29 protein-coding genes and 1 other RNA gene (1 of these 30 only partly in view) are annotated in these 57,671 nt (G+C 53.8%); 26 read left to right on the top strand and 4 right to left on the bottom strand.

The genetic code is table 11. From position 1 onward, the window contains the following. Positions 1-2,262 precede the first annotated feature (2,262 nt). The 5 genes from rplM to MXE41_RS05510 all read left to right on the top strand — a co-directional run bounded on the left by rplM (position 2,263) and on the right by MXE41_RS05510 (position 7,278). The gene (gene rplM, locus MXE41_RS05530) at positions 2,263-2,691 is read left to right on the top strand and encodes a 50S ribosomal protein L13 (RefSeq protein WP_246978672.1); all 429 of its coding nucleotides are present in this window, start codon (positions 2,263-2,265) and stop codon (positions 2,689-2,691) included. 13 nt (positions 2,692-2,704) lie between these two features. Beyond that, positions 2,705-3,097, top strand: a complete 393-nt coding sequence (gene rpsI, locus MXE41_RS05525) for a 30S ribosomal protein S9 (protein WP_246978671.1) — start codon at positions 2,705-2,707, stop codon at positions 3,095-3,097. 804 nt (positions 3,098-3,901) lie between these two features. Then, a complete protein-coding gene (locus tag MXE41_RS05520; RefSeq protein ID WP_247099655.1) occupies positions 3,902-4,858 on the top strand; it encodes a flagellin in 957 nt (318 codons plus the stop codon). A 240-nt stretch (positions 4,859-5,098) separates the two neighbouring features. Beyond that, the gene (locus tag MXE41_RS05515; protein WP_247099654.1) at positions 5,099-6,058 is read left to right on the top strand and encodes a flagellin; all 960 of its coding nucleotides are present in this window, start codon (positions 5,099-5,101) and stop codon (positions 6,056-6,058) included. Between the two features lie 269 nt (positions 6,059-6,327). After that, entirely contained in the window at positions 6,328-7,278 is a 951-nt protein-coding gene (locus MXE41_RS05510; protein ID WP_247099653.1) for a flagellin, read from the top strand. Positions 7,279-7,526: 248 nt separating this feature from the next. Here MXE41_RS05510 and MXE41_RS05505 read toward each other — a convergent pair whose 3' ends face one another. Further along, on the bottom strand, positions 7,527-9,287 hold the full coding sequence (locus MXE41_RS05505; protein WP_247099652.1) for a penicillin-binding protein activator: 1,761 nt from the start codon (positions 9,285-9,287) through the stop codon (positions 7,527-7,529). Between the two features lie 715 nt (positions 9,288-10,002). Between MXE41_RS05505 and rsmI the strand changes: the two genes are divergently transcribed. The 4 genes from rsmI to MXE41_RS05485 all read left to right on the top strand — a co-directional run bounded on the left by rsmI (position 10,003) and on the right by MXE41_RS05485 (position 17,703). Continuing rightward, a complete protein-coding gene (gene rsmI, locus MXE41_RS05500) occupies positions 10,003-10,851 on the top strand; it encodes a 16S rRNA (cytidine(1402)-2'-O)-methyltransferase (protein WP_247099650.1) in 849 nt (282 codons plus the stop codon). 339 nt (positions 10,852-11,190) lie between these two features. After that, complete coding sequence (locus MXE41_RS05495; protein WP_247099648.1) at positions 11,191-13,473, top strand: M48 family metallopeptidase; 2,283 nt, start codon at positions 11,191-11,193, stop codon at positions 13,471-13,473. Between the two features lie 461 nt (positions 13,474-13,934). Further along, an RNA gene (gene rnpB, locus MXE41_RS05490) (RNase P RNA component class A) lies at positions 13,935-14,319 on the top strand. Between the two features lie 1,677 nt (positions 14,320-15,996). Then, on the top strand, positions 15,997-17,703 hold the full coding sequence (locus tag MXE41_RS05485) for a serine hydrolase (protein ID WP_247099647.1): 1,707 nt from the start codon (positions 15,997-15,999) through the stop codon (positions 17,701-17,703). Positions 17,704-17,886: 183 nt separating this feature from the next. Here the strand turns inward: MXE41_RS05485 and MXE41_RS05480 are convergent, their stop codons facing one another. Further along, positions 17,887-19,008: a trypsin-like peptidase domain-containing protein gene (locus MXE41_RS05480; protein WP_247099646.1), complete on the bottom strand. Its 1,122-nt coding sequence runs from the start codon at positions 19,006-19,008 to the stop codon at positions 17,887-17,889. Between the two features lie 417 nt (positions 19,009-19,425). Further along, positions 19,426-20,820: a DegQ family serine endoprotease gene (locus MXE41_RS05475; RefSeq protein WP_247099645.1), complete on the bottom strand. Its 1,395-nt coding sequence runs from the start codon at positions 20,818-20,820 to the stop codon at positions 19,426-19,428. Positions 20,821-22,505: 1,685 nt separating this feature from the next. On the opposite strand from MXE41_RS05475, the gene MXE41_RS05470 reads away from it, so the two are divergent. Beyond that, entirely contained in the window at positions 22,506-24,074 is a 1,569-nt protein-coding gene (locus MXE41_RS05470) for an ABC transporter substrate-binding protein (protein ID WP_247099644.1), read from the top strand. A 1,876-nt stretch (positions 24,075-25,950) separates the two neighbouring features. On the opposite strand, the gene MXE41_RS13070 is transcribed toward MXE41_RS05470, so the two are convergent. Then, complete coding sequence (locus MXE41_RS13070) at positions 25,951-26,073, bottom strand: hypothetical protein (RefSeq protein ID WP_281503548.1); 123 nt, start codon at positions 26,071-26,073, stop codon at positions 25,951-25,953. 700 nt (positions 26,074-26,773) lie between these two features. Between MXE41_RS13070 and rsmH the strand changes: the two genes are divergently transcribed. The 16 genes from rsmH to MXE41_RS05390 form a co-directional block, all read left to right on the top strand. Further along, on the top strand, positions 26,774-27,733 hold the full coding sequence (gene rsmH / locus MXE41_RS05465) for a 16S rRNA (cytosine(1402)-N(4))-methyltransferase RsmH (RefSeq protein ID WP_247099643.1): 960 nt from the start codon (positions 26,774-26,776) through the stop codon (positions 27,731-27,733). Positions 27,734-27,735: 2 nt separating this feature from the next. Next, positions 27,736-29,181 carry a cell division protein FtsL gene (locus MXE41_RS05460; protein WP_247099641.1) on the top strand — a complete coding sequence of 482 codons (1,446 nt, stop codon included), beginning with the start codon at positions 27,736-27,738 and terminating at the stop codon, positions 29,179-29,181. A gap of 1,175 nt (positions 29,182-30,356) precedes the next feature. After that, positions 30,357-32,159 carry a penicillin-binding transpeptidase domain-containing protein gene (locus tag MXE41_RS05455; protein ID WP_246978209.1) on the top strand — a complete coding sequence of 601 codons (1,803 nt, stop codon included), beginning with the start codon at positions 30,357-30,359 and terminating at the stop codon, positions 32,157-32,159. 601 nt (positions 32,160-32,760) lie between these two features. After that, positions 32,761-35,646: a UDP-N-acetylmuramoyl-L-alanyl-D-glutamate--2,6-diaminopimelate ligase gene (locus MXE41_RS05450; RefSeq protein ID WP_247099639.1), complete on the top strand. Its 2,886-nt coding sequence runs from the start codon at positions 32,761-32,763 to the stop codon at positions 35,644-35,646. Then, positions 35,643-37,244 (top strand): UDP-N-acetylmuramoyl-tripeptide--D-alanyl-D-alanine ligase, encoded by a 1,602-nt coding sequence (gene murF, locus MXE41_RS05445; RefSeq protein WP_247099638.1) that lies wholly within the window; start codon positions 35,643-35,645, stop codon positions 37,242-37,244. Before MXE41_RS05450 ends, murF begins: the two co-directional genes overlap by 4 nt. A gap of 520 nt (positions 37,245-37,764) precedes the next feature. Then, entirely contained in the window at positions 37,765-38,847 is a 1,083-nt protein-coding gene (mraY, locus tag MXE41_RS05440; protein WP_247099635.1) for a phospho-N-acetylmuramoyl-pentapeptide-transferase, read from the top strand. A 223-nt stretch (positions 38,848-39,070) separates the two neighbouring features. Then, a complete protein-coding gene (murD, locus tag MXE41_RS05435) occupies positions 39,071-40,426 on the top strand; it encodes a UDP-N-acetylmuramoyl-L-alanine--D-glutamate ligase (protein WP_247099633.1) in 1,356 nt (451 codons plus the stop codon). A 165-nt stretch (positions 40,427-40,591) separates the two neighbouring features. Next, complete coding sequence (gene ftsW, locus MXE41_RS05430) at positions 40,592-41,740, top strand: putative lipid II flippase FtsW (protein ID WP_246978214.1); 1,149 nt, start codon at positions 40,592-40,594, stop codon at positions 41,738-41,740. Between the two features lie 183 nt (positions 41,741-41,923). Beyond that, on the top strand, positions 41,924-42,988 hold the full coding sequence (murG, locus tag MXE41_RS05425) for an undecaprenyldiphospho-muramoylpentapeptide beta-N-acetylglucosaminyltransferase (protein WP_246978215.1): 1,065 nt from the start codon (positions 41,924-41,926) through the stop codon (positions 42,986-42,988). A 747-nt stretch (positions 42,989-43,735) separates the two neighbouring features. After that, positions 43,736-45,166: a UDP-N-acetylmuramate--L-alanine ligase gene (murC, locus tag MXE41_RS05420; RefSeq protein WP_247099631.1), complete on the top strand. Its 1,431-nt coding sequence runs from the start codon at positions 43,736-43,738 to the stop codon at positions 45,164-45,166. Positions 45,167-45,335: 169 nt separating this feature from the next. Next, entirely contained in the window at positions 45,336-46,094 is a 759-nt protein-coding gene (locus MXE41_RS05415) for an FtsQ-type POTRA domain-containing protein (RefSeq protein WP_246978216.1), read from the top strand. A gap of 685 nt (positions 46,095-46,779) precedes the next feature. Beyond that, positions 46,780-48,105, top strand: a complete 1,326-nt coding sequence (gene ftsA, locus MXE41_RS05410) for a cell division protein FtsA (RefSeq protein WP_246978217.1) — start codon at positions 46,780-46,782, stop codon at positions 48,103-48,105. A gap of 1,734 nt (positions 48,106-49,839) precedes the next feature. Beyond that, positions 49,840-51,210 (top strand): cell division protein FtsZ, encoded by a 1,371-nt coding sequence (gene ftsZ / locus MXE41_RS05405; RefSeq protein WP_247099630.1) that lies wholly within the window; start codon positions 49,840-49,842, stop codon positions 51,208-51,210. Between the two features lie 2,019 nt (positions 51,211-53,229). After that, on the top strand, positions 53,230-54,183 hold the full coding sequence (lpxC, locus tag MXE41_RS05400; protein ID WP_246978219.1) for a UDP-3-O-acyl-N-acetylglucosamine deacetylase: 954 nt from the start codon (positions 53,230-53,232) through the stop codon (positions 54,181-54,183). A 551-nt stretch (positions 54,184-54,734) separates the two neighbouring features. Beyond that, positions 54,735-55,289, top strand: a complete 555-nt coding sequence (ampD, locus tag MXE41_RS05395) for a 1,6-anhydro-N-acetylmuramyl-L-alanine amidase AmpD (RefSeq protein WP_247099628.1) — start codon at positions 54,735-54,737, stop codon at positions 55,287-55,289. A 342-nt stretch (positions 55,290-55,631) separates the two neighbouring features. Then, a protein-coding gene (locus MXE41_RS05390; RefSeq protein WP_247099627.1) for a bifunctional aconitate hydratase 2/2-methylisocitrate dehydratase crosses the window boundary here: on the top strand, positions 55,632-57,671 show its 5' portion. It continues 525 nt past the right edge of the window; 2,040 of the gene's 2,565 nt are visible here — the first part of the coding sequence; it begins with the start codon at positions 55,632-55,634; its stop codon lies off the right edge, out of view.

The raw sequence follows: 57,671 nt of genomic DNA, 5'->3' as shown, positions 1-57,671 counted from the left end.
AAACAAAAACGCCGGCCCGGCCCCACCGGCAAGCAGCCAGAGCCGCTGCCTGGAGAAAGCCAGAGGTCCTGTCCCTGAGCAAAGCATTTGCGCACTGCAGCCAGCCACCAGACAAAAAAGTAAGGGGCCAACAGCTGCCTTGCCGTGCTATGCCTTGCAAGCCAGCGCTTTGCAAGCCTGCGCCTTGCAGCGCCATGCAAGCTAACGCCATGGAGCGCCATGCAAGCTAACGCCATGGAGCGCCATGCAAGCTAACGCCATGGAGCGCCATGCAAGCTAACGCCATGGAGCGCAACGCAATGCTGCGCCATGCCATTATGGGCAGACCATATCGGGGAACACATTGAGCCATGTGTAGAGCTGTGGAAAATGATAATCAAGAAAAATACAGAGCTGTGCAGGTGCTTCAGTATCACAGAGCACTGATAGCGGCCGTGGCCGTCATATCAAGCATAGGACATGGAGGAGGGGTAGGAAGTATCAGGCCCGGACCTGAGCTCATTGCTCTTACCGGGCAGGCTGCAGCACACCTTACAGCAAGGCCGTTACCGGCTGGTGCACAGGTGCGGGCACGCCTCAGGCAAAAGACCTTTTAAGAGGCCTTCTGGCATGTGAACAGATCCTTATCAGGCTGACGGGACATGATGTCCACTGTCTGCAGGCCTTATCCTCAACCGCCCCGCACGGGGCAGCTGCAATGCCGTGACATTGCATGTGAGGCTTATCCTGCAAAAGGCAACTTCAGGGGAGCCTTTTACAGTGACAGGGCGCAGCATTTTCTCTTCTGGTCTGCCCCTGCCTGAGTGCAGGGCGCAAAGCCTGGATACATCTTTATGTCTGAAAGGAAAATCTGCGGCCGGTACGGGGAGAATCAGGTGGTTGTGGCACCTGATATATCCTGAAAACTTACAGCTATAACACTCTGGCTATAGACTGATGCCTGACCCAACTGACTGACGCACTCTTCGTCCGGGTATGGCAGCCAGACTCAAGACAGCTGTAACCTCAAACCCGTATTCCCACATTGTTCCGGACGCAGGCTGTACACAGTAAGCCGTAGCAGTACTTAAGATACTGCCGCCCCTGTGGGCCTGCCTATGCTCGCGCAAAAAGCCGGAAATAAAAGCGAAGACTGACGCTGCCACACAGCTGATAAGTACAGGGAGCAGTAAGCAGGCAGGGCAGCGGGCACGAGCCCGGAGCCGGGCCGTAATAATCCACCATCATCTTTCCTGCTGCCAGCCCGCTATCCCCACAGCTTCAGGCCTGGGGAGTCACTATCAGATGCAGCATCGGGTGTCTGCCCCTCATGGCAGAAAAGAACACCCGGCGTCAGGCATATGCAGACAGCAAGGGGAGGCCCCACCTGGACGGTCCACATAAATGCGTCATTTTGTGTCTTTCTTATGCAACGAAAAAAGCTGCTCGCACTTTTTTTAAAATAAAAGCGCGATTGATATCACGAACAGCTCATTTTTCTCTTGATAGCAAAAACAAATCATTATAGCAAAAACGGTTATGATTGCTGACAACGTTTGTCATATGGCCAAACCACCCGTCCAGCAATAAAATATCCCTCAGCTGTCGCATTCCTGTCGCATTTATTTGAAGAACACCAAATTCCCGCCCTCGCAATTGCATGCGCGCTCCATCAGATCATTCCACAGGCAAAGGCCACGTTATCAGGCCCCGACGCCTCTCTCCCCACAATGAGCCAGCCGCTCAGGCCCTGCACTTTGCTGGTGCATAAAAAATCCCGCCATCAGCACTGCAAACGTATTCACCCTAAACCTGCAAAATCATGCGTATTTTAAACCGGCGGCACTCCTCCGGTCCTCAGCCAGCCAAAACAGCCTTTACTCAGAGCACATCAATCTTTAACAGGGCAAAAAACAGTACCTCCACACCCGGACGCCGGGCAGGGCATCGGGGCGGACGCTGTCCGCCCGGGCCAGAGCGCCAGACCTGCCGAACAGCCACCCGCATCCACCCGCAGCCACCCACAGCCTGGTCCCCAAAGACCAGGAAGTCACTCCATGGCAATGTTTGGGGAATGTGAAAAATAAGGGAAATATTTTGCCAAAGTAATTGAGCTCTTTTTTGAATAGTGTATAATCTTCGGGCCCCTCTAATCGAGTTATCTGGATTCCCACCCACATGATTCGATGCAGGTATGATATAAATGCCTGTTTTTTTGAGTTCAGCACAGTTTCGCTGAATGTTTTAAAGGATTCCATCCTTCAAAATATAAAGGGTTTTTTAATGAAAACTTTCGTAGCCAAGCCATCTACCATCAAGCGTGATTGGTTTGTAGTAGACGCAACCGACCTGACCTTAGGCCGCGTTGCCACTGAAATTGCAACCCGTCTGCGTGGTAAGCACAAGCCAGAGTACACCCCATTCATGGACACCGGTGACTACATCATCGTCATCAATGCTTCCAAGATCAAGGTTACCGGCAACAAGGCCCAGGACAAGATTTACTATCACCACACTGGTTATCCAGGCGGCATCAAGGCTGAGTCCTTTGAGAAGTTAATCGCCCGTAAGCCAGAGCAGGTTTTAGAGACTGCTGTTCGCGGCATGCTGCCAAAGGGTCCTCTGGGTCGCGCTATGTTCCGCAAGCTCAAGGTATATGCTGGTGAGACTCACAATCATGGTGCTCAACAGCCTCAGGAACTTAAGTTATAAGGAGCAATAGCAAATGGCTGCAATTCAGTACTACGGCACCGGTCGCCGTAAGAACTCCACTGCCCGCGTATTCATCAAGCAGGGCGATGGCAAGATGACTATCAATGGTCGCACCCTCGAGCAGTACTTCGGTCGTCCAACCGCCCGCATGGTTGTTGCTCAGCCTTTAGAGCTCCTCGACCTCAATGGCAAGTTTGATATCTACGTAACCGTATCCGGTGGTGGTATCTCCGGCCAGGCAGGCGCTATCCGTCACGGTTTAACCCGTGCTTTAATGCAGTACGACGAGAGCTTCCGTCCAGCTTTACGTAAGGCAGGCTACGTCACCCGTGACGCCCGTTCTGTTGAGCGTAAGAAGGTTGGCTTACACAAGGCCCGTAAGCGTCCACAGTACTCAAAGCGTTAATCAGAGTACAGATATCCTGCCCCAGGGCAGGGTATTGGGGGATATGGCAGGTCCATATCCCTCCCTACGCAAAAAACCCCGCTTTGTTCCCACGAAGCGGGGTTTTTTATTCTCCAGCCCCCCAAAAAAAACCGCACCCAGCCCAAAATCCCTTCCCGGATCGCCGATCCCCTCCAACAGCGGTGCATCAGGGCTCTCTCGACCGCCTCTACCATCTGGCTAATCTGAAATCATTGCTCTGAGCTCGTCACCGGTACGATAGCACCTGCTACCTTATCCGGAGGCCAGCCCCAAATGAATCAGTAGCGGACATCATAGGCACGCGCTGCTATGCGCCTGCTCTCTAATCTCAATTGGTAACTTCCATAAATTAAAAACTGCACCTCAATGAACCATTTCTGATGCTATATGAAATGTCCACATTGAGGGGGTGTAAACCACCAGTGAATCAAAATTTCAAAACTATGAGATGTGTCGCTAGAAGTGGCAGGCAAAAAGCTGCAAAACTAGCAGCATGAACAAAGAAAAATTAATGCCTGCCACGGGCTTGAATTATAGTGGAATCTCGGATTCTGGAATAGAACCAACCCCTAATTGTGCATGGCTGCCCCTGGTGCGTCACGCGCACCGATCTCGGATATATTTTCCTCAATATATTGAAATGCGATATAGATCAGATCCGTCAATATTAGTGGCACCTGCGTTGCATGGAATGATTTAAATGCTGCAGTATGTCAAATTATGCTTTGACGTAACTGCACCTGTGCTTATGAGAGAAGAAATACAGACAGAGAGGAAGAGAATATGGCACTTTATGTTAATACGAACGTCAGTTCCATCAATGCTCAGAGGAAGCTGAGTAATGCCACTTTAAACCTGAATGTCTCCTACCAGAGACTGTCATCAGGTCTGCGTATTAACTCTGCCAAAGACGATGCAGCAGGCTTGCAGATCGCCGACCGACTGACCTCTCAGATCAATGGCCTCAATCAGGGTAACCGTAACACCAACGACGGTATCGCCCTTGCCCAGACTATCGAAGGCGCCCTGGACGAAACCACCAACATGCTCCAGCGCATCCGCGTGCTTGCTGTACAGGCAGCCAACGGCACAAACTCCGAGGCTGACCGTAAAGCTCTTCAGGAAGAAGTAACCCAGCTCTCGGCTGAAATCACCCGTATTGCTGAGCAGACCACATTCGCTGGCCAGCTGGTTTTAAACGGCCCTAAAGACAAGAACAAAAATCCTAACAGCCTAATCCCAAGTGTAGCTAATAATAAAGGCGGTGCACTTGTCTTCCAGGTAGGTGCCAATGCAGGAAACACCCTTAATCTGCAATGGACTTCTGCATTCACCATGCTCGGCTTAGCCTCTCAGGCAAAATTTAATACTCCTGTTGCAAATGCTGCAGCTCAAGGTCTCATTAAATCAGTAGCTGGTAATGTCACAACAATACGATGGACTGTATCAACTGCAGCTTATGCAACCAATACCCTTGCCAACATCGACAAGGCTATTCAGGCCGTAGATTCCAAGCGTGCTGCGCTTGGTGCTCTCCAAAATCGTATGGAAAGTACTATCCGTAACCAGGCTAATATCTCTGAAAATCAGTCCGATGCCCGCAGTCGCATAAGAGACACAGACTTCGCATCTGAAACTGCAGCTCTGACCCAGAACAACATCATCCAGCAGGCCTCCCAGTCCGTGCTGGCCCAGGCTAACCAGCGTCCTACCATTGCGCTGAGCTTACTGGGAAGATAGCCGTACAAATATCTTCTCTCTTTATATTAAAGCGGGCCTCAGTGCCCGCTTTTTGGCTTCTATGGGGCAATATGATTCCAGTTATATATTGAAAGAGCGATATATATCAGGTTTATCAGAATATATGGCCTGTCCGTTGCAAGAGGGTACTTGAATAGTGCGGAGTGTCAATCTTATGTATGAGGCATACACTCAGCGCAGCAAATAAAGAGAGACAATTGAGATAGAAAGGACGAGATTATGGCTCTTTACGTTAATACGAACGTCAGCTCCATCAATGCTCAGAGGAAGCTGAGTAATGCGACCTTAAACCTGAATACCTCCTACCAGAGACTGTCCTCAGGTCTGCGTATTAACTCTGCCAAGGACGACGCAGCAGGCCTGCAAATCTCCGACCGACTGACCTCTCAGATCAATGGCCTCAATCAGGGTAACCGTAACACCAACGACGGTATCGCCCTGGCCCAGACCATTGAAGGCGCGCTGGACGAAACCACCAACATGCTGCAGCGTATTCGTGTGCTGGCAGTCCAGTCCGCTAACGGCACCAACTCCCAGGCCGACCGCAAGGCACTTCAGGAAGAAGTAACCCAGCTCTCTGCCGAAATCACCCGTATTGCTCAGCAGACCACCTTTGCTGGACAACTGGTACTCAATGGTCCTAGGGACAAACAGAACAACCCAAACAGCCTTATCCCAAGTGTTGCTAATAACAAGGGCGGTGAGCTGGCTTTCCAGGTAGGCGCCAATGCTGGAAATACTCTCAATCTTATCTGGAGAGACGCTTTTACCCTTAGTGGTATTGCTGATATGGCTAATATTAAGCAAGCCGATATTGATAACAAAGGTAAAAAGGGCATTGTGCTTTCAACAAATGGTAACAACAAAACCATTCGTTTTGGTGTTTGTACCGCAGAGGTTGCTACTAACACACTTGCTAACATCGATGCGCTGATTCAGGCTGTTGATTCCAAGCGTGCCGGACTTGGTGCTCTCCAAAATCGTATGGAAAGCACTATCCGTAATCAGGCCAATATCTCTGAAAATCAGTCCGATGCCCGCAGCCGCATAAGAGACACAGACTTCGCCTCTGAAACTGCAGCTCTGACTCAGAACAACATCATTCAGCAGGCATCCCAGTCCGTGCTGGCCCAGGCTAACCAGCGTCCTACCATTGCGCTGAGCCTGCTGGGCAGATAACCATTTAGATATATCTTTTCTTATTATCCAAAAGCGGGCCTTGTGCCCGCTTTTTTGTTGCTCAAGCCTGGTTTACACAAGGATTTTAGAGCTGCAATTGCCAGATGGCACACTGAATTGCAACAAATGCGATGCTGACGGGTCTTTATGATATCAATGGCACCGGCGTTGCATGGGGTTATTTCAATAACGCAGTATGTCAAACCAGTGTTGTGGCATAGCTGCCCTATGGAAAAGAGAGAAAGAATCCAGAGAGTAAGGAGGAGATTATGGCCCTTTACGTTAACACGAACGTCAGCTCCATCAATGCCCAAAGAAAGCTTAGTAATGCGACTTTAAACCTGAATACCTCCTACCAGAGACTGTCCTCAGGTCTGCGTATTAACTCTGCCAAGGACGACGCAGCAGGCCTGCAAATCTCCGACCGACTGACCTCTCAGATTAACGGCCTCAATCAGGGTAACCGTAACACCAACGACGGTATCGCCCTGGCCCAGACCATTGAAGGTGCGCTGGACGAAACCACCAACATGCTGCAGCGTATTCGTGTGCTGGCAGTCCAGTCCGCCAACGGCACCAACTCTGCTGCAGACCGTAAGGCTCTGCAGGAAGAAGTAACCCAGCTCTCTGCTGAAATCACCCGTATTGCTCAGCAGACCACCTTTGCTGGCCAGCTGGTGTTAAATGGCCCTAAGAACAACACTAATAATAAAAACAGCCTTATTCCAAGTGTCGCTAACAACAAGGGTGGTGAGCTGGTTTTCCAGGTAGGCGCCAATGCCGGAAATACTCTCAACCTCGTATGGAAAGATGCCTTTACACTTAGTGGCATTGCCGATATGGCCAGCATTAAGGCTGGTGATATTGATGGCACAGGTAAAAAGGGAATTGTCAAATCAGGCGCTAATGTAATTCGATTTGGTGTATGTACTGCAGAAGTAGCTACTAACACCCTTGCTAATATTGATGCGCTGATCCAGGCTGTTGATTCCAAGCGCGCTGGACTTGGTGCTCTCCAAAATCGTATGGAAAGCACTATCCGCAATCAGGCTAATATCTCTGAAAATCAGTCCGATGCCCGCAGCCGCATAAGAGACACAGACTTCGCCTCTGAGACTGCAGCTCTGACTCAGAACAACATCATTCAGCAGGCTTCCCAGTCTGTGCTGGCCCAGGCTAACCAGCGTCCTACCATTGCGCTGAGCCTGCTGGGCAGATAACCAGTTAGATATATCTTTTCTTATTATCCAAAAGCGGGCCTTGTGCCCGCTTTTTAGCTCATGAGAATAAGGATTTAGTGGCGGTCAAATGGACTGCCCCTTCAAGCACAAAGCCCGCAGCTGTATTTCTACAGTGCGGGCTTTGCTGTCTTTGGAGCCTTGCAGGGCGGGAGCGCCCTGCAGGACCTGGCCTTGCCGACTGGCCCTGGCAAGGGCCATGGCCTGGGCCTGGCTGTGGCCTGTCAGGCTTACTGAACCGGGCGGCTGGTGCTCAGCTGTACCCACATTGGGGCCATTTCAATCATGTTCTTGTCACCAAGCTGCAGGTCGCCGCTGATGCCGTGGAGGACATCATTCTTGTCGCGGGAGAGCTTGTTGAGGTTAAAGGACAGATTGATGGAGTCGTAGGCGGCAGCAAAAATACGCTGTACCTGGCTGTCTGCCTCTGGCAAGGTGGCCATCAGGTCACTCTTGAGGGCGCTGTCGGTAAGCAGCCAAGGCATGTCACCAAGCCAGGCACCGGCAAGAGCTACCTCACTGGCGCTGTGGTTCAGGCCCATGTAGCTGCGGTCGGTCAGATACAGAGGGGTATTGTCTGGCAGTGATGGACGTACCTTGATAACTTCGCTGGCTGTAGCATTGATGTAGATAGAGTCAGCATTGTTGAGAGGGCAGGTAGTCAGAGCTGCTCTGACATTGTTAATGTCCTGGAAGCGGCAGGCTACGGCTGCGCTGGAGCTGGCCTTCTGCCATACCTCGTTGAAGCCGCCAATGGCGCGCTGGCCACGGGTGGTTTCAGGGGCAATGACTACAGGGCGGGTGTGGCCGTCGTGATAAATCTTGGAGGCAGCCAGGGCACCCTCATAATCAGGGCCAAGGTTGAAGAAGTAGAACTGGGCACGCTCGGAGGCTGGCTGGTTGAATACCACTGTAGGCAGCTTGATATTGCTTTCAATCAGGGCATCTACCTCAGGCTTGAGGATAGGTCCGATGATGAAGTTGGTGCCGTTCTGACCAAGGGCTGAGGCAATCTCGGCAATGGTCATGCGGTTGGTATCGTAGAAGGTAACCTTGAGCTTGCTGTTACGATCCTGCAGGGCGGCGACAATACCAAGGCGGGCAGGCTCACCTACGCTTGCTGCAAAGCGGCCGGTAAGTGGCAGCAGTACAGCCAGGCGGTCACCTTCCTTTAAGGAAACAATGGTTTCATCGTCGGTCTCAACAGCCTCAACACTGCGGCCTTCGGCAATCTTCTTTACTGCAAAGGCCAGAGGATGATCGTCGTAGTTGCCAAGCCAGGTCCTGGCCAGCTGCTGCTTGAGACGGGGGCTCTTGGAGGAGTCGAGCAGGGCGTAGTCGATAAAGCCCTTGATGTTCTGATCGGTGTTCTTGTTGAGCTGAACAGTCAGTTCTGATGCTGGCAGCTGCTGGAGATTGCTGACAATCTGCATGGCAACAGTCTTGCGGGCATCAGGGGTAACGAGACTGAGCAGGGCGTTCTTGTGCTCTACAGCCTTGAGCAAGTGGGTTACACGGCGGCTTTCGTTGTAGAGGTTGAGCTCAACATTGGAAATGAGCTGATAGTAGAAAGAGGCAACAGGCTTGGACAGGGCTGTAGCGTTAATCTTGTTGAGGGCAAAGAGGGCATCGGTGTTCTTGGCCTGATGCATGTAGAGCAGGCCCTCGATAATGGTGGACTCATCACGCTGCATTGGGGTGATAGCCTCAGCCTGCATGTTGGCAATCAGACCGGCAGCAGTCTGGTAGTCGCGGGCAACAATGGCGCTGCGGGCCAGCAAGATCATGGCTGGGAAACGGGAGTCCTTGTCAGCCTCGGCCAGCATCTTCTGATACTCTGCCTGAGACATGGTCAGCTGACTGAAAGCCATGGCAGTAGTAATAGCCTGGCTGCCTGAATCGCTGGTAACCGAACAGGCGGAAATAGTCAGGGATAAAGCCAGAGCAAGGGCACTGACCTTGAGTTTGCGGGTAAGAGAATGACGTGACACGTTGCTGGTCCTACTTTCCTGCTAATGCGAAAACTGTAAATCTGCAGAGCGGCTGTGAGTCCGCATTGTCCTCCTCAGCAAAGGATGCGTCCTGGCAGATATAAGCATGCAAAAGACACAGCGCACCGGGAGGGGCGGAAAATCAGGCAGTTGTCCGGCTCATGAGGGACGGGCCAAGGGCGAAACACAGCGGTGTTCCGGCCTGCAAATAAAAGGGCGGCATCCGGCTTGAAAAAGGGCAAAAAGCCCGTAAACAGGCACCGCAGGCCCGAAAAATATGATAGCACAAAGCGCCTTTATACCATACGTTGCCCCAAAGAGACCACAGGGTCTAATGGGCAGGCATAATCAGGGCGTCGTGTGCTGCACGGACCTGGTGGGCCAGAATACTTTAGCTGGTGCCGGTCCCGTGCATATGGCCGTTAACTGGCATTGCTCTTTGCTGTCAGCATCAGTCATGTACCTGGTCATATCCTGCATGGCAGTCCTGCAGTCAGGTCTGATTGCCAGGTATTATCACTTTGTGCAGGGCCGTAAGTATGGGCGTGCCGTCAGTGGCTGCGGGCAGCTGTAAGCAAAGGTGCTAAAATAGGCGGGCCTGACAGGACGTGCGCCAGCGCAGTCTGCGGCACAGGTGGCAGATAACCATGAGCCTGCAGGTGCGGGCGCCGGTGACTGTATCTGTCTGTTTTTTGAGGCTTGAGAGGTCTTAGGCATGATTGAAAGTGCTCTTTACATTGTTCCTACCCCTATAGGAAATCTTGAGGATATCACCCTGCGTGCCATTGAGGTGTTAAAGAGCGCTACGCTGATAGCTGCCGAGGATACCAGGCATTCTCGTATCCTGCTCGACCGCCTTGGTATTGGTCAGGTACGTCTTATCAGCTGTAATGACCACAATGAGGCTGAAAGAGCCGAAATTATCGCCTCAGAGGTGGAAAAGGGCGGAACTGTAGCTCTGATTTCCGATGCCGGCACTCCCATGATTTCCGACCCGGGCTACAAGCTGGTATCAGCTCTGTCCGATCGTGGAGTAAAGGTTGTGCCGCTGCCAGGACCATGCGCCGCCATCACTGCCCTGTGTGCCTCAGCCCTGCCTACCGACCGTTTCCTCTTTATGGGCTTCCTGCCGGTAAAGGAAAAGGAGCTTGGTGACCGCCTCGAGCAGATAAGGCTGTGTGACACCACAGTAGTGTTCTACGAAAGTCCACGCCGCATCATGAACACTCTCACCCGTCTTGCTCAGATGGAACCGGGCCGCAGACTGGCTCTGTGCCGTGAAATGACCAAGACCTTTGAGACCATTTACCGCAGCACCGCTCAGGAGCTCGTTGAGTACCTCACAGAGCACAGCGATGAGGTGCGCGGTGAGTTCGTGCTGATAGTAGGTCCTCATGAAAGCACAGAGGCCGATGAGGAGCTGTCAGATAAGGCCAAAGATGCACTGCGCCGCATGATTCCAGCCATGAAGGTCAAAGAGGCCTGCCAGCTGGTAGCCGAGCTTACAGGTGAGAGCAAGAATCGCCTGTACGACTTTGCTCTGACCTTGAAAGAGCAGCGCTAAGCACTGTCAGCCCTCCAGCTGCTCTGCCTGGTTACTGTGCGGGCGCTGCCAGCCTGAGCTGCAGCTGCTGGAGGCACTGCCCTGGCAGGTGCCACTGGCCTCTGCCCCAGGCAGCTGGGGCATACTGGCCGACCGCTCAGCCCGAGGGCACAGCCGCTGCCTGTGGCCCGGGCTGTCAGGCGTAGCCTGAGCCAGGTGGCTTGAGGCGGTGGCCATGGCTGATGACGGCATTTGGGTGCCCGGGAGGCGGGCATATGGAAACAGCAAAGAAGAGTTAAAGGTGCTGCCGCAAGCTGGCGGCAGATGACAGGACTGTCAGTCCTTGCCTGGGATAGGGTAATGCTTGATCTTGAACTGATTGACAATCGTTTTCTGGCTGTGAAATGGAAGCACCATCCGGCTGATGGCTTCGTGTATCGCGGCCTGACCTTTCAGGTGGTGACCAATGCCAATATTGTCAGATCCAGGGTTACCATCAATTCATCAGGCATTATGCAGCTGCGCATCAATCCCGATACCATGTGGGGCATAATACGCTACACAGTGGATAGCTGCTATGACTGGTGCATAGAGAATCACAAAAAGATTATTTCGGCATTTGATACCGTCACCTGGCGTGCGCAGAAAAGACGTACTATGCGTACCAATGACGTAGTCTTTATCTGGGGCATGCCTTATCTGCTGGAGCTGCGCAAAAGCGAGGTCGAAAGCGAGATCAGAATTATCCGTCCCCGCCAGGTAATTGCCGGCCTGGTGCCAAAAGGACGCTCACGCTTTGGCAGCAAGGTATCTGCCCTCATTCGCAATGGTTATATAAGCAAAGAATGCCTCAATGGCATGCCTGTGCTCAACCAGGGGCGCATTATCATGCCCCGTCACTGCCTGTGGGATGACATTTCCTGCTTTGACCGCAAGGAGCCATTGCCTCCTGGTCAGCTGCGCTCATCGGTCAAAACCAATGGCCGCCCAGTGCGCCTGAGCAAAAGCGATTCAGATTTCCTCAAAACCCCCATGAGTGGTGAGAACAGGGACAGCAGCGCGGAGCGCTCCAAAGTCAATGAGTACCTGGAGCTGCCTGAACTGTGCCTGAGCGGCCCGGAGCTGGCCGTAGAGCAAAGACGCAATGCCCCGGGCCGTCCCGAGGACCTCAACAATTACTATCTTGAGCAGTTTGCTCTGCTGATGCAGCAGACTCATGAAAATCTGCTGCGCCGTGAGTACTTTGGCTCACGCATGCTCTCAGAGCCACGTCGTACTCTGATTGAGGGCATGATCAGTGAGTTTACTGACAGGATCTCAATAGCCACCATCAACAAGGACAATCTCTCGCGCACTATCTACCACGCCGAGAGCCGCGTCACTCCTCTGTACAGGCAGCTCCTTGAGGGCAGCATCGATAACAGAGGTCAGAGCTACAGCAGCGATCCTTTCATGAACTTTGACCTCAGTGAGGTGGCAGATCACGACAAGAAGTTCACTTTCAGCATCTACGACAATTTCATCTCCTCAGAGGGAGTGAATATGGAAAGTCCGGTAGCCAGAATGACAGTTGATGGTTCTCTTGAGCACCACCGTCTTCTCGAGCAGGCCTCCAATGACAGAGCTGAAGGTCGTACTTCTCCATATCTGGCTCTTATTCCTGAAAGACCGTCCTTTATCAGCATGAGCCGTGAGCAGCTGATGGCCGAGCTCAACTCTCAGCTTGAGTTCTACCGCAGCGGAGACTTTGCGGCAGCTGACGGCTCCTCACATCTCAATCTTACTGAGCAGGAACTTACTTTCTTTACCACTGATGGTCAGGAAATCGATCCAAGCCTTGCTCTGATGGGCTATCTGCCTGACATGCCGTTTACTGCCAACTGCATGTACGACATGAGTGACCGTATGGCTGTCAGCCACGCCACCCACAATTATCAGAGCACTCTGGCCGGCAATATCCTGGCCCGCAAGGTCAGCCGCAGCCCTGTTGAGTACTTTCATCGCACCCTGGTAAAGCCAGGTGTGCTGCGCATCAGCATCAAGGGTGAAATCACCCCTGATCGTGTCCAGTCCATGATCGAACAGTACATGGACCAGGAGGTATTCAAGGTGGGCGGACGCATCCTGGAGCAGCTTAAGCCTCAGTTTATTGCCACCTACATGGCAGCCTCAAGCTACTATGATCTGCTGCCTATCAACTGGATGAAAAAGCTCTATGTAAAGGCCATGTCAGCCCTTGGTCTGTGCACCAGCTCCGGCAGTCTCTCCGAGATTACCCTGAACCGCAAACTGTGCCATTACCCGGTCAACGTAATGATCTCAGTAGGCATCCATGAGCTGTGTCACCTTGCTGCCAGCAACCATGGCCCGGCTTTCAAGTACATGCTCAGTCTCTTCTGCCCGTCAGCTGACAACGTCAGTGATTCCCTCATCAGTATGGGTATTGTGGAGCTGTCGCGCAAAAAGCCATCAGCAGCCGCCAAAAAGAAAAAGGCCACAAAGTCAGGCTCCACCAAAGCAGCCTCAAAGCGCAAGGACGTCAAAGCTCCCAAATCCAGCTCCAGCAGCGCCACCAGGGGCACCGCCGCCACAAGAGGCAACGCTGCCGCTGGCAAAGGCACCGCCAGCAAAGACGCAAGCTAAAACCATAACTGAAGCATAATGCGCCACCCGTGACTGCACCAGTGCCCCAACACGGCCACAGCTGCAGCCCAATACCCCATGCGCCTGCCTGTCCAGGCATCACCGCCATTCAGGCCGCCGCCGCCTTTGAGCTGCACAGCCAGACGGCATATCCAGGCTGCATAGCCATGCCGATTGCCAGACGGCATCGCAAGGCCGATTGCCAGGATGCATCGCATGGCCGATTGCCAGGCTGCATAGTCAGGCCGATCGCCAGACTGCATCGCAAGGCCGATCGCCAGACTGCATCGCAAGGCCGATCGCCAGACTGCATCGCAAGGCTGCGACTGGCAGCGGTGCAGCTGCTTTACAAAGCGGTACTGACAGGTCGGTAAAAGCCCTTAAACAGGCGGTTTTGGGGCTGTGTTATGGCCGGTGGCTGTCGCACTTTCAATTAGCTAATCATCTGATATAATATGCCGCGAGTTGACCAGGCAATCGCTGCCGAAACGCGTGCGCTTTACGCATACGGTTTTGGGGGAGGAAAGTCCGGGCTCCATAGGACAAGGTGCCAGGTAACGCCTGGGGAGCGTGAGCTCACGACCAGTGCAACAGAGAGCAGACCGCCGATGGCCTCACAAGGGATCAGGTAAGGGTGAAAGGGTGCGGTAAGAGCGCACCGCGCTTCTAGTAATAGTAAGTGGCACGGTAAACTCCACCTGGAGCAAGATCAAATAGGCTCCCGCATAGTGTGGTCCGCACTTGGGGGCGGGTCGATTGCTTGAGCTTAAGCGCGAGCTTAAGCCTAGATGAATGATTGCCGCTTAGCAATAAGCACAGAACCCGGCTTACAGGTCAACTCACATACCCTCCATCAGCTTCCAGCTCCAGCCTTCCCGCTCATGGCCTCCTGCCTGAGCATCCATCATCCCGCTTAAAGCTTTCCCGGCCACTGAACTGCCTGTTCTTAGCTTTTTGTTACTTAGCTGCCTGTCACTGAGCTTTACAGCAATTGAGCATTGCCCTTTCTTTGCAAAGCCATCCATCTCCCGTCAGCCTGTCTGACTTCCACAAAGTTCCCCCATCACATCCCTTTAAATTCCATCTGACTAACTCAACTTACGCTCGCTCCTTTCCAGCAAGTCTACGGCTTTTTTCAGGCCCGATTATCGGGACTGAGGTCCACTTTTTCTCCGTTTTCCTGTCACAGGGCGGCAGCAGCGGCTACTGAGACAGCGACAGCCCAGGCGTCCTTGTCAGCGCCTTTGCGCTATCCTGGCTTTTGATCTCATGAGCATGGGCTCTGGCCTCAGGCGGCAGCGTTGAGCTGTTCAGGCCAGCAGGCGGCTGTATCCTGCAGTGGCCGCATTGCACATGCCCAGTCACAAGAACAGGCCCCAGGCACAAGAACAGGCCCCATGCACTGCCCCTGGCTAAGGCCCTGTCCTGGGCACAGGCCATAGCCCGGTCGTCCTGACTGATCGTAATGGGCTGGCTGTGCTGCTCTGGCGATGAGCCAGCGGGCACTGATATGGTCCGGAGCCGCCCTGCAATGATACCAGGTGCGTGGCAATACCCCTCGCGGATACATGGTTGCTGATATTTATCAGATTTTATATTTGCCTGACCATAAGGATGTCCTGTTAATCTTGTGTTATAACTGCACAGAAACATACACTGTGTTAGTATCATCTCACATAGTTTGTCCTGGCCATGGATGCCCAAAACTGCGGCTACAATCCATGGCAGCTGCCAGATGTCAGCCAGCCATTCGTATGGATTCAACTGCATGCTTCAGGCAGCAGGGTAAGGACCATCAGGGCAAATGACTGCCCGGCTGCAGGACTTCATGTCTGCATGACCTCATGTCTGCATGGTCGGCATGTCTGTCAGATCGCACCGTCACCGGCCTCCAGGGTAATATGTCAGTCTGCCAGCCTGGCAGAAATGACAAATGAGGCTTTTGGCCTGTGACAGCAAAACTGCAGAACCTGTCTGCAGATCTATTTGCAGCGACTGTCCGCAGAGCCACTGGCCAGTACCGGGGCAAATACAGCTGCTCGAGCAAATGCGACAGCTTAAGCCTGCCTGCCCGGACAGCTCCTTTCCTTCTGTCATTGTCATGGGATGGGGACGGGCACAGGACAGGTGGGTATCTGTTGCTGGAGGCCGTTATGACTGTGGTCATGAGAGGCTGACAGGTCAGTATGTCTGTGCGTCTGTCCTTTCCTTAAGTCAGGAAGCGGGAGACGCTGTTTTATTATCTTGAATTTCCTTTAGCCGGTTGCCGGACGAGGCCTTATTGTGTGGATGCAGGCGTGCATGAGCTGACTTAATGTCCGCTTGCTGCCATACAGAGCGCTGAGCGCAGGTCGCAGGGACAGGATCAGCCGGCATCAGGACCGTAATTAGCAGCACCGGGCTACAAATGCGCCCAGGTGGCAGTACTCAGAGGTTTTTATGAACATCTCAGGCAATAAGCTTGCGCGTTTGGGGCTGACATTGGGAGGCCTGCTGGTATGCAGCTCCCTGAGTGCTCAGACTATGAAAGCAGGTGAGGAACTGATTGACGGTTCGGCCTCCGGTCCTGAGCTTACCCAGGCCAGTTCAGATGTATGGTCTGGCATCAATGGTGATAACTCTCCACGTGCCCATGCCAGAGGCACAGATGAAGGCATAGACTGTTTTAACAATCCATGCTTTGGCGATCTCATCAAAATTTCCCAGGCTGACAGCCTTTTTGACCGTTTTAACCAGGTTGAGGACAGGGTTTCCGTTTTCTTCAGCTCCAACAGAGTTATTGCTCAGCAGCTGCGCACCCAGATCAACAATATCTACAATCGCTATGGCATAGCCATGGGTATTGCCGTGCTCGACAGAAGCGGCCTTGCCCTGCTGCGCAACAATCACTTTTACCCTGTAGATGGCATGGTGGCCTTTTACGTGGCCTATGCCGCTGCAGACAAAATGCAGCGCGAGAACCTGCCAGGCGACTACCGCATTACGGTAAGGAACAGCCAGTTTGTTGACCGTGCTCATTCCCCTCTGTTTAAGGCACTCAAGAAAAACAACTTCCTTGTAGACAAGCCCCTGAGTAACTCCTCTGAAGAAGATGTCGAATTAATCGACATCCACACCGGCGCCGGTGCCGACGAATGCACCGCCGTAGCCGTACAGGTCAGTGACGGCAACGGCGATGCTCCAGCCGCCGCCCAGGCCGCCGCTGCTCCAGCGGCTGCCCTGGATGGCGCTGACAGCAAGGGCAGGTTCATCAGGCACAATGATGACTGCAAGTGCCCGGACTGCTCCATTGGCAATGAGCCGGCAAAGGCTGCAAGTGCTGCTGGTCCAGCCCAGGCTGCGCCTGCAGCAAAGGGCGCTCAGGGGCCAATGAGCACGCCGTCGCATAATGACATTGTTCACAGCACCATTACTGCAGCTATCAATACTCACAGCTCAGCCTACGACAGCATTCATGCTCCTCAGTCCGTGGATATTCCGGTATCTGACCTTATCTACTATGCCCTCAATGAGGCTGACCACAATGCTGCAGCCATACTGCTCAACAGCTTTGTCGGCGGTAAGGACGGCCTGATGGCCTTTGCCAGCAGTAAGGGCGTGCCTGAGCTGGTTATTCAGGATGACCTTGCCAGGGCCAATGGCCTTGCTCTTGATGGCAAGCTTGCTGCCCCGGCCTACAGTACCGCAAGACTGATGGCTTCCTTTATCAATGACCAGAAGCTCCAGAGTGAAATCAAGCAGCTCATCACTCAGTCCATGCGCTTTACTGTCGCAGGCCAGGATGGTTTTGCTACCGGCATTAAGCACGCTGTAAGTGCCCTGAGCGGCAATACTGAAGATGACTTTGCCTCACTGCGTATCTACGTGCTCAATACCCCTGGCCCAATGATGGAGCGTTTCAACCGCCGCTCCTTCAACACCCTTGCTTATGTGGAGTTCAAGGGCGAGCCTTATGTGTTCAGCATCAATCTGTACAATCTCAAGGGCTGCTATATCCACACCAGGGAAAAGGCCATCAATGCGACCCACGAAGTCGGCCAGACTGTCTTCAGCTACATGATGGCCTCAGCAAGGGGCATCAAGGCCCCCGAGTTTGCCCCGCTGCGCGGCACCACAGGCAATCCAGGCCAGGACAGCTGCCCTGAGGTCTTCGCAAAACTGCCAGCAGCTGCAGCGGCCAATGCCGCTGACAGCGCCGCTGCTGCCGCAGCTGCCAGCGAAGGCAAGTAGCCGGTCCGGCCGCTGCCTGCAGCCGCCCATAACAAAAACGCCCGCCTCCTGAAGATCAGGGGACGGGCGTTTTGCTGTCCAGGGGCTCAATAGTGTGCTCTGGACCGGTATGATTACGGTTTGCAGGGCAGGGCCATGCGTCATGGCACCGGCAGCAGGGCAGCGGGGCCAGGGATGTGGCGGCTATTCTACGTTAGGCTTGTCTTCTGCCAGGGTGACCGGGGATACGCGCAGCTGGCCCTGACGCTCAATGGTGAGATTGAGTACGGTGCCTGGGGTGGTACTGGAGATGATGTCGATAAGCTCACGTACGTTGGAAATAGTCTTGTTGTCGACCTTGCGGATAATGTCGCCCAGCTCGATATCGGCCAGGGCAGCCGGGCCCATAGGGTCGATATAGCGTACGCGTACTCCTTTGACTGAGTTGTCTGCTACGCGGTCGTCGTTTTCATCGCTGATGCCCAGGTAACCACGGATCACGCGGCCATGGAGCATTATTTCATTCATGACGCGCACTACCAGCGAAGCCGGGATGGCAAAGCTGATGCCGTAGGTGCCGTAGCGGCTGCTGTTAAACGAGGCGGTATTGATGCCTACCAGATCGCCATTGGTATTGACCAGGGCTCCGCCTGAGTTGCCGCTGTTGATAGGGGCGTCAGTCTGAATGAGATCCTGCAGGCCCTCTCGTATGTTCATCAGCTCTCTGGTCAGAAGACCCGATCCGGTACGGGCGGTTGCCGAAATGATGCCGTGGGTTACGGTAAGACCAAGATTGTTAGGGTTGCCTATAGCCAGCACCACATCACCTACATGAGGGACATAGCCTGGGTTGATATGAGCTGTTTTGAGATTGCGGGCTCTGATTTTGAGCAGGGCAATATCGGTACGGCGATCAAAGCCCACGATAAAGGCCTGACGGAGCTTGCCGTCAGATGTCTGAGCCCAGACGGCGCTGTTTGGCTCATTAAGAGAGGTGATAACGTGGTAGTTGGTGACAATATAGCCATCAGAGCTCATGATGACGCCTGATGCTGAAGCAGTGATATGGCTGCTTTCAATGGCCATACCCGTATAGTCACTGTTAAGGCGGGAGACGTAGATGTTGACTACGCTTGGACTGGAGCGTGCTACAGCATAGGAATAGCTCTGGATTTCCTTGCTGGACGAGTAGATACGCTTGCCAAAATTTTCACCCAGCTGCGGGTAGAACTGCAAAATGACAAAGGCCGCCACCAGACCAATGGCGACAGGGAGAGCTGCCATGGTAAACCACGGTTTTTTATAGAACTTGGTTCTGTCAGGCATATGTCTTCCTGGTAGCTTGGTGAAAGGTATGCGGATCTGAGCGGTCAGCTGCAGGCAGCTGCCACAGGATAAAACTGCAGTGAGCAGGCCGGACATCGTATTCGGGCCATGCATGTTTATTTTATCAGCAAAGCCAGGGAAAAACTTTAGTACACATCGCACCCTGCTGACGAAAATTTAACCTCCGTCACGGCCTTGCCACGCCCGACAGCATGGCCGCTGCCATGCCCGGCCACATGGCTATGGCCGGTCCCTGACCAGGCCCCCATACCGGCCATGCAGCCTGGCCTGCCAGGCACAGCCGTCCGGCACGGATGGGCAGACGCGCCCGAGTGGCACAAAAAGCAAAGGGGGCCAGAGGCCCCCTTAGAGAAATATTGTTGTTTATAGAGTGATCAGAATTTGAAAGTGTCCTGATTAGTGACGGATGGTCAGGTACAGAACACTGCTGCCACGCTGAATACGTAAGGCAGTGGCGCCTGACTTGCTCTTGCTCATCTTGTTCTTGAGGTCGCTGAGATCCTTGACGTTGTCGCGGTTTACAGTGGTGATAACGTCACCCTCACGCAGACCTACGGCAAAGGCACGGGATCTTGGAGCTACAGCTGATACCAGCACACCGCCGCCGTCGTTATTGGTCAGGGTGGCGCCCTCGAGCACATCAGAGAGCTGACCTGCGTCGCTGCCGCTTAAGGTGTCCGGTTCGGTCAGGGTAGCGTTGACAGTGAGGTTCTTGCCGTCACGGAAGATACCGATCTTTGCATCAGCACCGGAACCGAGGGTAGCGATGATGGCACGTAACTCGCCAAAGGACTTGATATTCTTGCCATTTATAGAGGTGATGATGTCACCTGGCCTGATGCCGGCCTTTTCAGCGGCGCCGCCTGGGGTAACCTCATTGACGAAGGCACCGGCCTTGCCCTTGTAGCCGAAGTTTTCAGCAAGGTCAGGGGTGAGCTCAGAACCGGCTACACCAAGGGTGCCACGGCGTACTTCACCAAATTCCTTTAACTGCTTGACCACGGTCTTGACCATGTCTACAGGAATGGCAAAGCCGATACCGATGTTGCCGCCGTTAGGACCGAGAATGGCGGTGTTGATACCGACCAGCTCGCCGCGCAGGTTGACCAGAGCACCACCGGAGTTACCGGAGTTAATGGCAGCATCAGTCTGGATGAAGTTTTCAATATTCTCGATGTTAAGACCGGTACGGCCCAGGGCTGAGATAATGCCCGAGGTTACAGTCTGACCAAGGCCAAAAGGATTGCCGATAGCAACTACGAAGTCACCTACGTCCATCTGCTCGCGGCTGTTAAATGGCAGAGCGGTCAGATTGTCAAATTCCTTGAGCTTGAGCAGGGCAAGGTCGGTGTGAGGGTCAGAGCCAATCTTGGTGGCCTCATACTCACGGCCGTCAGACAGGGCGATACGAATGGAGGAAGCGTCCTCAACCACGTGGTGATTGGTTACGATATAGCCCTCTTTGGCATCAATGATTACGCCGGAACCAAGGGCGCGGAACTCACGCTGACGGTTAGGCTGATTGAGCTGAGGGAACATGAAGCGGAACTCTTCAGGAATGTTGAAGAGCATGTTGTTGGAGACTTCCTTGGTGCCCTTTACGGAAATGTTGACCACAGCAGGGATTACATTCTTGAGCATAGGAGCCAGGGTAGGCTCACCCTCGCTGTTCTGCATTGCCTGAATCAGCGGACGGGCATCAGCGGCCATGGCGCCGGATACAAAAGAAGAGGAGAAAATGGTAAGACCTGCCAGAGCGATGGCGGCGGCAGAACGCTTTAAATTCTTCATATAAGTAATCACCTTTGGTCGCTGGTGGTTTGTCCACAAATACTGAGGTTTTGAAGACTCCCGGCATCTGTCAGCCCCCGGGCTGACATTATCCCGGACCGCAGCTGCCAGGACTTCACCCCTGGTGGCTGTCAGCCCGGCTGGTCCCAAAAGACCATCCCTGTTATCCTGCCTGGTATCCATCAGCAAGGCCATGGGGGTCTGACAGGCTTTGCTGAGCTGGCCGGGACAGATAAATGCGTGGGCCGGGTATTGAAATAAGAGCTGTGGTTGGTAGCCTTTGAGAGCAAGTTCAGTCAGAAATTCAGTTTGCCCAATTGGTCCCTGGGAGTACCCTCTAAGGCTACTAATCAGAGCTCTTTATTTTTCCCTGTACCTGAAGCGACTTGTGGTGCCTCCACGGTAAATTAAAAATAACTGTCTATCTGAAATATAAGCATGTGGCGCTGTACTCAGAGGCTGCCCGGGCTTAACCTCAGCTGCAGTCTGTGATGTAGAGCACAAATTCATATTAGTGTTCCATGCTTAGAAAACACTTAGCAAAATTTCCAATCTTGCTAAAAGTGACCTAATCAAGGCGCAAACACGCATAAACAGACCATTTTCACCAGGGGCAAAATGAAAATTTCTGCCAACAAACTCTCGCCTCTACTAAAAGAAAACTCATCTAGGCACCAGCGCCATGCCCCACGCCGCCACTCTCACCAGTAAATCACCACCCCCACGCTGACGCCCACACTGACGCACGCGCTTATGCCAGGCCCCCGCCTGTGCTGACGCACGCGCCGACTCCCCAGCTCACGCACCCGGCCACCTCCCTGAGCTCACCGATTGCAGCGCCCAAAGCCTTGCCAGGACCTGGCAACTGGATCCGCCAGGAGCTGCCCCAGAGCTTGCATACAGCCTCGGCCTGGACAGGTCCCCTGGCCATGTCAGGGCAAGGTCCCGGAACACCATAACGCCAGTTGCGACGTCATATTCATAGCAGGGTCGTATCTAAGGCTACAGTTATTGGGGCATAGCAAGGCAGGCAAGAGCTGCAGCAGTCAAGAGCGGCAGCTGCTGCCGCCATGGGCGCAGGCCGTGAGGGCGTGCCAATGCAGCGGCGGCTGAGGACGATGCATGGCTGTAGTCTGTGGGCCGGGGGAATTAGTACTTTTGGGGTGGGGCTGCGCCGTATGGAGGCAGGGGATGGCTTTTGTGGTGCAGGAATAAACCGCATAGAACATGCAGTTTGCTCTATATGTGCACTAAAAAAGGGAATTGACGGGGTAAAAAACGGATATTCAGTCAAATAATCTGAAATTTGTGAGACCTGCATTTCAAGATTTGGTGCCCGGCTTGATATTTTGGCGGCCATAACTGAAAATTAGGCAGATTTTGCAGTTATCGACATATCTTCTCAGATAGCTGTCAGTCAGGCAAATCCTTTCTTTACAGGAGGGCATCCCCGTCCGGGAATGCTTCTGATTTGTAAAGGCGGGGCTTTTGCTGGCAAGGTGCAGGCTAAAGCTCAGGCTTTTGGCCGGGACGCTGTGGAACTTCTTTTATTCTTCAGAGGTACTGCTGCAAACCTGAGCTTTAGCATGCATAACCAGGCGCTGCCTGATGCAGTGTCACATGCTGCCTGAGGTGACGTTTTATTGTGTCAGCCTTTATCTGGCAATTCACAGGTTTTTAAGTTTATGAAGTTCTCAACCAAGACCTTACTTGCTGCTGCCATGTCAGTCGTGTTCGCAGCCGGAACCATTGCTTCCGTAGCCAATGGTGCTCCAATGTCCCGCAAGCCACAGGACAATCTTTTCTACGCTACCTCCACCGAGCCATTAGGCCTGGACCCAGCTCTGGTAGATGACAATGACTCTGGCAACATCAACTGCAATCTGTATGAGTCCCTGTTAAAGTTCAAGGCCGACAATACCGAGATCGAGCCAAGTCTTGCTGAGAGCTGGACTATCAGCGATGATGGTCTGACCTACACCTTCAAGCTCCGTCAGGGCGTCAAGTTCCACGACGGCACCCCATTCAATGCTGAGGCTGTAAAGTTCAACATTGTCCGTCAGATGCCAGAGAACCTGGTTCCTAAGATGTCCTATGCTCCACTGGTATTTGGTGGCGTAGATACTGTTAAGGTTATCGATGACTACACCATCGAGATCAAGTTAAAGGAAAGCTCCACTCCATTCCTGCGCAACATGGCCATGTGCTTTGCCGCTCCAATCGTTTCTCCAACAGCTCTTAAGAAGCACAACAACAATGTTATGGAGAATCCAGTTGGTACCGGTCCTTACAAGCTGGTTGCCTGGGACAAGGGTCAGCAGCTGATTCTGACCACCAACGAAGACTACTGGGGCAAGAAGCCAGCTGTTCAGAACGTTATCTACAAGATCATGAAGGAAACTTCTGCCCGTGTAGTAGCTCTGAACAATGGCGAAGTTGACATCATCAACGGTATCGATGCCAACGTTATCGATCAGATCAAGCAGGGCGGCTCCAAGGTATTTGAGGCCGAGGGTAACAACGTAAACTACATGGTTTACAACTGCCGTGACGGTTACGTTACCGCTGACCGTGAGGTTCGTAAGGCTCTGGCTCAGGCTATCAACGTTCCTGAAATGGTAAAGTCCCTGTACAAGGGTTATGCTACCCACGCTCCATCATTCTTCCCAACCTTTATGGCCGGTTATGATCCTGAGGTAAAGGCTGTAGGCTTTGATCTCGAGGCTGCAAAGAAGACTCTGGCTGCCAAGGGTGTTAAGGAAATCCGTATCCTTACCTACTCCAATGCCCGTTACTACAACACAGTAGGCGGTCAGGTTCTGGCTGAGGCTGTTCAGGCTTACTTAAGCAAGGCCGGTGTTAAGGCCACCATCGATGTTTACGACTGGTCTACTTTCAAGAGCAAGCTCTTAACTGACAAGTGGGATCTCACCTTCGTCGGCTGGATCGGTGACAACGGTGATCCAGACAACTTCATCAACATCCTGGCTGCCGAAGACCCAATCTCCAACCAGGGCTTATGGCTGAACAAGGAATTCATCGAGATCATCAAGAAGGCTACCCACGTACCTGATGGTCCAGAGCGTGTTGCCTTATACCAGAAGGCCGAGGCTATTCTTGCTGAGGACGTGGGTGTTCTGCCTATCTCCCACGCCAAGACCCTGGCTGCCTACCGTCCTGGAATCAACGGCAAGTTCACCCACCCAATCGGTCTGAACTTCTTCGACCAGGTCACCAAAGAAGTTAAGAAATAATGTAAAGCATCTTTGATGCGTAGTTAACGCAAAAAATCTTTACAAAGGCGCAAAGAAATTATTCATTTCTCCGTCGCCCGAAAGGGGCAGCCCAAAGGCTGCCCCTTTCTTATGTCCGTCGCACAGCTACCAGGAGTTTGTTTTGACAGCTGTCAATACATTAAAGACTCGCTCTCAAATCCTCATCCAACGCACTCCAGAACTCTCACCAGCGTGACCCAAAACCCGCAGCCAATGCGCTCCATCCCCACCAGGAGACGCGCTGGAGGCCAGACTGGCGACGTGATCTAAACCCACCAGGAAGCGCGCTCTAAAACCAGGGACAACACGTCCTGCCCATCCCGCACCATGGTCACCAAAACCCACCTGCAGCGCCACCACATCACAGTTAAGCCCTCCCTCCCTTACATGGCACCTGCAAGCCCATTTCTATGAGAGCCTGTCAGGCACAGCACATAGCTATGCGAAGAGCCGCAGCACGAAGTTTCAATCATCACTGCACCTTACTTCAGCCGGCCGCAATTAAGCACCTCTGAGCCAGTTTTCATAGCTGAATGCAGTCTTATCATCACCATAACACTGTGTTCAACGCAGCTGTGCACAGCTCAAATAATCAGTGCTCAGCAAAGATTGCTTCTCCTGGCGTAATCTCTGGCAACCTTACTTGCAGCATTCCGCGCGGCCGTATTGCTGTGTTATCAGCGGCCGCATTGCTGTGCTCCCCGCAGCCGCATCGCTGTGTTTTCCGCAGCTGCAGCAGGAATGTTATGAAGCCGCAAGACAGCCATGTGCTTTTAAGGACGCGTTCTAAAGCTTTTCATAAGAACTTTTCAGGAGCGGTAAATTGGCCGTGAGCAAACGGCTGTGCGCCTGATACAGCCGGTGCTGCAATGGCTTGAGCTGGGCGGCAGGGGCCGTGCAGCAGCTGCTCCGGCTGCCCGCCTTGCCAGCCTGGAGCAAATTAAGGGTAAGGGCGTGCGGCAGCGCGCGCCTGTGGTGGCTAGGGATGCGTGGTTCTGGTGGTGGGGGCGGCCAGGCGTGAGGCTGGTCGCTATGAGAGGTTTTGCGGCGGTTTGACGGGTGTCAATGCCCGGCCGTTCCTGGCAGGGCCTGGCAAAATTATTTTGGGTTTATGGTGGGGCTGATCTTCATATTTCCGGAAAAATTATGGGAATGTAACAAGCTGTATTTTCCGGGATCTGGTACTTTTGGTGATAGAAATGAGTAAATGTCTATGGGGTAATTGCCGGGGTTTTGCACCGCTGCGGAGCGCACAGATGCGGGCTGAAAGTTGATCTGCAGCCCAGAAATAGAATAAATAGCCAGGAATATTAGACATTGATAAAAACCTGGCAAGGGGCCGGTCTAAAGACCGGGTTGGTTCCTGTTATTTCTGGCAGCAGGCAGCCAGTTTAACAGGGACATGCCAGGTTGCTGTCTGAAATTTGACATCTGGGAATTGCCAGGATCTTTGTCTGATTTATTTTCACAGATCCTGTCATGATGGCCGCTGTGCCATAAAAATAACAGGTTTATTAGGAAATAATCACTTTTTAGCTGGAAGATCTTACAGAGCAAAGCCCATTTTCTTCATGTTTGGATACTGTCAAATTTGAGTTCCTGGCCGTAATAATTTAGAATGCCAGGTAAAAGTATCGTTTGCATGTAAAGCTTTTCATATTTAAAGAAAAAGCGACAGCAGCAGGCGCACAAAACAGTTTTCCTCTGGAATAAAGTACCTTTTGTATCCGGCGTGCAACCGGTTTTAGAGAAACTGTAATGACCAGGAGAGACGTTTGCAGTGGGGCAGTTCACTTTTTTATGCTCTTACGGTAAACGTACACTTCATGGCAGGACACGTGGCGGCAGTTGTGGTTTAAAATGTTTTGTAAACCATGGCGGCAGCTGCGGGAAGAGCGGCGCACTGTCCGCTGTCCAGACTGAGCTTGCCCTGCAGGGACAAGCCGGTAATGTGGTTCCAGTTAACTATCAATGTCATAACTGGCCAAGGCTCTGATGGCTGCACCTTATACAGCATGTGCATCTGCAGTGCCCTCTGGTTTTGATATTGTCCTGTTTACTGATGCTGCAGACAAAGGAAGCAGTTTTGGAGTATTTCCATAAATCAGGAGTATTTAGCTGCTGCATGCTGGCTGCCTTTATATAATATATAAGGCGGCGGGGATAACAGTCTTTGTGTGTAAGGCATTATTCAGGACTGACGCAATTATTCTGTTTGCATGGCATGACAGCCCTGCGGCATCGCGCCTGCGGCACAACGCCTGTGGCACAACGCCTGCGGCGTTCTGCCCGTGGCATCGGGCCTGCGACATGAATGTCCTGCGTGGCGGACACGCCAGTGAGCTCAGGCTTCTGGATCTCAAGTACTGAGACTGGTGGTATACGCTGACATGCGGCATATGCTGACATGCGTTACAAAACAGGCAGCGTCCTTACAACTGTATTCATATTATTCTCTGGCACCTTTTACAGACAGCCATACCTGAAAGTGGCGTATCTGAGCATCTTCACAGGTCCGGTCTTCCTCATAACAGGCGGTTGCAGCCGCCCACAGTTATATCCTCACCTGATCATCTTTTCACTTCGGTTTTCAGACTCTTAATCAAATGCGCTCTACGAACTGCTTTGTGATGCAGTTTCGTCGCTGAGGCAATGGCAGCCCACCCAAGGATTAATTGATGGCAACTCTGTCCCATATTCCTGTACTGCTCAATGAGTGTATGGATGGATTAAACATCCAGGCTGATGGCGTCTATATTGACGGCACCTTCGGCCGGGGCGGACATTCACGCAAAATCCTCAGTCTTCTGGGCCCTGAGGGCCGTCTTATCGGCCTTGACCGTGATCTCACTGCTGTTGAGGCTGGTCACGAGCTTGAGAAAGAAGACAGCCGCTTTACCATTGTCCACACTCCTTTTTCCCGGCTGGCACAGGTCTGTGAGGATCTTGATCTGGTCGGACGTGTAAACGGTATCCTGCTTGATATTGGCGTCTCTTCGCCTCAGCTTGATGATGCCTCCCGTGGTTTTTCCTTTGATCGCGACGGTCCGCTTGATATGCGTATGGACCAGAGTGCTGCCAAATCTGCCCGTACTGTAGTTGCCGAATATGAGGCCAGAGAACTGGCCCGCATCTTCAAGGTATATGGAGAGGAGCGTTTTGCCTCTCAGGTAGCAAGAGCCATTGTGCGCCGCCGCGAAAGTGAACCATTTACCACCACCCGTGACCTTGCAGCTGTGATAGCCGCATCCATTCCTGGCAAGCCAGGCCCAAAACATAAGGCCACCCGCTGCTTCCAGGCCCTGCGTATCGAGGTAAACGGAGAGCTCGATGAGCTCAATACCGCGCTTGAATCTGCTGTAAGCGTGCTTGCTCCTCAGGGACGGCTGTGTGTCATCTCCTTCCACTCCCTTGAGGATCGCATAGTAAAGAATTTCTTCAGAGAGAGCAGCCGGGGACGGCAAATCCCGTCAGTTGTTCCTCTGACCAGTGAGGAGCTGGACAGAATAAGGCGGGAAACAGCCACCCTGGATCTTGTTGGCGGAGCCATACGTGCATCAGATGATGAGCTTGAAGCCAATGTCCGTTCCCGCAGCGCTACGTTGCGTGTTGCCCAGCGTCTTGGCACCGGAGAGTAAGTATGTTCAGCTTTACTCCTAAAAATCGTAATAACGACAGCCTGGATAACAGCGAAATGTTAAGTTCGCTGGGATCAAGTGTCGACAGCGAGCAGCTCAATACTGCCTTTATGCAGCTGGCTGCTGATCCTGAAGACAGCCCCCGCCAGCCAGGATCCGGTGTGACCAGCCTCCCTGCGTCCCTTACCGGTCCGGCGCTCAATATCAGTTCCTTTGCCCCGTCAGGCGACACCCATCTGGCTAATCCAGCCGCTGCTGCTGCCGCTGCAGGCGCCATGCTGGCCGAGCGCCCGGGGTCCATGGCTGCCATGGCCGCCATGTACTCACCTGAGGTCATGGTCGCTCTGAGCGCCAACGCTGACGAGGCCCGCCGCGCGCTCATGGGCATGAATACCATGTCCGACCTGGACATCAGTCCATCCGGGCTCATGGGCACCATGCCTGGCATGGACGCCATAGGCCTGAACGAGCCACCATCACTGATTGCCCCACAGCGCTCAGCTCAGGCTCTGAGTTTTAACGAGGCTGATGCCGACTCTCTGCCAGGCGCAGCCGTGATGAAAGAGGCTGACAGCGCTCTTGCCGATCCTGTTGATGATGACGATGACCTTCTGACTGGTGCCGACTCTGATTATAAAAAGGGCAGCAGCTCCGATCCTGATGGCGGTTTCTCCCTTGAGGTTGAGCACCTTAAGGCCGGTGACGGCACCGGTCCTGAGCGTGTCATTCTTGATGAGGAAAGTGCCCGCCTTGAGGCCATGTCACAAAAGCGCACCAGCGCCCAGGTAAATGACATTATTGCCCTGAAAGAAGAGAAGAAGTCCCTTGGTTCACTGAGCCTGGTGCGTCAGAACCTCAATCTCATTGATGTCAGAAAGGATGAGGACAATATCCTTGCTGATGAGGATGAGGAGCTGGGCAAGATTGAAGCTGAGGACTTTATTACCGGCAATGTGACCGTACTGTCACACAATCTCATGACCGGTACTGACAATGCAGCCGTGGTCTCAGGTGCCGTCATGGACGAAGATCCTGACAGCGAGAACAGGGATGGCAAGTCTGTTACCAGCGTGGAGCTGACCTCAGGCTTCCAGCGCTTCAGCAGCACCCTGAGCGTGGGCCACAAGGTCAGGAAGAGCAAGGACGATCGTCTCCTGCCGGTACTGCTGCGCGACTTTGGTGTGAACTGGCTGACCTACGGCCTTGCCATTACAGTATGTGTACTGTGTCTGCTCAAGGTCTATCAGGTTCAGGACACCCGCTACCTGACCGCCAAGCTCAACGAGGTCTCGCTTTCCAATGCTGACCTTGAAAAGCAGTGGCTCAATCTGGTGGCCTCCCGTCAGAACCTTTCAGAGCACTCCAAGATTCGCACCTTTGCCAGCGACACCCTCAAGATGGTGTCCCCAAAGACCGAAAACGAGCAGGTAATCTCCCTGCACAAATAAGCACAGGCCGCCTCCGGGCGGCCCTGTTCATTCTGCCACTCCAAAAAAGCCACCACCCACACCCAAAACGGCCACCCTGCTCCAGCTCAGCCCGGTCACAAGCCCCGCGCCACCCGGCCAGTCTATGCAATGCCCCGCCTCTGCCAGCAAGGGGCTCCTGACTACCACCAGACACTGACATCCGGCAGGTCGGCCCTGCCTCCAGGGCAGCTTCACCATGCCGCACAATCCCGGCATCATCGGACCAGCCATGTGCACCCATGAGGTGCAGTCTTGCTGCCTGCACCTGACGGTGCAGGCCTGATCCTTCAAGCCGGTCAGCGCGCTATGGCATCTGCACAGCTCATCCAGACCTGACCACGAACCAGTTTGAATCTCAATCTCAACTTCAAGCCTGGTATCAGGCTCCAATCAATAATCATGGACGCATGCTCTCTGACTTCTGTTCAGTGCGCAGTCAAAATGCCCGGCAGCAAAAATGCCCATTACCAGCAGGATAACCTGTGCGTTATGGAAAGTAACAAGGTAACAACAGGACAGATGCTGTGACAGGGGCTTTTATGCTGTCTGCTGCATGAGTAACAGGGGCAAGGTCGGCGCAGGGGCAGGGGCATAGCGCATAACATGCGGCCTGTTTTCTGGACAGAGCCCGGCCGTACAGGACATACGTCGCATAGCTGTTGTCCCGTGAGGTTTTGCGCAGCGTGGTGTCGGCTGGTGCCTGTTGCATGCCAGCTGGCAGGGCGGCTTGCATTGCTGCTGCCAGGTGCTTGCCGCCAGGAGACAGTAAGCAGCGCATGGCCCCCAGGTGCGAGAGAGCTTTTTATCCTGAGGCTGAGCCGGGTTGATTGGCTATTACAAGCGCTGCACACTCGTGCTGTCACCTCATGGCCAGGCCGCTGCGGCCGTGTGCGTCAATCCTGCCGTGCGGGGCACGGGCAGCTGGTGGCTGAGGCCTGGTGGTGGCCTGGTTGCGGGGCATCATGTGGGTGTGGGGCGTGGGGCTTGAGTCTTAAGAAAATTGAGCATCTCAAAGGGGGCGTCAGTGGGATTTTTTTGAGCACCGGCCCCATATATCTTATAATTGATAGTTCTGTCCTCGGATGCCTTTGCGAGCATCGGAAGTGCAAAAATAATCTGTGGCCCTGGCTTACGGGGCAATGGTATGGGTGTGCATGTCTCTTCTTTCCCAGTTGCTCAAATTTAAGGATAAAGGCAGTCGTAAAGGAGTGCACCGCTCGGTTATGAGCGGGGACAGCTCCGATCGTCAGACTGCGCTCAACGCTGCCTCAGGGAGTATGGATGGCAGTTCGGACGTTTATGTATTAAGCCGCTTCCGTCTGACCATTGTCTGGGCGGTGGTGCTTCTTTCCGTAGTCTTCCTGGTTTCCCGTCTGCTGTGGATTCAGGTCCTCCATCCTGAACGCCTTATCAAGGAAGGCAACAGCCGCATTATCCGCAATTACAAATACGAGCCAGCCCGAGGTCTTATCACCGACCGCAATGGCAAGATTCTGGCTCTTTCAGTCCCGGTCAAAAGTGTCTATGCCGACGCCTACGAGCTCAATGAAAAGAAGATCACCCATGATCCTGATCTGCTGCGCAAGATAGCCTCAATTCTGGAAATCACTCCTCAGGAACTCTTTGAGCGTGTTCAGGACCCCAAGCGCCGTCATGTGCGCCTCAAGCAGTATCTGGCCCTCAACAAGGCCCAGGAGCTCGAAAAGCTCAAGCTGCCCGGCTTTTTAATTCAGGACAACTATCAGCGTTACTATCCAACTGGTGCTGTTAATGCCCAGGTGGTAGGTATCTTAAACGGTGATGGTGAGGGCGTATACGGTGTAGAGAAGAGCTTCAATCAGTTCCTGTCAGCCGAGGCCTCCTCACGTATTGCCAAGAAAGATCTCAGCGGCCATATCATTGAAGATATAGGCGTGGTGGAAAAGGGCAAACCAGGCGGCAATCTGGTGCTGAGCATAGATGACCGTTTGCAGGCCTTTGCCTATGGTGCCTTGCAGGATACGGTCAACCGCCACCAGGCCGAATCAGCCTCAGCCGTCATGCTCGACGTCAAGACAGGAGAAGTGCTGGCCATGGTCAACTATCCAAGCTTTGACCCTAATGACCGCACTTTCTTTGATTCCAACTATGCCCGTAACCGTACCATTACCGACGTATTTGAACCTGGTTCCACCATCAAGCCAATTGTGGCTCTGGCAGGTCTTGAGTCCCGTCAGGTAAAGTGGACTGAGGTCTTCAACCTGCGCCCTTACATTGTCAACGGCAAGATGATCCGTGACAGCAAGCCACAGGAAACAGCCACTCTGGCAGGTATTCTCAAATACTCATCCAATACCGGTATGGCTCAGATTTCCCAGCGTATTGGTCCGACCATGGTGCTGCAGATGTTTGAGCGCTTTGGCCTTGGTTCGAGCACCAACTCAGGCCTTGCAGGTGAGGTCAACGGCAATATCAACAGCTCACGTACCTTCTGGTCGGAAATTGACAAGGCCACCCTGGGCTTTGGTTACGGTCTTACTGTTACCTCGCTGCAGATGGCATCGGCCTATGCCACCCTGGCCAATTACGGTGCCCGCATGCCTGTGTCCATACTGCGCACTGTTGAAAAGCCTCAGTATGCTCAGGTGGCCAATGTTAATGAAATCCGCCGCATGCATACTGTCCTTGAGATGGTGGTATCGGAAGGTTCAGGTGGCAAGGCGGCCATTGACCGTTACCGCATTGCCGGTAAGACCGGTACTGCCCGTATTGCCCGCAACGGTGGCTACGTTGATGATTACGTATCCTCCTTCGTAGGCTTTGCCCCTATCTCCAATCCGCGCTTTGTGCTGGTAGTGGTAGTGTTCTCCCCTCAGGTAGGCAGCTACTACGGTGGTGCCGTATCGGCCCCTCCATTTAACGATGTAATGACCCGCGCCCTGCAGCTGTACAACATCCCGCCAGACAAGGCAAAGTAACCAGGATCCACGCTGCCGCAGCCCACATGGCCTGCAGCTAATGGAGCTGCAGGCCATGTGGCAGCCCGCCCAGGGCGCCAGGCCGCCATACGCGCAGCGTGCCTGGTGCCAGACGGCCGGGGCAGGCACAGCGCTCAATTTTTCTCATGGCACTAAAGCCGGGGAAAAAGGGGGTAAAATTAGCATTTCCTGACCGGCAGCCATGTAACTGGTCATTAATTCTTATAAATATCTGCAGATTCAGGCAGTGTCCTGAAGCAAATACTCCACAAGGCGCAGCAGCACGTACCTAGCACCGCGCGGGCGCCTGCAGCCCGGGCGCCTGCCGCCACCGCAGCCAGGGTACACTGGCAGGGCCTCCCCGGCAGGGCGTCCCATGGCGCACCTCAGGTGCGTACGGGCGGCCCTGGCGTGACCTGGGGATGGGGACGGACTGAGCCCTTGAGAGCCCTTGAGAGCCCTTAAGAGCCCTTGTGGGGCTTTGTGAGCCGGGGTGAGCCGGGGTGTATTTGCTTCAGGATTCTGTAAAGGTTTGAGTTTGAGTTTTGTTCTGCCCCCGTACTTGCTTTGCAGCAAAGGCAGTGGGCAGCGAGGTTTGAAGATGAAATTTGATGGTACCCTGGTAAGCGTATGCGACTATCTGGAAATCACTTCGGCTTTCAAAGGAAAGATCGGCGAGCTTTTGAGCAAGCTGAAAGTTACCGGTATTGAAAGTGATTCCCGCCGTGTCACAAAGGGCACAATCTACTACGCCAGAAAGGGTGCTCACTTCAATCCTTTTGAGCACCTTGAGGAGATCAAGGCCAAAGGTGCCATTGCCATTCTCATCGATGCCCCTGAGGACAAGACAGGTGAGGGCTGGCAAAGTGTGCTCAACTACTCACAGAGCGGCGACAAGATTAAGGAAGCCTCCACTCCGGCTCCTGCTCCAGCCAAAACAGATAATGCTGCCAAAGCCGAAGAAGAGGGCGAGGAGAAGAACGATCCTGAGCGCAATAAGCGCACCGGCAAGGATGTGCTCAGCTCCCTGGTAAAGGATCCGGAGCTTGCGGTCAGACAGTATCAGGCCTCAGGTGAGACTCCTGAAGCTGCTGCCATCAGTGATGCCCGCATGCTGCGTCTGGTTCTGCCTACCACCAGAAACCTCAGTGCCCTGGCAGGATTCATTTACGACAACCCATCCGAGAAGCTGCGCCTTATTGGTGTTACCGGCACCAATGGCAAGAGCACCATTACCTCTCTGATTGCTCAGATGCTCACCAGCTGCGGCCAGAAGTGCGCCGTATTCGGCACCCTGGGCTATGGCTTCCTCGATGATCTCCAGCCAGCTGCCAACACTACACTCGATGCCATTTCCATGCAGCGTGAGCTGGCCAATTACGTAGAGAAAGGCGCCAAATATGCCGTGATGGAGGTTTCCTCCATAGGTTTCTGTGAGGGCCGTGTATCCGGTCTGTCTTTTTATGCCGGTGCCTTCAGCAATTTAAGCCGTGATCACCTCGATTACCACAAGACCATGGAAGATTACTTTGAGGCCAAGCTCAACTTCCTGCGCATGATTCCGGTCAAGCACCTGGTCATTAATGAAGAAGGTGAATACGGAGCCCAGCTGGTCGAGCAGTTCCCTGAGGCCTGCCGTGTCTCATTTAAGAGTGCCGCTCCGGCCCGTCCATTTGGCGCCCAGATCAATGTGCGCGATATGAGATTTGCTCCGGCTCAGTCCATGCTCTCCATCAATATCACTGCCCGCAAGAATGCCAGTGCCCGTCTCAATCTGCTCGGCCGTTTCAATGTTCAGAACTATGCCGTAGCTCTGGGCGTACTGGTCAAGATGGGTTATGACTTCAAGCACCTGATGCGTCATGCCTCCGAGCTCAAGCCGGTAACCGGCCGTATGGAGTGCTTCACTGCCGAAGGCAAGCCACGCATGATTGTCGACTATGCTCACACCCCTGATGGTGTAGAGCAGGCTCTGCGTGCTGCTGCCTGTCACACTCAGGGTTCAGGCCGCATTTTCGCCATTATCGGCTGCGGTGGAGACCGTGATACCGGCAAGCGTCCGCTCATGGCTCTCAAGAGCTCAGTGTATGCTGATTACGCAATCTTTACTGCCGACAATCCACGCTCTGAGAATCTCGATTACATCATTGATGACATGCTGCTCGGAGTCGATTCCAATATCGACGCAGCCTCTGCCCGTGCCACCGATGCCGCCCTTGAGCAGATTATGCTGATCTGCCCTGGCCACCCTGAGGTGGTAAAGGCTGCCCTCAAGGAAGTACACACCATATGCCAGTCCTCTGGTGATGAGGAGATGAATCAGGTATTTGAGCTCTTTAATACTCAGATGCTTGCCCACCTCAAGGACCCTGAGTCAGCCGTACTGCCTGTAGTCATGGCCGAAGAGCATACAGGCGAGCTCTTCTGGGACTATGCTGCACGTATTACCTCACTGCTGGTAGAGAGCTGTGCTAAAGACATTGGCTTTGATGAGTATGAGCGTCTGCGTATTGCCAGAGACGACAGCATTGTTAACTCTGCAGCAAAGGGCAAGTACTACGCCGAGCACCAGAGTGTGCTGGGCATGCCATTGTCATTAAACGTCACCGCCACCGGCGGCCGCAATGTCCTGGTGGTCAAGGACCGCTACCAGGCCATTCGCTTTGCCTATGAGCACGCCGGCGTTCACGACTGCGTAGTAGTTGCAGGCAAGGGCCACGAGGACTACCAGATCTTCGCTGACCGCACTATACACTTCTCCGACCGTGAGGTCTGCTGCGAGCTGCTGGGCATCAACATGGATGGCACCCCGGTAGACGACCACGCCAAAACCTCCAGGGGCAAGTCCTCAAAGAAGACCACCGCTGCAGCCGCAAAGAAGACAACCGCAGCCAAGGCAACTGCATCCGCAAAGAAGACAGCTGCTGAGGCTAAGACTACTGCAGCAAAGAAGGCCACTTCAGCCAAGGCAACCAGTGCTGCAGCAAAGAAGGCCACTTCAGCCAGGGCAACCAGTGCTGCAGCAAAGAAGGCCACTTCAGCCAAGGCAACCAGTGCTGCAGCAAAGAAGGCCACTTCAGCCAGGGCAACCAGTGCTGCAGCAAAGAAGGCCACTTCAGCCAAGGCAACCAGTGCTGCCGCAAAGAAGACTTCCACTGCAAAGACAACTGCAGCCGCTAAGAAGACAGCCACTGCAAAGACTACTGCATCAGCTAAGACCACAGCCGCAAAGAAGACTGCCACTGCAGCCAAGGCAACTGCAGCTGTTAAGAAGACAACCGCAGCCAAGGCATCTACAGCCGCTAAGAAGACAGCGGCTGAGGCTAAGACCACTGCCGCCGCAAAGAAGACAACCGCAGCTAAGGCCGCCGCAGCTAAGGCAGCCGCAGCTAAGGCAACCAGTGTTGCTACAAAGAAGAGTGCTGCAGCAAAGAAGCCTGCAGCTGCCCGCAAGACCACCACAGCAGGTAAGGGAGACAAGAAATGATTCCTTTTTCCTTAAATGAGCTGGCTGCAGCTGCTGGCGGCAGGGTGGTGTGTGGCAGTCAGTGCTCTGTTGATCCTGATGCGGCCGTAATTGCTCAGGTTTCTACTGACTCACGCAAGGTGGACGCTCACACTCTCTTTATCCCGCTTAAGGGTGAGCGTTTTGACGGTCATGACTTTATTGGCGGAGCTCTGGAGAAGGGAGCCTGCGCCATTGCCTCATCACGCAGCCTCGAGGAGCTTAAGGCCGCTGTAGGTACGGCCCTTGAGAAGTGTGCCGTGATTTTGTGTGAAGATACTCTGCGCCTGATGGGCCTGTCAGGTCAGCTGGTGCGCCGTCGCTGCCATGCTGTTACCGGTGCTATTACCGGCTCCTGCGGTAAGACCACAGTAAAGGAAATGACCGCCTCCATCATGGCTCAGCGCGGTAAGACTCTCTTTACTGAGGGCAATTTCAATAATGACGTGGGTGTGCCTCTGACTCTGCTGCGTCTTGATGACAGCTACGACTATGCTGTAATCGAGCAGGGTGCCAGCCACCTGTGCGACATTGCCCGTACTGCCGAATTTGTTGAGGCTGACTATGCCCTGATTACCAATGCCGGTGATGCCCATATTGAGGGCTTTGGTTCGGCTGAGGGTGTATTCAGAGGCAAAAGCGAGATTCTCGACAGGCTCTACAGCATTCATGATCCTGAGGGCGATGCTGGTGTTGGTGTCGGCGACGGCGCAGGCTGTGCTGCGGGCAGTGCCTGCGGCTGCGGCAGCAATGCCGACGGTGGGCGCGTTAAGGGCATAGGCATTGTGCCTCATGACAGCAAGTGGATTGAAAACTGGAAGACCCGCTATGCTCAGGCCTTTGACTGCGGCCGCCTGCTGACCTTTGGTGAGCATGAAGATGCCACCATGAGAGTGACTGATATTGTCTGCAAAACTGTAACTGAGGGCGGCTGTGAGCACAGTGAGCTGTGCTTCCATCTGCACTGCTCAGACCAGCGCTTTGCCTATGACGGCGACCTGTCCATTAAGGCTCTGGGCCGTCACAATGCCATCAATGCTGCCGGTGCCGCCCTGCTGGCTCTGGTCATGGGGGCCCGTGCTGAGGATATTGCCCCTGGCATTGCTGCCTCAGAAAATATAGGTGGCCGTCTGACCCCGATTTTCTACGATGGTGGTCTGACCCTGATTGATGATGCCTATAACGCCAGTTTCAATGCTGTAATTGCCGCCGTGGATACCCTCAATGCGTTCAAGGGCCGTCGCATTATGATTTTTGGTGACATGGGTGAGCTGGGCTCTGCCGCCACTGAACTGCATACACGCGTAGGCGCTCATGCAAAGGGCCGTATTGACAACATGTTGTGCGTAGGCCCGCTGACAAATCATACTGTTGAGGCCATGGGCGAGGGCGCCTGTCACTTTGACAGCCACGAGCAGCTCTTTGAAAAGCTGGCTGGCATGATGGCTCAGGCCCGCAGTGCCGGACAGAGTGTTACCTGCCTGGTAAAGGGCTCCCATGCCATGCACATGGACAAGGTAACTGCCTTCATCAAAGAATATGCAGCCGCCAACGGCTATCACCTCAAGGGTGAATCCTGATTTTTAATCTGACTTGCTTCCGGCTCATCTGCCGCAGCAGTGTGCCTGCACAGTGGTGACAGGCAGCTGCGTGGCAGGTGAGCTGGATTTTTTGCATCATGGCCCCAGTGGACATGCGCGTAGGCGCTGGCCACATGGCCCGCCGGGCGGGCCTGGCCCATGGCGGGCCTGGCAAGCCAGGCACTGGCTGCCAGGAACTGGCAGGGCAGGGCTGTGAGCCTGCGATTGATAAAAGACCAGGTGCGGGCGCTGCCGGCCGGGAAAATGCTATGCATGCAGGGCCGCAGCTGTGAGCGTGCTCCTGCAGATTGAAGAATTTAATGTTGTAAAGTTTTGTTGAATCTTGAGTCCGGTGGCAGTTGCAGCTGAGCCGGGCTGGCTGCGGCCTCTGGGCCGGGGCAGAGATAACAGGTGGCAGAGCTCAGAGCCTGTGGACTCTGACTGCTGCTGTTTTTATGTATCTTCGGTGCCGGTGAGATCTGATGGAAAGTTGGTCCGGCGCTGCCTTGGAGAGAAAACCATGCTCATTTTGCTGGCAGAATGGCTGACACAGTACGTGCCTGCTTTTCGTGTCTTTGAATACCTTACCTTCAGAGCCGTATGTGCCTTACTTACCGCTCTGGTAATTTCCCTGTGGCTGGGACCAAAGACCATTGCCCGTCTGCAGATTCTCCACTTTGGTCAGGTTGTACGTAAAGACGGCCCGGAAAGCCACCTCAAAAAGCAGGGCACCCCAACCATGGGCGGTATTCTCATCAATGCCACCATTATTCTGACCATTCTGCTGTGGTCACGCCTTGATAATGTCTATGTCTGGTATACCGCTGCCACAGTACTGGGCTATGGCATGATTGGCTTTGCTGATGACTATCTCAAGGTAGTACGCCACGATCCCCGTGGTCTGCGTGCCAAGTACAAGTACTTCTGGCAGTCAGCCATTGCCCTTACTCTGGGCTGCTGCATTTACGGCTTTGCCAAAACACCGGCCGAAACCACTCTGGTAGTGCCTTTCTTCAAGGAATTCATGCCAGATATCGGCTTCCTCATTATTCCTCTGACCTACTTTGTAATCACAGGCTCATCCAATGCGGTAAATCTCACCGACGGTCTGGACGGTCTGGCAATTCTGATCACCATCACCGTGGCTACTGGCCTTGGCATCATTGCCTGGGCAACCTCCAATTACAATTACGCCGAATACCTCTACATACCTTATGTGCCTCTGGCAGCTGAGCTGGTAATTGCCTGTGTGGCCATCGTCGGTGCCGGTCTGGGCTTTTTATGGTTTAACACCTACCCTGCCGAAATCTTCATGGGTGACGTAGGTTCCCTGTCATTAGGTGCCACCCTTGGTATTATTGCCGTACTGATTCGTGAGGAGCTGCTGCTCTTTATCATGGGCGGTATCTTCGTTATCGAGACCCTGAGCGTAATCCTGCAGGTAGGTTCCTTCCGTCTGCGCGGTACCCGTATTTTCCGCATGGCTCCAATCCATCACCACTTTGAAAAGGGCGGCTGGCCAGAGCCACGTGTTATCGTACGTTTCTGGATTGTCAGCATTATGCTGGTTCTCCTGGGCCTCGTGACCCTCAAGTTACGCTGATGCGCCCGGGGCGGGCGCTGCATGCAGCGCGCTGCAGCCGCGCCGCCTCCAGCCTGGCCTGACCTATGGCAGGCGGGCATAAGAATTTTCCGGGCTGTACGCTCAGTACCGCGCCTGATGGGAGGCAACACCTCCCTGGCTGGGACGCTGGCATCGGGCACGGCCCCTTCCCGGCCGGACAGGGTTATGTCCTGAATGATTTTGCTGGAGCTGATTAATGGCTATGGACAGATATCAAGGTAAGAAGATTGCCGTAGTAGGTCTTGGTGTTTCCAATATTGCTGTTGTTTCCTACCTGTTAAGACACGACATCAAGAAGCTGTCTCTTTTTGATACCCGCACCAACCCTCCTTATGCCGAGGAAGTACCTGGCGGTGTTGACTTCAACCTGGGACCGCTCAATGTCGAGCTGCTCAAAACCTATGACATGCTGGTAGTAAGCCCGGGCCTGTCCATCAACATGCCTGAGATTAAGGCCGCTGAGGCCGCCGGCGCTGAAATCGTAGGCGACATCGAGCTCTTTGCCCATGAGGTCAAGGCCCCTGTAGTGGCCATCACCGGCTCCAATGGCAAGTCCACTGTTACTGCCCTTACCGGTTACATGATGGAAAAGGCCGGCCTGAACACAGCTATCGGCGCCAATTTTGGCAATGCCGTATTCGATATTCTCTCCGACCGTGTTCAGACCTATGTCCTGGAGCTTTCCAGTTTCGAGCTTGAGACCACCAGCAGCCTTAATATCGATGCTGCCGTCATGCTTAATGTCTCCGAGGATCACCTTGACCGTTACGATGGCTCCATTGAGAAATATGCCGAAGCCAAGCGCCGTATCTTCAAGAACTGCAAGCGCATCATAGTCAACCGTGATGACCCTCGTACCATGCCAAAAGAGAAGGCCGAAAAATCCCGCATCTTTGCCAGCTTCGGTCTTGATAACAGCGAGTATGGCCGTGAGGTCACCGAGAACACCACCTATCTGTGTGTCAACGGCAAGCGCGTACTTGATGCGCGTGATCTCATCATCTGCGGTGTACACAATGAGCTCAATGCCCTTGCAGCCATGGCTCTTGCTGATGCCATGAACATTCCACGAGAAGTGCAGATTCAGGCTCTCAAGACCTTTACCGGCCTTGAGCACCGCTGTCAGCTGGTACGCATTCTCGAGGGCGTCTCTTTCTACAATGACTCCAAGGCTACCAATGTGGCCTCAGCCGAGGCTGCCATTACCGGCCTGAGCCCACGTCACAAGGAAGGCATCATTTTGCTGGCAGGCGGCATCGGCAAGGGTCAGGACTTCACTCCTTTAAAGCGTTACCTGGGCAAGGAAATCAGTCGTATGTACTGCTTTGGCCGTGATGCTGACAAGCTCCTTGCTCTGGACAAAAAGCGCTGCGTAGGCGTTATGAACATGCGTCAGGCCATACGTCAGGCCTTTGCCGAGTCCAGGGACGGTCAGGCCATTCTGTTAAGCCCGGCATGTGCCTCCTTTGACCAGTTCAAGGGCTTTGATGAGCGTGGCCGCGTCTTCGTCAACCTGGTCAACAACCTCATCAGCCGCGACGATCTCACCAGCTCCTGATAAAGCGCTGAGCCTGCTCAGCCCCTTATCAGGCTCCGCCCGGCCGCAGGCCCCGGCCACGGGGCACATGGGCCGTGGGCCATCGGGCTCCCGGCCCATGGCCCAGGGCCATTCACCGGCAGTTACCATGCGGGCTGACCCGCCTTTGAGTTATTCAGGTGCTTCATGTTCAAGATTGACACTAAAGTAAGCAAGGTTGCCAAATTTGATCGCACCATCATCTTTGTCAGCCTGCTGCTGATGCTCATCTCCATTGTGCTCATCTCATCAGCATCGGTGCAGGAGGCCTATCACTCTACCGGTGATGCCTATTACTATCTCAAGCGTCAGATTATCTTTACCGGCGTGGCTGTAGTCTGGGGCCTGCTGATGACTTCGATACCCAGCAAGACGTGGTTTAACATTTCGCTGCCCCTGATGGGCTTTGCCATGCTTCTGCTGGTGCTGGTGCTTATCATTGGCCGTGAGGTCAATGAGGCCAAAAGATGGATTGGCGTAGGCCCCATCAATTTGCAGCCGGCCGAGCTGCTCAAGCTCTTCTGGATTATCTACTTTTCAAGCTATACCTGCCGCAAGATTGAAATGGTGCGTCATGAGCTGGCAGGCTTCTTAAAGCCAATGGCCTTTATTGCCGGTATTGCTTTCCTGCTGCTGCTCCAGCCTGACTTCGGCTCTCTGGTGGTAGTAACAGCCATTACCTTTGGCATTCTGTTCATGGCCGGTGCCGGTCTGCTCAAATATCTGATTACCCTGGTATTTGTAGGCGCGGTAGGCGCCATTATTATCTGGGCTCAGCCTTACCGTCTGGCCCGTGTGACCGCCTTCCTTGATCCATGGCAGGACCGTTTTGGCTCCGGCTATCAGCTCACCCAGTCACTCATGGCCTTTGGCCGTGGCGGCATGACGGGCGAGGGCATAGGCAACTCCATTCAGAAGCTGGGCTATCTGCCTGAGGCCCATACCGACTTTGTAATGTCTATCCTTGGTGAGGAGTGCGGCTTTATTGGCGTGTGCTTTGTCATCCTTCTGGAGTTCATCATTATCTGTAAGGCCATTATCCTGGCCTCACGCATCTTAAGGCAGCGTTCCCAGTTCCAGGGCTATGTGGCTTTTGGCATTGGCATGTTCTTCTGTCTGCAGACTGTAATTAATATTGGCGCCGCCTCGGGCGGTCTTCCTACCAAGGGTCTGACCCTGCCGCTCATTTCCTATGGCGGTTCCTCCCTGATTGTATGTATGTGGGCTCTTGCTATCCTGCTGCGCATCGACTACGAGTGGCGTACCCAGAAACTGGGCGACCTCAAATACAGCTGACCAGGGCCGCCCCCGCCACATGCGCAGCGGCTCCCAGGTCAGCTGCCGCTGGCCGGCTGCCGGCCCTGTCGGGCCGCAGGCCCAGCCCTGCGGGCTACCGGCCCAGCTCTGCGGGGCACCGGCCCCGCCAATACCACGAATGGACAGGGCTCTTGCATGAGCCCGGGCAATGAGAGTTAAACAATGAGCAAAAGAGTATTAGTAATGGCCGGTGGTACCGGCGGTCATGTTTTTCCAGCCATGGCCATTGCCCGTGAGCTTATGGATCGCGGCCACACAGTCCACTGGATGGGTACCCGTGGCCGTATTGAGGAGCGTGTGGTTCCGGCTGCCGGCATTGATATCAGCTATGTCGATGTCAAAGGTATTCGCCGCAACGGCATCATGTCCCTTATCAAGGCACCTTTCATGGTCATGAATGCCATTGGCCAGGCAAAGAAGATCATTAACAGCTTCAAGCCGGATGTAGTCATTGGCTTTGGCGGCTATGCTTCAGCCCCGGGCGGTATGGCAGCCCGCTTAAGCGGTATTCCTCTGATTCTCCATGAGCAGAACGCCGCTGCCGGTATGACCAACCGTGTACTGGCCCGCTTTGCCGACCGAATTCTGCTGGGCGTAGGTGAGGCTTTCACCGGCCCAAAGGTGGAGTCAGTAGGCAATCCTGTGCGCAGCGAAATCATGGCTCTGGCCGGTAAGGAGCGCTCCTTTGCCCATGAAGATGGCCGGACCCGCATTTTAATTGTGGGTGGCTCACTTGGTGCTACAGCCCTCAACGAGCAGGTTCCACAGGCCCTCAGGCTCTTTGGCCGTGATGACATCAGCGTCTTCCATCAGTGCGGCAAAGACCAGGCTGTAAAGACTGCAGCCAACTACGAAGGTGCCCAGTTTGAGTATCAGACCTCTGATTTTATTGAGGATATGGCCTCAGCCTACAGCAAGGCCGATCTGGTTATCTGCCGTGCCGGTGCCTCAACCGTATCTGAGGTCAGCGCCGTAGGTCTGCCAGCCGTATTCGTTCCTCTCCCTACAGCTGTAGATGACCATCAGACCAAAAATGCCCAGACCCTGGTAAAGGCCGGCGCAGCCCGTCTTATGCCACAGTCTGAGCTCAACGCCCAGGCCCTGCACGATATCATTGCGCAGCTGCGTGACCCGGCCACCCTGGCCCAGATGTCAAAGGCCGCCTCAGGCGCTGCCCGCCTCGACGCCACCAGCCGCGTCTGCCAGATCATTGAAGAACTGGCCTGACCCAGTGCCTGACCCAGTGCCTGCCCCAGTGCCAGGCACAGGCCCGCGCAAGGCACAGGCCTGACCAGGGATGGTCATACGGCCAGATGCCATGCCTGCCGGACAGGCTGGCCCAGGCCAGCGCCATAGGCAAAGCCCCATGACAGAGGACCAGGACCTGGCCGCCAGGCCACGTGCAAAAAATGTGGACTGCGTTATTTGTACCCGGGGCAGTTTTGTTCTAAGATCAGGGCAATTTTTTTTCAGTCGGTCTCTCCTAAAAAATGCGACTGCAGGTATCTGCCCTGACAGTCAGAGAAGCTGGTCTGTTCAAGGTTAACTGCGGTTTGCTCACATTGTGCTCTTAAGGGGCCTGCCCGGACCTGGTGCCATGACACCACCGGCCATGCCCGGCACTGTCGTGCCTGAAAGACAGTGCCCCTGCCATCATCATGGCACTGCCATGCCATGGCCATGCCATGGCCATACCATGGCCAGCCGCTGGCACATCTGCTTTTGCTGAGTATGCCGGGGTATTGCCTGGAGTATTTACCGGAGTATTTGCCCGGACACACAGCTGCAGCTAAGCTGCGTGCACCCTGCTGCTCAGGCAGCAGCGGCATTGCTGCTCAGGCTGCACAGTAAGTGCTGCCTGATGGGCAGCTGCCCGAGTCCGGATCCCGTCTTTGTCTTTTCCTGCGCAGCAGGGCCCTGGTGAACCTGAGGTTTACCGGCAGCTGCCGTCAGCGCCATTTTCATACTACAGCCATGAAGAATCAGCCTAATTTTGAAACTGTGCCTCACATGCACAAGGTACGTCGTATCCATTTTGTGGGTATCGGCGGCTCAGGCATGTGTGGTATTGCCGAAGTTCTGAAAAATGAGGGCTATGCAGTATCCGGCTCTGACATTGCCCCGGGCAAGGTCACCGAGCGCCTTAGTGAACTGGGCATTCAGATCTTCATTGGCCACCGTAAGGAAAATGTCGAGGGGGCCAGCGTAGTGGTAGTGTCATCTGCCATTCATACCGGCAACCCTGAGGTTGAAGCCGCCATTGCTGCCCGTATTCCCGTAGTACGCCGCGCCGAGATGTTAGGCGAGCTCATGCGCTACCGCTATGGCATTGCCGTATCCGGTACCCATGGCAAGACCACCACTACCTCCCTGATTGCCTCCATCTTTGCCGAGGCAGCCTTGGACCCTACCTTTGTGATTGGCGGTCTGCTCAACTCTGCCGGCACTAATGCCCGACTGGGTACCAGCCGTTTTTTAATTGCCGAGGCCGATGAGTCAGATGCCTCATTCCTGCATCTGCAGCCTATGCTGACCGTGGTCACCAATATCGAGGCCGATCACCTTGAGACCTACGGCGGCGATTTTTCCAGACTTACTGATACCTTTGTCCAGTTCCTGCACAATCTGCCTTTCTATGGCGTTGCCGTAGTGTGCATTGATGATCCCGTAGTTAAGAGCATCATCCCGCGTATTGGCCGTCAGGTAATTACCTACGGTGTCAGTGAGGAGGCCGATCTGCAGGTCACAAATTTCATGCAGATGAAGGCAGGCTCGTTCTTTACCGTAAAGCGCAGGAACGGCCCAGACCTCAACGTCAAACTGCCTCTGCCAGGCCTTCACATGGCCAAGAATGCTACTGCAGCCATTGCCGTGGCTCTTGAAGAGGGAGTTGAGGAGCAGTTTATTCTCAGCGCTCTTGAGCACTTTGAGGGTGTAGGCCGCCGCTTCCAGCGCTATGGCCGCTTCATGGCCCCTAAGGGCTCAGTCAGCATTGTTGACGATTACGGTCACCATCCATCTGAGGTCATGGCCACCATCAAGGCCATACGCGAGGGCTGGCCAAGCCGTCGTCTGGTTATGGTCTTCCAGCCACACCGCTACTCGCGCACCCGCGACCTTTACGAGGACTTCGTCAAGGTACTGCAGATGGTGGACGTGCTGATTCTGGTTGAGATTTACTCAGCAGGCGAAAGCCGCATTCCTGGTGTGGATGGCCGCCATCTGTGTCATTCCATCAGATCTCAGGGCCGCATTGAGCCTCACTATGTCGAAACAGTAGACGAAGTGCCTGAGCTGCTGGACGTACTGTGCGAGGAAAACGATATTGTCCTCACCCAGGGCGCAGGCAATGTCGTACAGGTAGCCGGCATGCTCAGCTCCCGCTGGCCAAAGGCCGAGGCCTGACGCCTGACGCCGGTGGCATGGCACCATGCCCCTGGCATGAGCCATGAGCCATGAGCCATGTGCCGCCAGCGCCGGGAAGCTAAGCCCGTGCCCGGGCCAGTCGGGCCACTGATACCGCAGGTCTGTGCAGGACGCGGTCGGAGTATTTAAATAACCACAGGAAAGACAAGTGGCATCAGCAAAGCATCCATTTAAAAGGAGACGCAGCCGTGGCAGTTTCATTCTGTCACTGGCCGTATTCCTGTGCTTTCTTGGAGTTAACTACAAGGCTGTTGAGTTCATGGTGGATTACGCCACCGACAGCAGCACTTTTCCTGTGGCCCGCGTTGTGGTCAATGGCAAGCTTACCCATATCAGCAAAGAGGAAATTGCCTCTACTGTGGGCAAGATGGCCGCAGGTCATAATCTCATCAGCTACGATCTCTCACAGCTGCACAATGCTCTGGTGCAGATGCCATGGGTATCCAAGGCATCAGTAAGCAGACGCATGCCTGACACCATCATTGTCAATCTGGTAGAGCACTTCCCGTCGGCACGATGGAAATCCACGGGCTTTTATGATGCCCATACCGACAGCGTTTTCTATCCTGAAATGCCCAATACCGATCTCTCCCTCGTGACCTTGAGTGCCCCTCATGACACTCTGGCCGGAGAGCTGTATGCTCATGCCTACAAATTCATGCAGATGACAGCCCGTACCCCTTACATCATAAGAGAGGTACACCTGGACGCTGCCCGTGGCTACCGCGTACTTATCGAGGGCAATGTCTGGCTGATCCTGGGCCGCGAAAGCTCCCCTGATCTGCCGCTGCTGCGCTTAAAGCGCTTTATTCTTGCTTTTAGAGAAACAAAGCTCAAATTAAGTGACATCGACTATGTCGACCTGCGCTACGACAACGGTTTTGCCGTAGGCGAGAAAAGCAAATAACATAAGTCCGCCCCGCTCAGCTCAGCTCAACTCAGCGCTGTCAGCCGGCGCTGCTCTGCCTGCACAGTGCAGCGCAAGCGTTGATGGGGGCGGGGCGGCGCGCCAGTGTCACGGCACAGTAAGGCACTGTGCCTGAGCACGCCTTTGCGGTGCGCCACTAGCCATTAACATGCAAATTTGGCTAAAATTTACTGTTTACCATCCTGAGCGAAGGCAGAGAACTATGTGGCTCCTTCGCGCAAGTTCAGGAGCGGCGGAGAGCTGAAAAAGCGCTTTTGTGGCACTCTCCGTATGTGCAGGCAGCTGATGCTGCCGTGAAAAAGGTTTTTAGTATTATGGGCCCGTCTGCAGCAGTAAGCTGCACAGCAGCTGCCGCAATGCAGCAAGCTGCACAGCACAGCCAGCATGCCGCATCAGGCAGCAGCTGCCGGACGGCCCGGGAAAAGATTTTGACAGGCTGACACCAGTCAGGCCCGGAGCGGCGCTGTACGGCAATGCAATGCAAAGCAGACAGGTCCGCCCCCGGTCACCGACTGGCGCAATGGCACCCTGCCTGAGCCCGCACCTCTTTGTGGCGCGGGCCCGGGCAGGTGCACAAACAGTGGCCTGGCTGCAGCTCCCCCTGTCTGTGATTTTTGGGGAGCGGGCCGGTTCATGAGGTCTATCAGAGGACAGGAGATATTGAATGTTTAATAGAGGTCATAAGGCAGCCGCAGACCAGGCAAAAGCCCCGGAGCCTTTGGTCGCAGTAGATATTGGTACCTCCAAGATCCGCCTTATTGAGGGCCTTGTGGACAGTGAAAACATTGTGTCTGTTTCCTACTTTGATGAAGTGCCTTCAGCAGGTATTGTCAACGGTACTGTCTCTGATCTTGAAAAGCTCACAGAAAAGCTTTCCATTCTTATTCATAATTATGAAAAGAATACCGGCGGCCAGTTTTCACGCTGCTTTGTAGGTATTGCCGGACGTCATATTCAGTCCAAGAATGAAAAGGGCAATGCCACTGTACCGTCTCACCGTGTAACTGCTCAGGACAAGGAAAATGCCATTGCGCATGCCCGCTCTGCCAAGTTCTCCGAGTACAGCCACCTGCTGCATGTCATTCCTCAGAGCTATGACATTGACGGTACCGGCAATATCTCCAATCCTATTGATTTAAGCGCCATGCGCCTGGGCGTAGACGTACATCTGATTGCCTGTAACGAAGATCAGGAAAATAATCTGCGTGCCGCCTTTGAAAAGCTTTCCAGCCAGTTCCAGATTGAGCATGTTATCTACAATGGCGTAGCTGCAGCTGACGCCGTGCTCTCTCAGGAAGAAAAGGATATTGGTGTCTGTCTCATCGATTTTGGTGCCGGTGCCATCAACGTGGCCGTTTATGATCAGTCACGCCTGGTGCTGACATTTGGTCTTGATGTGGGCGGCAATTCTGTAACCCGCGATATCGCCACTCACTTTGGTGTCTCCCTGCCAACAGCTGAATACCTCAAGCTCAACTATGGCGTAGCCCATCCGGCCCTGCTGCCTCCAGAAGTACAAAACGAGGTACTCTCCTTCCCTAATGGCAATCAGACAGCCATGATTCCACGTCATGATCTGTCCACCCTGGTAGGACTGTGCCTTATCGATATCTTCCGTACCATTTCTGACCGCATTGAGCGCTACCGTCAGAACTCAGGCAAGCCTCTGAGCATTGGCGCAGGCTATGTCATTACCGGCGGTGCTGCCTGCACCAGCGGTATTACTATTCTGGCCACCAACAAGCTCGGTGCCGCCGACAGCATTGGCCATGTCAAGGTCAAAACTGCCGTACCACGTGGTGTAAAGGGTGATTATGAAGCCCTGGAGCTGGCCTCCTCTGCCACTGCCGTAGGCCTGCTGCGTTTTGGCAATGCCATCAATCTCGAGCAGTCCAACCGTGTGCGCAATCTCAACGCCAACCGCAACAGCACCAGCGTTGTCGGCCGCGCCATCAGCTGGACCCGCGACTGGCTCTCAAAAGAGTTCTAAATAGAGAGCCGATAAAGCCCGGGGACCAGTTACAGCCCGGCAAAGCCGGCTGGATCGCCCCTGGCATGGCCTGCGCCAGATCTGCCCAGCGCAGCTGCAACCGCAGGCCAGCTGCCCCAGCCAAATGGGGACAGCCAGCAATATACTGAAGCAAACAGACAGACAAACATTAAACTGCTTTGTGGGACGACGTCCTTACCGCCATGCAGCAGGAGGGGCGTTGTCCGTGAAAGCACCGGCTGCAGGCCCTGAGGCTTATTGCATCACACAGGTCCGCCTGGCATCTTGCCAGCAGCACGGGCCTGCCATTCCCTTACCTCCTTACACATCCCCAATGACCTTTGTCGGTACAGACCTTTATCCGGGTACATGCTTTGTTTATCCTGGGTAAAGCAGGGGCTAAATCTGATTTACAGATAATGAGGTTGCGCACCTTGATAGTGCAATGGGAAATACCGGGCCTTGCCGGGTAATATTGATATAGTTTGATTTAATTACAGGGCATTTTCATCCAGGGCGCATAGCGGCGTGCTTTTGAGCATATTGTCCCGGCGATGCCGGGAACAGGACTTCAGGCAAAGTTGTGCGCTGACCTGCAAATTGGCGGTAAAAAGCTGACGGCAGGTGAAATTTGTCACGTAATTAAGGTAAACTGCAGATTTTGTCCTGCATGCTTGCATGCATTGACAATTTAGCCTGAGTACATGAATCCGCCTGATTAAGGTTATTAAGTTCCTTTTAATGATCTGACTCAAGGACGGTTCATTCAGGCGCGATGATTTTATCCTCGAGATAGAACCTCGCAAGATATATGTGAAACACTGCAAATGTTGTAAGTGGATAAGTCGTGGCTGCCGAGCGGCCACGGCCATCATTTTTTTCACATAAGCAAGGGTATTACTGAGCTGGAATCAGCCCGGTTAATCATGCCCCGCAAAGAATTCTTTCCTTTTTTACCGACAGGCCCGTCTTCAAGGACGGTGGCTTAACAGCCTTTTACTGCAAATCAGCCTGTCGAGGCCGGATACGCTCCGGCTTGCTTGCCCGTACCGCTGTATCAGCATGGCAGGACGTGACCTGGCAACATCCGGTCACAGCAAGGCCGTCAGCCGACGTACTACCCCAAAGTGGGTACCGTCGCCTGAAAATGTCTGATCTCCAGCGGCATCAGGGAAAACTGCATGAGGTAAACAGCGGCTCTGCTTGCAGTACAGAGTCATGCTGAAAATGCAGTAATAAGCTGACCTTGAAAATTGACCCGGACATGACCTGAGATGCTCACCGCCTTTTGGCATCATAAGGTTCTGTCAGTACCAGGCAGTACGCAATACAACTGGAAGACACAGCATGTCATACAGCCTGGTATGCCCGCAGACGGCAAGTCGTGCCCGAGCCGGGCTGGCATGTCAGATGCCCCGGGCAGCGCCGGAGACAGGCGTTCTGCCGGGCAACATCAATGAATGATGCACTCCAACCTGCAAAAGCTGCACGGGCTCAGGCACTGAGCTGCAGGCGCAGCAGGCTCAATCAGTCTGCAGCATTGAGCAGCAGGCTGGTGGCCACCAGGTTGCCACCTGGTCCGGAAGCTGATGTAAATCAGGCCGGGAACGGGATGCATAAGGGCATGGCGCCGGTCATGCACTTTCATTTAGATGTGCTTTTTTCGGGCTTTTGAGGTTATAATAATTGACACACTAAGTTAAATTAGATGCACAGTACCTATTTGGGGGTTTTATGGGCGGTTTTGTTGTGGATTCAGTAGATCCGACTTCTGTTGCAAGTGAATCCGGAATTCACCAGGCAAAAAATAGTGTTGTTCGCGTTCTTGGTATCGGTGGTGGCGGCGGTAACGCCCTCCAGCACATGATCAACCAGAGCATCGGCGGCGTTGAGTTCATTGCCGTAAACACCGATGCTCAGGCCTTAAACGCATCTACTGCTCCTCTGAAGGTTCAGATTGGCGTTAAGCTCACCAATGGTCTTGGCTCCGGCTGTGATCCTAACAAGGGCCGCAAGGCTGCTGAGGAAAGCCGTGATGACATCAAGAAGCTGCTGGCCGGCTCTGACCTCATCTTCATTACTGCAGGCATGGGTGGTGGTACCGGTACCGGTGCTGCTCCAATCATTGCCGAGATTGCCCGTGAGAGCGGCGCTCTGACCGTTGCTGTTGTGACCAAGCCTTTCTACTTTGAGGGCAAGCGCCACACCGTTAACGCTGAGGCCGGTATTACCGAGCTGTCCAAGCACGTTGATTCCTTAATCGTTATGGACAACGACAAGCTGCTGTCCAACCTTGGTGCCAACATCTCCATTATTTCTGCCTTCAACGAGGCCAATGATGTGCTGCTCAACGCAGTTCGCGGTATTACCGACATCATTACCATCAAGGGCTTCATCAACCTCGACTTCTCCGACGTTGAGACCATCATGCAGGGCCGTGGCCATGCCATGATCGGTACCGGCGCAGGTCAGGGTGCCAACTTCTGTGAAGATGCCATTCAGCGTGCTATTCACTCTCCTCTCATTGAAGAGGTTGAGATCAGAAGTGCTACCGGTCTGCTTGCCTATGCCCGCGTAAATCCAAACTTCCCTCTGCACAAGTGGGAACAGATTATGAAGGAAATCCAGAGCTACGCTGATGAGGAAGCTGACTGCAAGCTGGGTATCGTATTTGATGACCAGATTCAGGAAGATCAGATCGAAATCACCATTCTCATCACCGGTATCTCTTCAGCCGAGGTTTCCAACTCCGAGCGTCAGTTCAATTCCTCTGGCCGTACCAGCCTGAACCGTCGTCAACCATCAGGTAATGACAACGGCTTCTTCAGAAACGTACAGCAGCAGAACTACGTTCCACCAGTACGCCCAGCTGCTCCAGCAGCTGCCGCTGCCGGTGCAGCCGCTCAGAACCGTCCAGCTGCCGTAGCTGGTGGTGAGCACCGCATTCAGCAGGTCAATACCGTAGGTAACGGTCTTGCACCTAATGGCTTTTCCTCCATCGCCAGCCAGGAAGTAAACTTCAACGGCAACAGCTCAAGCAGCGCCAGCAGCGATGACTGGAATGAGTCAAACGAAATCCCTTCTATCTTCCGCAAGAAGGTCTAAAGATTACCCAATAACTTAGTGTACTAGCACCATCGGCCCGGTGGTGTATCCAAAGCCCATGACCTCGGTTGTGGGCTTTTTATTTGCCTCCAGCCCCACGAACACCTCCGAACACCCCCAACCTAATCCCAAAAAAAACCAGCGACCACGCTCCCGGGTCTAAACACCCGACAATCCACCCAAATCTCCCACTCCAAAACCCCACACAAAAGCCATCCAGCGGCCCAGCAGGACAGCCTGCCATCCTTCCCCTCTCCGGCTCAAAAGCGCACTTCTTCAGACGGCCACCACGTCGCCCACATCCAGTCCCAATAACCCCATCCATCCCTAATCTAATGGCTTCGGAGTCAGGTCACTGCTCCTGCAGAAGCCCATGTCCACAGAACAGCACAGCACAACGCAACTGTCCAACAGGCCACTGCAGGGTTGTCCAATGCCGGGCAAGCCATTGCTGCACCAGCTGCTCCGTGACGTTTCCTTATATCAATCAAATATAATTGAAGTATATCTATATAATTTACTATATGTATAGGCCTGTGCCTTGGACTGAAATGGACCATCATGCGTTATAAAGCGCGTTGTATGACATCTGATTCTCATCCCCAAATCATCCTGGAAAGCTGCCTGCAAAACAGTATCTCAACAGCGCCATATTTTGCTCCTTGCCGCCCTGCAGACAGCACACCGACAGCGCCTCATGACCGGGAGTTCAGACAGTGTTCACCAGGGCACACCTCATCATTACGGCTGGTGCTTGCGAGCATGTTGCTGCGGCACCTTGTACCTTGCCCACAGCAAAAGCCGTGAACATGGCAGGTGTTGCCCCTTGCGGTAGTGCTGCTGCGCTCATTGGTCACCACCAGCAATGTGCAGTACATGGGTAACGGAACCGGTTCACATGTGAATAGCTCCAGTTTGCATGTGAAAGGCGGTATAGGGAGCAGGCAGGGGAGTAGCAGGGAATCAGCTATAAGTAATGAGCACCAGGCCATAAGTTGTCAGAAGGGCTGTCCGTAGCGGGACTGTAATGGAGTATTGGCTGGGCTGGAGAACCTGTTTAAAGCCTGGTTCTTAATGACGCTACTCCTGCGGCTGCGGATGAGGGAACGTGGGGCTTATGCGACTTCAGCTGTGGCGGTGGCTTACTCAGGTGCCGCAAGCCGCCCTCATCCTGCACAGACAGACTCAGCGGAGCAGCGGAGCATCGGTAGTTGCGGAGAGTTAAGTCTTCGCCGCACAGCCAGATGTTTGTCAGTAAGGCTCAGACAGTATCAGTAAGGCCGCACAGTGCCTGTGTCCGGCTGCAAATGCAGCCTCATTAACAGGCTGACATGGCTGCTTATCTGCAGGAAATTGGCTTTGGGGCTGGTAGCTGGCGTTATGGCCGGGTCGGGGACTGGGTGATGAAAATATGACAGATCACTTATGTTTGCGGGCGTGAAGTCGGGAGGTGAAATTTGTAATGCCTGTTTAAGTATTATATAGTTTGTCCAAATATGGGCCATATGCAGGTATTACTGCATGGCGGCAGAGCCGGTGGATAGCTGGTTTGCAGGCTTTTTGCTAGATACATAAAATTAATAAAGTGAATTATTAAAGTATTGAGCTAAATAGACGTTACTATGGATAAGCATGGATTTATTTCATGCTCAGACAATGGCCGATATTTTTTATGATTCAGGGATAAAACTTTTGTCTCTTCACTCCGTCTAAAGGGCACCGGCAGCGCATACACACTGGGATAACAGCAGGAAAAAGCGCGTTGTTACCGGATGGAGTATTTTGACCTCTGTCACGATTTTGCTGCATTAACCCTAATTTTGAGGGCGTAGCATGAGAGGCATGGCAGCATGGCATGGTTCTTCCAGACCGCTGAATCAGGGAATCCATGCAATAACATACTGTTTATGCTTTTCTGTCTGCATAAATATGCAAGATTTTCAGGACAGAAAGTATTATTTTCGCCATCACTTTGTACTAAAATTGTGGCGTTTTGTGATGTAGCAGGAGGAAACTTCAATGATTTTCCAGAGAACGATACGAGAAGCTGTTTCTGCCACTGGAATTGGCCTGCATTCAGGCTCAAAGGTAGAAGTATCTTTTCGCCCTGCACCAGCCAATACTGGCATCATATACACCCGTACCGATCTGAATCCGGCCGTTTCCATCAAGTGCGAGCCTGATGCCGTACGTGACACTCAGTTATGTACTGCTCTGGTCAACCTCGATGGTGTACGTATTTCCACTGTTGAGCACCTGACAGCTGCCCTGTGTGCTCTGGGTATCGATAACCTTTATGTGGACGTAAATGCCCCTGAGCTGCCGGTAATGGACGGTTCATCACAGCCTTTCATTTACCTGTTCGAGACTACTGGTGTCCAGGAACTCCAGGCCCCTAAGAAGTTCATTCACCTCAAGCGTGCCGTACGCGTAGAAGATGGTGAGAAGTGGGCCGAGATCACTCCGGGCGACGGTTTCACCATGGACCTGACCATTGATTTCAATCATCCGGCCATGGACAGGGATCTTCAGCATTTCTTCCTCGACTTCTCAGGTGAGAGCTTCGTTCGCGAACTGTCCCGTGCCCGTACCTTCTGCTTCATGAAGGACGTTGAGTTCATGCACAGCCACAATCTGGCTCTGGGCGGTTCCCTTGAGAATGCCGTAGTACTTGATGATTATCGTGTAATCAACCCTGACGGTCTGCGTTACCCAAATGAGTTTGTAAAGCACAAGATGCTTGATGCTGTAGGCGACCTCTACATGTATGGTCACAGCATTTTAGGTAACTTCCGTGCCTACAAGACCGGTCACAAGCTCAACAACATGCTGCTGCGCGCTGTTCTGGCTGACGCCGCCAACTATGAGCTCATCGAGATTGATCGTCGTGTTGTTGAAAACAACGCCATCGAATTCCTCGAGTCCGAGGACGTCACTGCAGGTCTGGGCGGCCACCGTCTGATCCTCAACTAACCGGATTCCTTGCCCCGTGGGCCCACAGCTCACAGGCACACTATCCAGCGGCCACAGCCTCCAAGCGGAGCTGTGGCCGCTGCGCTTTGCACGCAGGGCATATCTCACCATCCGGGCCCGCACCTCAGCTGCATCATACCCGGGCCCGTCACATTAACCCGGCATCTGCCCGGACTTCACCCGGTATCTGCCCGGACTTCCCCGTCATCTCAAAAGCTCACCTGTCCAGCCCAGTACCATCTTCATCAAAAAGCTTTACTAAAGGTATTAGCGCGCCTGCAGTCAGCAATGTTGTCTCAACCCCTCCTCATCTGTTTTGCCCTTATTCTATGCTCTGGCTTGGCAGCTGCAGCCATTGGCATCAGCCATGTATTAGAATGAGCTCATTACTGTCATCAATATTCCTGAAGCTCACAGCGCCTGTGCGCTGCTGCAGCCGCATGGCCGGTATGCTGTGGAGCGGTGGTGCTACAGATGACAGGCTGACATGCTGGCCGATGGCGGCTGGCAGCTCAGGGAGTGGCAGCAGACCTGTGTAAAAGGGGGTAAGTATGAGGATTATTGCCGGATGGCTTGAGGGCAGGGGAGTACGTCAGGTTCCTACCAGGAATTTCAACCGACGCCCGGCTGGTGAGATTTCGCTGATTGTGATGCATGGTATTTCTCTGCCTCCACGCAAGTTTGGCGGACCATATGTCGATCAGCTTTTTACCTCATCTTTAAAGGCTGAGGATGATCCTTACTTCGAGGGTATATACCAGCTTGAGCTGTCCACCCATCTGTTTATCAACAGGCAGGGTGTTATTACCCAGTATGTCTCCTTCCTTGATCGTGCATGGCATGCCGGCCGCAGCTCCTACCGTGACCAGCCTGAGTGCAATGACTATGGCATTGGTATTGAGCTTGAGGGTACTGATGACATTCCATATACAGATGAGCAGTATCAGGTCCTTGATAAGGTAGTCACACTGCTGCGTGCGACCTATCCTGATATTGGTGACAGAGTGGCATCCCACAGTGAGATTGCCCCGGGCCGCAAGACCGATCCGGGCCCTGTTTTTGACTACACCCGCATTGGCCTGCGCCTGACAGAAGCCAGGAACTGACGCCGTGCACTGGCAGAAGCCGCCACGGCAGCGGCTGCGTCAGTGCAGCGCAGCCTGGCTGCGCCGCGCCCCGGCCGGCGACGCTGCATGCCATGCAGTCAGGGGCTGAGCTGCAGCGGCAGCTGCGGGGACAGGGTGATGCACATATAGTGTGCAAAAGTGAGGTAATTTTTTGCGGGTCGAGAGGGTTGATGCGCAAAAACAGTGCACAGTGTCCTGTCCAGGAAAAGTTTTATACACTTGTCTGGTTAGGATTCCCGCATGGCTCCGGACAGGGGTTTTCCGGACAGTCCTTGCCCACATGCACATGCAGATAATTAGGATTTTTCCAAAGAGGTAGCTATGGCTCAAGATTATTTAACTGACTATTTCCTGAAAGCAAACGAGCGTGCCCGTCAGCATATTGAGCCGCTACCTTTAAATGCAGCTGAGGTAACTGAACTGGTTGACCTGCTGCAGGATCCTCCATCAGGCAGTGAAACTGTGCTGTTCAACCTGCTGGCCTCCCGTGTTCCACCTGGTGTGGATGAGGCAGCCGAGGTTAAGGCAAAGTTCCTTGCTGATGTTGCTACCGGCGCTGTCGAGTCTCCACTGGTCAGCCCGGAGCAGGCTGTAGAGCTCCTGGGTCAGATGAAGGGCGGCTATAACGTAGCCCCGCTGATTGCTCTGCTCTCTGATGGCGAGCTGGCTGCCGATGCCGTTGATGCCCTTGAGCACACTCTGATGATTTATGACGCCTTTGATGAGGTGGCAAAGCTGTGCAAGGAGGGCAATGAGCAGGCCCGTGAGCTCATCACCCGCTGGTCAAAGGCAACCTGGTTTACCTCCCGTGACTCTCTTCCTGAGTCCCAGTCATATACCGTTTTCAAGGTAACTGGTGAGATCACAACCGACGACCTTTCCCCGGCCTCTGATGCCTGGTCCCGTCCTGACATCCCGCTGCACGCTCTGGCCATGTTCAAGAACTCCCGTGACGGCCTTGAGGCTGATGAAGAGGGCGTAACCGGTCCGGTCAAGCTCATCAATTCTCTCAAGTCCCGTGGTCTGCCAGTAGTATTTGTCGGTGACGTAGTAGGTACCGGCTCTTCCCGTAAGTCAGCCACCAATTCCGTGCTCTATCACTTTGGTGATGACATTGAGGGTGTACCAAACAAGAAGGCAGGCGGCCTGGTGCTGGGCGGCAAGTTTGCTCCTATTTTCTACAATACCCTTGAGGACTCCGGTGCTCTGCCAATTGAGGTGGATGTAACCCGTATGAATATGGGTGACACCATCAAGGTCAACTATGCTCAGGGCCAGATCACCTTAAATGACAGCGATGAGGTTGTTGCCTCATTCTCCCTGCGTCCAAGCCTGGTAGATGAGGTTCGTGCCGGTGGCCGTATCCCTCTTATCATTGGCCGTGCTCTGACCCGCCGTGCCTGTGAGTTCCTGGGCTGTGACATGCCTGATGTCTTTGCCCCTGTACAGTCCGATGCTGATGCCGGCAACACAAAGGGCTTTACCCGTGCCCAGAAGATGGTCGGCCGTGCCTGCGGTCTTGATGGTGTACGTCCTGGCCAGTATGTTGAGGTCAAGGTCACCACTGTTGGTTCTCAGGACACCACTGGTCCTATGACCCGTGATGAGCTCAAGGATCTTGCCTGCCTCAAGTTCACTGCACCACTGGTAATGCAGTCCTTCTGTCATACCTGTGCCTATCCACGTCCTGTAGACGTCAAGAATCACAAGACTCTGCCTAAGTTCATCATTGACCGTGGCGGTGTTTCCTTAAAGCCAGGTGACGGTGTTATTCACTCCTGGTTAAACCGCATGTGTCTGCCTGACACTGTAGGTACCGGTGGTGACAGCCATACCCGTATGCCACTGGGTATTTCCTTCCCTGCAGGTTCCGGTCTGGTAGCCTTTGCTGCAGCTACCGGCATGATGCCGCTTGATATGCCTGAGTCCGTACTGGTGCGCTTCACCGGTACCCGTCGTCCGGGCATTACCCTGCGTGACCTCGTTCATGCCATTCCTTACTTTGCCCGCAAGCAGGGTATGCTTACCCTCGACAAGAAGGGCAAGGTCAACGTCTTCTCCGGCCGCATTCTGGAAATTGAGGGCCTTGAGGATCTGAGCGTTGAGCACGCCTTCGAGCTGGCTGACGCCTCTGCTGAGCGTTCTGCCGCTGCCTGTGCTATTGACCTCAAGACTGAGAGCGTAGTTGAGTACTTAAAGAGCAACAGCGCTCTGTTAAAGGAAATGGCTGAGGACGGCTACAAGGATAAGGACGCTCTGCTGCGCCGTGCTGCTGCCATGGATGAGTTCATTGCCAACCCGACCTCCATCAAGGCTGATCCTGACTGTGAGTATGCTGCAGTACTTGAGATCAACATGGAC

This window comes from Anaerobiospirillum sp. NML120449 (genome assembly GCF_023051105.1).
GTDB lineage: Bacteria > Pseudomonadota > Gammaproteobacteria > Enterobacterales > Succinivibrionaceae > Anaerobiospirillum.
Note: the sequence above shows the minus strand (reverse complement) of the source record. Positions and strands in the feature narration are given on the sequence as shown.

What these genes read in the sequence shown, in the direction of transcription:
- rplM (WP_246978672.1), top strand. Translation starts at nt 2,263, where the DNA reads ATGAAAACTTTCGTAGCCAAGCCATCTACCATCAAGCGTGATTGGTTT.
- rpsI (WP_246978671.1), top strand. Translation starts at nt 2,705, where the DNA reads ATGGCTGCAATTCAGTACTACGGCACCGGTCGCCGTAAGAACTCCACT.
- MXE41_RS05520 (WP_247099655.1), top strand. Translation starts at nt 3,902, where the DNA reads ATGGCACTTTATGTTAATACGAACGTCAGTTCCATCAATGCTCAGAGG.
- MXE41_RS05515 (WP_247099654.1), top strand. Translation starts at nt 5,099, where the DNA reads ATGGCTCTTTACGTTAATACGAACGTCAGCTCCATCAATGCTCAGAGG.
- MXE41_RS05510 (WP_247099653.1), top strand. Translation starts at nt 6,328, where the DNA reads ATGGCCCTTTACGTTAACACGAACGTCAGCTCCATCAATGCCCAAAGA.
- rsmI (WP_247099650.1), top strand. Translation starts at nt 10,003, where the DNA reads ATGATTGAAAGTGCTCTTTACATTGTTCCTACCCCTATAGGAAATCTT.
- MXE41_RS05495 (WP_247099648.1), top strand. Translation starts at nt 11,191, where the DNA reads ATGCTTGATCTTGAACTGATTGACAATCGTTTTCTGGCTGTGAAATGG.
- MXE41_RS05485 (WP_247099647.1), top strand. Translation starts at nt 15,997, where the DNA reads ATGAAAGCAGGTGAGGAACTGATTGACGGTTCGGCCTCCGGTCCTGAG.
- MXE41_RS05480 (WP_247099646.1), bottom strand. Translation starts at nt 19,008, where the DNA reads ATGCCTGACAGAACCAAGTTCTATAAAAAACCGTGGTTTACCATGGCA.
- MXE41_RS05475 (WP_247099645.1), bottom strand. Translation starts at nt 20,820, where the DNA reads ATGAAGAATTTAAAGCGTTCTGCCGCCGCCATCGCTCTGGCAGGTCTT.
- MXE41_RS05470 (WP_247099644.1), top strand. Translation starts at nt 22,506, where the DNA reads ATGAAGTTCTCAACCAAGACCTTACTTGCTGCTGCCATGTCAGTCGTG.
- MXE41_RS13070 (WP_281503548.1), bottom strand. Translation starts at nt 26,073, where the DNA reads ATGACATTGATAGTTAACTGGAACCACATTACCGGCTTGTCCCTGCAG.
- rsmH (WP_247099643.1), top strand. Translation starts at nt 26,774, where the DNA reads ATGGCAACTCTGTCCCATATTCCTGTACTGCTCAATGAGTGTATGGAT.
- MXE41_RS05460 (WP_247099641.1), top strand. Translation starts at nt 27,736, where the DNA reads ATGTTCAGCTTTACTCCTAAAAATCGTAATAACGACAGCCTGGATAAC.
- MXE41_RS05455 (WP_246978209.1), top strand. Translation starts at nt 30,357, where the DNA reads ATGTCTCTTCTTTCCCAGTTGCTCAAATTTAAGGATAAAGGCAGTCGT.
- MXE41_RS05450 (WP_247099639.1), top strand. Translation starts at nt 32,761, where the DNA reads ATGAAATTTGATGGTACCCTGGTAAGCGTATGCGACTATCTGGAAATC.
- murF (WP_247099638.1), top strand. Translation starts at nt 35,643, where the DNA reads ATGATTCCTTTTTCCTTAAATGAGCTGGCTGCAGCTGCTGGCGGCAGG.
- mraY (WP_247099635.1), top strand. Translation starts at nt 37,765, where the DNA reads ATGCTCATTTTGCTGGCAGAATGGCTGACACAGTACGTGCCTGCTTTT.
- murD (WP_247099633.1), top strand. Translation starts at nt 39,071, where the DNA reads ATGGACAGATATCAAGGTAAGAAGATTGCCGTAGTAGGTCTTGGTGTT.
- ftsW (WP_246978214.1), top strand. Translation starts at nt 40,592, where the DNA reads ATGTTCAAGATTGACACTAAAGTAAGCAAGGTTGCCAAATTTGATCGC.
- murG (WP_246978215.1), top strand. Translation starts at nt 41,924, where the DNA reads ATGAGCAAAAGAGTATTAGTAATGGCCGGTGGTACCGGCGGTCATGTT.
- murC (WP_247099631.1), top strand. Translation starts at nt 43,736, where the DNA reads ATGAAGAATCAGCCTAATTTTGAAACTGTGCCTCACATGCACAAGGTA.
- ftsA (WP_246978217.1), top strand. Translation starts at nt 46,780, where the DNA reads ATGTTTAATAGAGGTCATAAGGCAGCCGCAGACCAGGCAAAAGCCCCG.
- ftsZ (WP_247099630.1), top strand. Translation starts at nt 49,840, where the DNA reads ATGGGCGGTTTTGTTGTGGATTCAGTAGATCCGACTTCTGTTGCAAGT.
- lpxC (WP_246978219.1), top strand. Translation starts at nt 53,230, where the DNA reads ATGATTTTCCAGAGAACGATACGAGAAGCTGTTTCTGCCACTGGAATT.
- ampD (WP_247099628.1), top strand. Translation starts at nt 54,735, where the DNA reads ATGAGGATTATTGCCGGATGGCTTGAGGGCAGGGGAGTACGTCAGGTT.